The 54,113-nt window shown below is 65.1% G+C and carries 59 protein-coding genes, 3 tRNA genes and 1 pseudogene (2 of these 63 only partly in view); 31 read left to right on the top strand and 32 right to left on the bottom strand.

The window, feature by feature from the left end; all coding sequences use genetic code 11:
• A protein-coding gene (locus C0R46_RS08475; protein WP_102959144.1) for a right-handed parallel beta-helix repeat-containing protein crosses the window boundary here: on the bottom strand, positions 1-73 show its beginning. Its footprint begins 899 nt before the window's first position; only the first 73 of its 972 coding nucleotides appear in the window; it begins with the start codon at positions 71-73; the stop codon falls past the left edge of the window.
• A gap of 434 nt (positions 74-507) precedes the next feature.
• Between C0R46_RS08475 and C0R46_RS08480 the strand changes: the two genes are divergently transcribed.
• On the top strand, positions 508-2,259 hold the full coding sequence (locus C0R46_RS08480; protein ID WP_157944592.1) for a hypothetical protein: 1,752 nt from the start codon (positions 508-510) through the stop codon (positions 2,257-2,259).
• Between the two features lie 46 nt (positions 2,260-2,305).
• On the opposite strand, the gene C0R46_RS08485 is transcribed toward C0R46_RS08480, so the two are convergent.
• Positions 2,306-2,908, bottom strand: a complete 603-nt coding sequence (locus tag C0R46_RS08485) for a phage tail protein (RefSeq protein ID WP_245413472.1) — start codon at positions 2,906-2,908, stop codon at positions 2,306-2,308.
• A 193-nt stretch (positions 2,909-3,101) separates the two neighbouring features.
• Here C0R46_RS08485 and C0R46_RS08490 point away from each other — a divergent pair, with 193 nt between their 5' ends.
• Positions 3,102-3,875 carry an RNA methyltransferase gene (locus C0R46_RS08490; RefSeq protein WP_102959146.1) on the top strand — a complete coding sequence of 258 codons (774 nt, stop codon included), beginning with the start codon at positions 3,102-3,104 and terminating at the stop codon, positions 3,873-3,875.
• A gap of 38 nt (positions 3,876-3,913) precedes the next feature.
• Positions 3,914-4,678: a glutamate racemase gene (murI, locus tag C0R46_RS08495; protein WP_102959275.1), complete on the top strand. Its 765-nt coding sequence runs from the start codon at positions 3,914-3,916 to the stop codon at positions 4,676-4,678.
• Between the two features lie 2 nt (positions 4,679-4,680).
• On the opposite strand, the gene C0R46_RS08500 is transcribed toward murI, so the two are convergent.
• Complete coding sequence (locus tag C0R46_RS08500; RefSeq protein ID WP_157944593.1) at positions 4,681-5,058, bottom strand: hypothetical protein; 378 nt, start codon at positions 5,056-5,058, stop codon at positions 4,681-4,683.
• 238 nt (positions 5,059-5,296) lie between these two features.
• Between C0R46_RS08500 and C0R46_RS08505 the strand changes: the two genes are divergently transcribed.
• From C0R46_RS08505 to ttcA, 4 genes are all read left to right on the top strand, one after another.
• Entirely contained in the window at positions 5,297-5,455 is a 159-nt protein-coding gene (locus tag C0R46_RS08505; RefSeq protein WP_102959148.1) for a YqaE/Pmp3 family membrane protein, read from the top strand.
• 220 nt (positions 5,456-5,675) lie between these two features.
• Positions 5,676-6,293: a 30S ribosomal protein S4 gene (gene rpsD / locus C0R46_RS08510; RefSeq protein ID WP_102959149.1), complete on the top strand. Its 618-nt coding sequence runs from the start codon at positions 5,676-5,678 to the stop codon at positions 6,291-6,293.
• A 124-nt stretch (positions 6,294-6,417) separates the two neighbouring features.
• A complete protein-coding gene (locus C0R46_RS08515) occupies positions 6,418-7,476 on the top strand; it encodes a hypothetical protein (RefSeq protein ID WP_102959150.1) in 1,059 nt (352 codons plus the stop codon).
• Positions 7,477-7,620: 144 nt separating this feature from the next.
• Positions 7,621-8,502 carry a tRNA 2-thiocytidine(32) synthetase TtcA gene (ttcA, locus tag C0R46_RS08520; protein WP_102959151.1) on the top strand — a complete coding sequence of 294 codons (882 nt, stop codon included), beginning with the start codon at positions 7,621-7,623 and terminating at the stop codon, positions 8,500-8,502.
• Between the two features lie 56 nt (positions 8,503-8,558).
• Here the strand turns inward: ttcA and C0R46_RS08525 are convergent, their stop codons facing one another.
• From C0R46_RS08525 to purQ, 8 genes are all read right to left on the bottom strand, one after another.
• Positions 8,559-9,863, bottom strand: coding sequence for a multidrug effflux MFS transporter (locus tag C0R46_RS08525; RefSeq protein ID WP_102959276.1), 1,305 nt, complete (start codon positions 9,861-9,863; stop codon positions 8,559-8,561).
• Between the two features lie 163 nt (positions 9,864-10,026).
• Positions 10,027-10,374: a Grx4 family monothiol glutaredoxin gene (grxD, locus tag C0R46_RS08530; RefSeq protein ID WP_102959152.1), complete on the bottom strand. Its 348-nt coding sequence runs from the start codon at positions 10,372-10,374 to the stop codon at positions 10,027-10,029.
• Positions 10,371-10,604 (bottom strand): hypothetical protein, encoded by a 234-nt coding sequence (locus tag C0R46_RS08535; protein WP_102959153.1) that lies wholly within the window; start codon positions 10,602-10,604, stop codon positions 10,371-10,373. Before C0R46_RS08535 ends, grxD begins: the two co-directional genes overlap by 4 nt.
• 12 nt (positions 10,605-10,616) lie before the next feature.
• On the bottom strand, positions 10,617-10,850 hold the full coding sequence (locus C0R46_RS08540; RefSeq protein WP_102959154.1) for a BolA family protein: 234 nt from the start codon (positions 10,848-10,850) through the stop codon (positions 10,617-10,619).
• Positions 10,851-10,939: 89 nt separating this feature from the next.
• Complete coding sequence (purL, locus tag C0R46_RS08545) at positions 10,940-13,336, bottom strand: phosphoribosylformylglycinamidine synthase subunit PurL (protein ID WP_425349870.1); 2,397 nt, start codon at positions 13,334-13,336, stop codon at positions 10,940-10,942.
• Positions 13,275-13,754 carry a hypothetical protein gene (locus C0R46_RS08550; RefSeq protein ID WP_157944595.1) on the bottom strand — a complete coding sequence of 160 codons (480 nt, stop codon included), beginning with the start codon at positions 13,752-13,754 and terminating at the stop codon, positions 13,275-13,277. The genes purL and C0R46_RS08550 overlap by 62 nt, the downstream gene beginning before the upstream one ends.
• The gene (locus C0R46_RS08555) at positions 13,747-14,163 is read right to left on the bottom strand and encodes a hypothetical protein (protein WP_245413473.1); all 417 of its coding nucleotides are present in this window, start codon (positions 14,161-14,163) and stop codon (positions 13,747-13,749) included. The genes C0R46_RS08550 and C0R46_RS08555 overlap by 8 nt, the downstream gene beginning before the upstream one ends.
• Positions 14,160-14,840 carry a phosphoribosylformylglycinamidine synthase subunit PurQ gene (gene purQ, locus C0R46_RS08560; RefSeq protein ID WP_102959157.1) on the bottom strand — a complete coding sequence of 227 codons (681 nt, stop codon included), beginning with the start codon at positions 14,838-14,840 and terminating at the stop codon, positions 14,160-14,162. The genes C0R46_RS08555 and purQ overlap by 4 nt, the downstream gene beginning before the upstream one ends.
• 645 nt (positions 14,841-15,485) lie before the next feature.
• Between purQ and C0R46_RS20765 the strand changes: the two genes are divergently transcribed.
• Positions 15,486-15,749, top strand: a complete 264-nt coding sequence (locus tag C0R46_RS20765) for a hypothetical protein (protein WP_157944596.1) — start codon at positions 15,486-15,488, stop codon at positions 15,747-15,749.
• A 76-nt stretch (positions 15,750-15,825) separates the two neighbouring features.
• Here C0R46_RS20765 and C0R46_RS08565 read toward each other — a convergent pair whose 3' ends face one another.
• From C0R46_RS08565 to purC, 3 genes are all read right to left on the bottom strand, one after another.
• Complete coding sequence (locus C0R46_RS08565) at positions 15,826-16,365, bottom strand: RNA 2'-phosphotransferase (RefSeq protein ID WP_102959158.1); 540 nt, start codon at positions 16,363-16,365, stop codon at positions 15,826-15,828.
• A 12-nt stretch (positions 16,366-16,377) separates the two neighbouring features.
• Entirely contained in the window at positions 16,378-16,620 is a 243-nt protein-coding gene (gene purS, locus C0R46_RS08570) for a phosphoribosylformylglycinamidine synthase subunit PurS (protein ID WP_102959159.1), read from the bottom strand.
• Between the two features lie 73 nt (positions 16,621-16,693).
• Positions 16,694-17,458: a phosphoribosylaminoimidazolesuccinocarboxamide synthase gene (gene purC, locus C0R46_RS08575; RefSeq protein ID WP_102959160.1), complete on the bottom strand. Its 765-nt coding sequence runs from the start codon at positions 17,456-17,458 to the stop codon at positions 16,694-16,696.
• A 245-nt stretch (positions 17,459-17,703) separates the two neighbouring features.
• Between purC and C0R46_RS08580 the strand changes: the two genes are divergently transcribed.
• Both C0R46_RS08580 and C0R46_RS08585 read left to right on the top strand, forming a co-directional pair.
• Positions 17,704-18,021, top strand: a complete 318-nt coding sequence (locus C0R46_RS08580) for a DUF1476 domain-containing protein (RefSeq protein WP_102959278.1) — start codon at positions 17,704-17,706, stop codon at positions 18,019-18,021.
• An 8-nt stretch (positions 18,022-18,029) separates the two neighbouring features.
• The gene (locus tag C0R46_RS08585; RefSeq protein WP_102959161.1) at positions 18,030-18,800 is read left to right on the top strand and encodes an HpcH/HpaI aldolase family protein; all 771 of its coding nucleotides are present in this window, start codon (positions 18,030-18,032) and stop codon (positions 18,798-18,800) included.
• A gap of 80 nt (positions 18,801-18,880) precedes the next feature.
• Here C0R46_RS08585 and C0R46_RS08590 read toward each other — a convergent pair whose 3' ends face one another.
• The 6 genes from C0R46_RS08590 to C0R46_RS08615 all read right to left on the bottom strand — a co-directional run bounded on the left by C0R46_RS08590 (position 18,881) and on the right by C0R46_RS08615 (position 24,005).
• On the bottom strand, positions 18,881-19,441 hold the full coding sequence (locus C0R46_RS08590; protein WP_102959162.1) for an RBBP9/YdeN family alpha/beta hydrolase: 561 nt from the start codon (positions 19,439-19,441) through the stop codon (positions 18,881-18,883).
• Positions 19,442-19,564: 123 nt separating this feature from the next.
• Positions 19,565-19,870, bottom strand: a complete 306-nt coding sequence (locus C0R46_RS20630) for a hypothetical protein (protein WP_114348383.1) — start codon at positions 19,868-19,870, stop codon at positions 19,565-19,567.
• Between the two features lie 227 nt (positions 19,871-20,097).
• Positions 20,098-21,405 (bottom strand): adenylosuccinate lyase, encoded by a 1,308-nt coding sequence (gene purB, locus C0R46_RS08600; RefSeq protein WP_102959164.1) that lies wholly within the window; start codon positions 21,403-21,405, stop codon positions 20,098-20,100.
• Positions 21,406-21,530: 125 nt separating this feature from the next.
• Complete coding sequence (locus C0R46_RS08605) at positions 21,531-21,851, bottom strand: hypothetical protein (RefSeq protein ID WP_102959165.1); 321 nt, start codon at positions 21,849-21,851, stop codon at positions 21,531-21,533.
• A 40-nt stretch (positions 21,852-21,891) separates the two neighbouring features.
• A complete protein-coding gene (locus C0R46_RS08610) occupies positions 21,892-22,938 on the bottom strand; it encodes a P1 family peptidase (RefSeq protein WP_102959166.1) in 1,047 nt (348 codons plus the stop codon).
• On the bottom strand, positions 22,896-24,005 hold the full coding sequence (locus C0R46_RS08615; protein ID WP_102959167.1) for an ABC transporter substrate-binding protein: 1,110 nt from the start codon (positions 24,003-24,005) through the stop codon (positions 22,896-22,898). The genes C0R46_RS08610 and C0R46_RS08615 overlap by 43 nt, the downstream gene beginning before the upstream one ends.
• 390 nt (positions 24,006-24,395) lie before the next feature.
• On the opposite strand from C0R46_RS08615, the gene C0R46_RS08620 reads away from it, so the two are divergent.
• The 6 genes from C0R46_RS08620 (at position 24,396) to C0R46_RS08645 (ending at position 29,022) form a co-directional block, all read left to right on the top strand.
• On the top strand, positions 24,396-24,890 hold the full coding sequence (locus tag C0R46_RS08620; RefSeq protein WP_245413474.1) for a flavin reductase: 495 nt from the start codon (positions 24,396-24,398) through the stop codon (positions 24,888-24,890).
• Between the two features lie 130 nt (positions 24,891-25,020).
• Positions 25,021-25,350 (top strand): XdhC family protein, encoded by a 330-nt coding sequence (locus C0R46_RS08625; protein WP_102959168.1) that lies wholly within the window; start codon positions 25,021-25,023, stop codon positions 25,348-25,350.
• Entirely contained in the window at positions 25,350-26,066 is a 717-nt protein-coding gene (locus tag C0R46_RS08630; RefSeq protein WP_102959169.1) for an XdhC family protein, read from the top strand. The genes C0R46_RS08625 and C0R46_RS08630 overlap by 1 nt, the downstream gene beginning before the upstream one ends.
• Entirely contained in the window at positions 26,063-27,670 is a 1,608-nt protein-coding gene (locus C0R46_RS08635; protein WP_102959170.1) for an NTP transferase domain-containing protein, read from the top strand. The genes C0R46_RS08630 and C0R46_RS08635 overlap by 4 nt, the downstream gene beginning before the upstream one ends.
• Positions 27,671-27,788: 118 nt before the next feature.
• The gene (locus C0R46_RS21080; RefSeq protein ID WP_102959171.1) at positions 27,789-28,571 is read left to right on the top strand and encodes a peptidoglycan-binding protein; all 783 of its coding nucleotides are present in this window, start codon (positions 27,789-27,791) and stop codon (positions 28,569-28,571) included.
• Between the two features lie 169 nt (positions 28,572-28,740).
• Positions 28,741-29,022, top strand: a complete 282-nt coding sequence (locus tag C0R46_RS08645) for an usg protein (protein ID WP_102959172.1) — start codon at positions 28,741-28,743, stop codon at positions 29,020-29,022.
• A 119-nt stretch (positions 29,023-29,141) separates the two neighbouring features.
• On the opposite strand, the gene radC is transcribed toward C0R46_RS08645, so the two are convergent.
• The 3 genes from radC to phaC form a co-directional block, all read right to left on the bottom strand.
• On the bottom strand, positions 29,142-29,906 hold the full coding sequence (gene radC / locus C0R46_RS08650) for a RadC family protein (RefSeq protein ID WP_102959173.1): 765 nt from the start codon (positions 29,904-29,906) through the stop codon (positions 29,142-29,144).
• Between the two features lie 10 nt (positions 29,907-29,916).
• A complete protein-coding gene (gene map / locus C0R46_RS08655; protein ID WP_102959174.1) occupies positions 29,917-30,756 on the bottom strand; it encodes a type I methionyl aminopeptidase in 840 nt (279 codons plus the stop codon).
• 152 nt (positions 30,757-30,908) lie between these two features.
• On the bottom strand, positions 30,909-32,756 hold the full coding sequence (gene phaC / locus C0R46_RS08660; protein WP_102959175.1) for a class I poly(R)-hydroxyalkanoic acid synthase: 1,848 nt from the start codon (positions 32,754-32,756) through the stop codon (positions 30,909-30,911).
• A 176-nt stretch (positions 32,757-32,932) separates the two neighbouring features.
• On the opposite strand from phaC, the gene C0R46_RS08665 reads away from it, so the two are divergent.
• The 5 genes from C0R46_RS08665 (at position 32,933) to recJ (ending at position 39,024) form a co-directional block, all read left to right on the top strand.
• Positions 32,933-33,385, top strand: a complete 453-nt coding sequence (locus C0R46_RS08665; protein ID WP_102959176.1) for a hypothetical protein — start codon at positions 32,933-32,935, stop codon at positions 33,383-33,385.
• A gap of 113 nt (positions 33,386-33,498) precedes the next feature.
• Positions 33,499-34,716: an LL-diaminopimelate aminotransferase gene (locus C0R46_RS08670; RefSeq protein ID WP_102959177.1), complete on the top strand. Its 1,218-nt coding sequence runs from the start codon at positions 33,499-33,501 to the stop codon at positions 34,714-34,716.
• A gap of 36 nt (positions 34,717-34,752) precedes the next feature.
• Positions 34,753-36,057, top strand: a complete 1,305-nt coding sequence (locus tag C0R46_RS08675; protein WP_102959178.1) for a homoserine dehydrogenase — start codon at positions 34,753-34,755, stop codon at positions 36,055-36,057.
• A gap of 161 nt (positions 36,058-36,218) precedes the next feature.
• Positions 36,219-37,208 (top strand): class II fructose-bisphosphatase, encoded by a 990-nt coding sequence (glpX, locus tag C0R46_RS08680; RefSeq protein WP_102959179.1) that lies wholly within the window; start codon positions 36,219-36,221, stop codon positions 37,206-37,208.
• Between the two features lie 22 nt (positions 37,209-37,230).
• Positions 37,231-39,024, top strand: coding sequence for a single-stranded-DNA-specific exonuclease RecJ (recJ, locus tag C0R46_RS08685; protein ID WP_102959180.1), 1,794 nt, complete (start codon positions 37,231-37,233; stop codon positions 39,022-39,024).
• A gap of 55 nt (positions 39,025-39,079) precedes the next feature.
• On the opposite strand, the gene C0R46_RS08690 is transcribed toward recJ, so the two are convergent.
• The 3 genes from C0R46_RS08690 to C0R46_RS08700 form a co-directional block, all read right to left on the bottom strand.
• A tRNA-Glu gene (locus C0R46_RS08690) sits at positions 39,080-39,154 on the bottom strand.
• A 275-nt stretch (positions 39,155-39,429) separates the two neighbouring features.
• Positions 39,430-40,596: a YcbK family protein gene (locus C0R46_RS08695; RefSeq protein ID WP_245413475.1), complete on the bottom strand. Its 1,167-nt coding sequence runs from the start codon at positions 40,594-40,596 to the stop codon at positions 39,430-39,432.
• A gap of 185 nt (positions 40,597-40,781) precedes the next feature.
• Positions 40,782-41,222, bottom strand: coding sequence for a VOC family protein (locus C0R46_RS08700; RefSeq protein ID WP_102959181.1), 441 nt, complete (start codon positions 41,220-41,222; stop codon positions 40,782-40,784).
• Positions 41,223-41,636: 414 nt separating this feature from the next.
• Here C0R46_RS08700 and C0R46_RS08705 point away from each other — a divergent pair, with 414 nt between their 5' ends.
• Positions 41,637-42,215, top strand: coding sequence for a cold-shock protein (locus tag C0R46_RS08705; RefSeq protein WP_102959281.1), 579 nt, complete (start codon positions 41,637-41,639; stop codon positions 42,213-42,215).
• Entirely contained in the window at positions 42,212-42,694 is a 483-nt protein-coding gene (locus C0R46_RS08710) for a DUF192 domain-containing protein (RefSeq protein ID WP_245413476.1), read from the top strand. Before C0R46_RS08705 ends, C0R46_RS08710 begins: the two co-directional genes overlap by 4 nt.
• Before the next feature lie 164 nt (positions 42,695-42,858).
• On the opposite strand, the gene C0R46_RS08715 is transcribed toward C0R46_RS08710, so the two are convergent.
• Complete coding sequence (locus C0R46_RS08715; RefSeq protein WP_102959182.1) at positions 42,859-43,473, bottom strand: hypothetical protein; 615 nt, start codon at positions 43,471-43,473, stop codon at positions 42,859-42,861.
• 306 nt (positions 43,474-43,779) lie between these two features.
• Here C0R46_RS08715 and C0R46_RS08720 point away from each other — a divergent pair, with 306 nt between their 5' ends.
• From C0R46_RS08720 to C0R46_RS08735, 5 genes and pseudogenes are all read left to right on the top strand, one after another.
• A complete protein-coding gene (locus C0R46_RS08720) occupies positions 43,780-43,971 on the top strand; it encodes a helix-turn-helix domain-containing protein (RefSeq protein WP_157944597.1) in 192 nt (63 codons plus the stop codon).
• A gap of 43 nt (positions 43,972-44,014) precedes the next feature.
• A pseudogene (locus C0R46_RS21085) lies at positions 44,015-44,197 on the top strand (IS3 family transposase); the annotation flags it as partial.
• A 196-nt stretch (positions 44,198-44,393) separates the two neighbouring features.
• The gene (locus tag C0R46_RS08725) at positions 44,394-45,239 is read left to right on the top strand and encodes a hypothetical protein (protein WP_157944598.1); all 846 of its coding nucleotides are present in this window, start codon (positions 44,394-44,396) and stop codon (positions 45,237-45,239) included.
• A 291-nt stretch (positions 45,240-45,530) separates the two neighbouring features.
• Positions 45,531-45,719: a hypothetical protein gene (locus C0R46_RS08730; RefSeq protein ID WP_102959185.1), complete on the top strand. Its 189-nt coding sequence runs from the start codon at positions 45,531-45,533 to the stop codon at positions 45,717-45,719.
• Between the two features lie 189 nt (positions 45,720-45,908).
• Positions 45,909-47,387, top strand: coding sequence for a protein adenylyltransferase SelO (locus C0R46_RS08735; protein WP_102959283.1), 1,479 nt, complete (start codon positions 45,909-45,911; stop codon positions 47,385-47,387).
• Positions 47,388-47,840: 453 nt separating this feature from the next.
• Here C0R46_RS08735 and C0R46_RS08740 read toward each other — a convergent pair.
• The 5 genes from C0R46_RS08740 to metC all read right to left on the bottom strand — a co-directional run bounded on the left by C0R46_RS08740 (position 47,841) and on the right by metC (position 50,680).
• Positions 47,841-47,916 (bottom strand) — tRNA-Arg (locus C0R46_RS08740).
• Between the two features lie 163 nt (positions 47,917-48,079).
• Positions 48,080-48,385 carry an ETC complex I subunit gene (locus C0R46_RS08745; RefSeq protein ID WP_157944599.1) on the bottom strand — a complete coding sequence of 102 codons (306 nt, stop codon included), beginning with the start codon at positions 48,383-48,385 and terminating at the stop codon, positions 48,080-48,082.
• Positions 48,386-48,438: 53 nt separating this feature from the next.
• Positions 48,439-48,515 (bottom strand) — tRNA-Pro (locus C0R46_RS08750).
• A gap of 228 nt (positions 48,516-48,743) precedes the next feature.
• Positions 48,744-49,397, bottom strand: coding sequence for a nucleoside/nucleotide kinase family protein (locus C0R46_RS08755; RefSeq protein ID WP_102959187.1), 654 nt, complete (start codon positions 49,395-49,397; stop codon positions 48,744-48,746).
• 77 nt (positions 49,398-49,474) lie between these two features.
• A complete protein-coding gene (metC, locus tag C0R46_RS08760; protein WP_245413477.1) occupies positions 49,475-50,680 on the bottom strand; it encodes a cystathionine beta-lyase in 1,206 nt (401 codons plus the stop codon).
• A gap of 212 nt (positions 50,681-50,892) precedes the next feature.
• Here metC and C0R46_RS08765 point away from each other — a divergent pair, with 212 nt between their 5' ends.
• From C0R46_RS08765 to C0R46_RS08775, 3 genes are all read left to right on the top strand, one after another.
• Positions 50,893-51,912, top strand: a complete 1,020-nt coding sequence (locus tag C0R46_RS08765; RefSeq protein WP_102959188.1) for an amino acid ABC transporter substrate-binding protein — start codon at positions 50,893-50,895, stop codon at positions 51,910-51,912.
• 99 nt (positions 51,913-52,011) lie between these two features.
• A complete protein-coding gene (locus tag C0R46_RS08770; RefSeq protein ID WP_102959189.1) occupies positions 52,012-53,214 on the top strand; it encodes an amino acid ABC transporter permease in 1,203 nt (400 codons plus the stop codon).
• Between the two features lie 7 nt (positions 53,215-53,221).
• Positions 53,222-54,113, top strand: partial view of an amino acid ABC transporter permease gene (locus tag C0R46_RS08775; RefSeq protein ID WP_102959190.1) — the 5' portion only. Its footprint extends 605 nt past the window's final position; the window shows 892 of its 1,497 coding nt (coding positions 1-892); its start codon is at positions 53,222-53,224; its stop codon lies beyond the right edge, outside the window.

Below are 54,113 nucleotides of genomic sequence, written 5' to 3' on the forward strand. Positions count from 1 at the left end.
AGGCCTGGCCCACGAAGGCGCCGACCAACAGCGGCGCAGCCAGGAGAGCCGCGACCAAGTTGAGCTTTTTCATGTGTGATCTCCGTCTTTGCGACCGGATGTCGATGTTCCGGTGCGTTGCGGAGCCACTATCGGGCGATGTGAGAGGAAGAGGAAAACTTTCCTACAAGCTTTCGAGTTGAACAGAAAGTGATCGACGGTGAGCGACGATCACGCGTCTTTGCTTGCACCCAGCCGGGGATGACCTGCTACGCCCAGTGGCCTGCTCTTCTCAGGCCTGAAATATCTCCCCTATGGGACACACCGGAATTGGATGTAGTGACGGTTTTCCTGAGTGGGTTATGATCTTGGCACCGTGCCGTCGCCGTAGAACATTTCAGATATCTGGATGATCAAGCGCCGCAGATGTGCCGCCGCCGGACTGCCGATCGACTTGATCAGCCGACACGCCTATCGAGATCTGAGACGAAGATAATGCCGCCGCGCAGAAATTACACATGAGTAGCAATGTCTGACCTCGTCATACGGTTTTCTTGCGTTGTCGACGAGGATCCAATCTTCACGACCCAGGCATTTCGCTGGGTCCGTAGCCTCATCGAACTGGGTCGTGTTTCTCCTCAGGACATTGCGGTTCATTATGTATTGGGCACTGATCGTGTTCGTCTGGCGGAAGTCTTCGAGCCTCTGTGCGTTTCTCTGTTCCCCGTGAGTCGGATGTCATGGCGGTTGCCTCACTTGAACAAGCTCGCTCAGTTGCAGTCCCTCTTCCTGCGGGATGCGGACCTCGCAGTCCTGTGTGACTGCGACACGTTCTTCCTATCCGATCCTCGTCCGTACCTTGTGAAAGATCAGCTGGCGGCGGCCGTGGTCGATCTGTCGAACCCGCCTCTTGTCATCTGGGACGAATTGCTCCGGCGGGCCGGCCTGACCAAGGGGCGGCCGGACGTCAGGACCGGCTCTTCGGATGCTCCGACGATCTTCGAGAATAGGAATGGCGGGATTTACGTCTTCCCCGGAAAGCGGTTGGGAGAGATCGACGAGGCTTGGCGCAAGTGGGTCGCATGGCTCGACGGCCAGGGCGACATTCTCGGGCATTTCACGTTTCACACCGACCAGATCGCGTTCGCGCTTGCCTGTCTCGACAACGACTTGCAGCCCCGTATCCTGCCGAAAAGCTTGAACTTTCCGACACATCTGCCGCCGGAACATGTCGGCGACGGAGCGCCGATCGTGCTGCATTATCATCGTCATGTCGACAAGCGGGGCGCTCTCCGGCCGCTCGGGCAGCCAACGGTGGATCGGGCGATTGCATTTGCCAATTCAGTCCTCGCCAAACCGGCGTTGATCCAGCGCAAGCAGCGCCTGGTCCTCCATGTCGGCCTCCCCAAAACTGGAACGAGCGCGTTGCAGCGCTGGTGCGGGGACAACGCCACAGAGCTTCTTGCACATGGGATCAGGTATCCTGAACCCAGCAGCTTGACAGCGATGCCCAAGCACCAGTTCCTGGTGGACGATCTGAAGTCAGGGCGTTTCGATCGGACGGCGAAGGCCATTGCCGAGAGCCGCGCGGGCAACGGCTCGGATTGCGTCATCCTGAGCACCGAGGGCCTGACCAATCACCTCTACGACTTCCGTCCGGCGGCCTTGAAGACTCTGCGCGAACTGCTGGAGCCCTTCGAGACAACGATATTCCTGGTCCATCGAGACCTCGAGGACTGGCTGCGGTCGTACCACAAGCAATGCGAGATCAATCCGCGCATTCCGATCTACAGCTACGGTCTCGGCCTCGATCTGCGGGAGTTCCGGGAACTTCCACGCGTCAAGAAATTGATGAACATCCAGAACCTTGTCGCGGACTGTGCGGCCGCTTATGGCTCGGCCAAGGTCGTTGCCGCCGAATTCGACACTGACTGGACCGGGCAGTTCTTCTCCTTGTGCGGGTATAGTCCGGTGGGAGGCAGCGAATTGCCGCGCGCCAATGAAAGCGTACCGGACTGGGTTTTTCAGGCCGTGCTGCGTCTCAACCGGCTCGGCCTGTCCGACGAGGCGCGGAGCGCCTGGATGGGCACTCTGCAGCGTTTTGCCCGGTCTCGGCATTCCGGATTGATGGCCTTCGAAGCGAAGTCGAGCGCCGAAAGGCTGTGGCGTCAGCTAGACCCTGCACTCATCGGCGTAGTCTCAGCGCCCGACGAGCGCTGGACAGGCTATGGTGACATGGTGCTGCGGCTGCTTCAAGAGGTTTCCGAGAAGAGCGTTTGACGTGCGCGCGCCTTGCGACCACGCGCACGTCGAAGTCGGGCGCTTCTTATGGACGGGGCGGGTAAATGCCCTCGAGAGCAATACACCACGTCATCGCGAGGTAGGGACCGCGATGCTGGACGGGCTGGCTGCCGCCTGTCTGAGCGATCATGTCAGCCGCCATGGTGCGATTGGCTGGCCCATTGTGATAGACGTCGTCGTCGCCCACACCGCCACCGAGATAGCGGCCCTGCGGCCCGCCCTGATCCGCGGTTGCGTTAGTCGCGTTCACCACATGCGAGTGCGAAGGCATCTGCGCCGTAGTGAGGGTGAAGCTTTCCTGGCCCCCAATTTGGCCCAAGGCGTAAGTCGAAAGACCAGGACCTGTACCAGCGAAGATCGGCGCGCGGCCGCGCAGATCAGGAAGGGCGAAGGTCGACGTTCCGTTGCCGCCGTAGGTCGTTCCCAAAAGCGAGAACAACGCCGTATTGGATGCTATCGAGAGAATCGAGCCATCGGCGTTGGCCCAGCCCCTCGGACAGAAATTGCCGCCGAAGAGCATAGCCTGCCCGACAAAGGGCTCGGCCTGTGCCGAAGCGGTCGAGGTGCCGGCAATCGTTGCGAGAAGAGTGCATGAGAGAGCGAGCGAGTTCTTCGTGAGCCTGCGCACCTTTGTCCTCCGTAAGGTGTGTCCCAACTGACAGCACCCTCACCGTAGAGAACCGCTCAAGGTTGTAAATAGACACCCGTTCTTATCAGCTGCCTGTCTCCGCTTCCATGCGACAGTTGGCGGAGAGATGCTTCAATTCATGGGCTGGATATGGCACGGAGCGCGCTGAACATCCCTCTAAAGGCATGAAGAGATGATAGGAACGGATGGCGATCAGCTGGTCGCGGCAGGCGGGCCGGCGATCATCCTGGTCGAGCCGCAACTCGGCGAGAATATCGGCATGGTGGCGCGGGCCATGGCCAATTTCGGCCTTGAGGACCTGCGTCTCGTCAATCCGCGTGACGGCTGGCCGAGCGAGAAAGCTCGCGCGGCAGCGTCCCGGGCCGACCATGTGATCGATGCTGTGCGCCTGTTCGGCTCCGTCGAGGAGGCCGTTGCCGATCTGACCTATGTCCTCGCCACGACGGCGCGCTCGCGCGACAGCCAGAAGCCGGTACGAGGTCCGAAGTCGGCATGTGCGCAGCTGCGCGGACGGATCACGGCTGGGCAGCCGACCGGCATCCTTTTCGGACGCGAGCGTTTCGGCCTGTCGAACGAGGAAGTCGGATTGGCCGACGAGATCGTCACCTTCCCCGTCAATCCAGCCTTTGCCTCGCTCAACATCGCGCAGGCAGTGCTTCTGATGAGCTACGAGTGGATGCAATCGAGCTCGGACGACGCGGAAACGCCGCGCTTTGCTCCAATTGAGGCGGATCCTGCGGAGAAAGGCGACCTGCATCGTCTGCTGGATCACACCGAAGTGCTGCTGGACCGCCTCGGCTACTTCCGCCCGCCGGAACGGCGGGTCGCCCTCTCGGAAAAGCTGCGCACGACCCTGACCAAAGCCAATTTCAGCCGCATGGAGGTGCACGCGCTGCATGGCGTCCTGCGTCATGTAGAACATCGCCTTGACGGAGACGGCGAGTGAGCGCCTCTGGCGGAAAGACGGAAGGACGTCCGGTCCTGATGCTGGACAGCGGGGTCGGGGGCCTGACGGTGCTGCGCGAGGCGCGCGTGCTGATGCCGGATCGTCGCTTCGTCTACGTGGCCGACGATGCGGGCTTTCCGTATGGCGGCTGGGAAGAGGCGGCGCTGCGCGAGCGGCTGGTCGAACTCTTCGGCAAGCTCATCGCGGAGCATCGACCCGCGATCTGCGTCGTTGCCTGCAACACGGCATCCACGCTGGCGCTGGATGCGCTGCGCGCCGCCTATCCCGACATGCCCTTCGTCGGCACGGTGCCAGCCATCAAGCCGGCCGCGGAACGGACCCGGTCGGGCCTCGTGTCGGTTCTGGCGACGCCCGGCACAGTCAAGCGGCAATACACCAGGGATCTCATCGAGAAGTGGGCCGGGCGCTGCAGCGTCAACCTCGTTGCCAGTGTGAACCTCGCCAGCCTCGCCGAGGACTACATGCGGCATGGCTTCGTGGACGAGGCCGCCGTGAAGGCCGGGATCGAACCCTGCTTTATCGAGGTGGACGGCCGGCGCACCGATATCGTGGTGCTGGCCTGCACGCACTATCCGTTCCTGGTGAACCGCATGCGCAAGATGGCGCCCTGGCCGGTGGACTGGCTCGATCCGGCGGAGGCGATCGCGCGGCGCGCCCTGTCCCTGCTGCCGGCTCCAGGCGAGTTGGGGCAACCGCAGGGCCGGGACCTTGCCATTCTTACCGGCGGTGCGCCGGATGCGGTCACGCGCCGATTGATGCAGGGTTTCGGACTCTCGACCTGAGTTCAGCCTGCGGAAAAGCTGATGTTCGAGGTCTGCTTGTCGGACCCGTCGACCTTGTCGGTCACGACCATCGAGAATTGGCCGTTGCCGGCATTTCGGATCACCATCGTCGCAGCCCTGTCGCCATAGGCCGGCACAGGATAGGTGATCGTCAGCACGAGTGCGTCGCCCTGCTGCTCGCCCGAGACCTTGGCCGCGCCCTTGGTCGAACCTGTATAGCTGCCTGAAAATCGTCCGGATGCGGGATCGTAGCGGATGTCGGCGCCAATCCGGCGCGTGAAGATGATGGCGGCGCGGCACTGTCCGGTGATGGAGACCTGGTTGGGAGACGGCCGACTCCCGGCGACCTCGCAAGAAACGCGCCGGGGCGCGGAATCCACATCGCGTTGCACCGTGCCGGTGCCGCTCCAGCTGCCGTCAAAGCGTTGAAGGAAGCTACCGTCGGCAGACGCCGCGCTTGGAGCGCACAACGCGATGGCGAGGAGTGATAGGCCGAGATGTCTGGAATGCATGGAGTTCCATTCCGAAGGATGATCATCTCGCAAGGAACGTCCGGAGATCGTCGAACGTTCGCCGGATGAAGATCAACTCGCCGGCACGTCCCGGTCTGGAGCGGTCATGGACCTCATTCGTATCCTCCTGTCGATCCTGTTGCCGCCGCTCGGCGTCTTCATGCAGGTCGGCTTCGGCAAACATTTCTGGATCAACATCATCCTGACGCTGCTCGGCTACTTCCCGGGCGTCATCCATGCGGTCTGGGTGATCGCCAAGTACTAGGCGGCGACAGCCGGGTTGACATGCCAGTGTCATCTGCCTAAGCACTGCGTCAGCCGGCGGAAGCAATTCCAGCCGGTTTTTGACGTGTCCCGTGGACGGAGCGCCTCGTGCATCCTTCGTCCTGTCAGCTGGCCGAGGCGCCGGCAGAGGAGGGCGCGTTTCCCAAGCCGCCCGCGTATCACGACGATATGCCGGGCCATCCTGACTTGAAGGAAATGCGATGAGCAAGCGCGAATCGGCGAAGTACAAAATCGATCGCCGCATGGGCGAGAACATCTGGGGCCGTCCGAAGTCCCCGGTGAACCGCCGCCAGTACGGCCCGGGCCAGCATGGCCAGCGCCGCAAGGGCAAGATGTCGGACTTCGGCACGCAGCTGCGTGCCAAGCAGAAGCTCAAGGGCTACTACGGCGACATCTCCGAGAAGCAGTTCCGCCGCATCTACGACGAGGCGGCGCGCCGCCGTGGCGATACGTCCGAGAACCTGATCGGGCTGCTCGAGAGCCGTCTCGACGCCGTCGTGTTCCGGGCGAAGTTCGTGTCGACGATCTTCGCGGCACGTCAGTTCGTCAATCACGGCCACGTGAACGTCAACGGCCGGCGCACGAACATCCAGTCCTATACCTGCAAGCCGGGCGACGTCATCGAGGTGCGCCAGAAGTCGAAGCAGTTGACCGTGGTGATCGAGGCGACCCAGCTCGCCGAGCGCGACGTGCCAGACTACATCGAGGTCGATCATCAGAAGATGGTCGCGACGTACCAGCGCGTCCCGGGACTCGGCGACGTGCCGTATGCCGTCCAGATGGAGCCGAACCTGGTCGTCGAGTTCTACTCGCGCTAAAGGACCGATTTTAACCGATCTTTGCAAAGGCCGCCTCCGGGCGGCCTTTTTCGTTGGGCCTCTGCAGTTGCTGATCTACAGTCCGGGCGGCGCGGGGGGCTGCGCAGATCGGAAGGGGCAGGGCATGGTCGGGCGTGTCCGGGTCGTTCTTCACGGCGGGATGCACAAGACTGGAACCACGTCTCTGCAGGCCGCTCTCCTGTCCTGCCGGGACGCACTCGCGGCCAGCGGCATCTGGTATCCGCGGGGCGAGGTGCGGCAGGCCGCCCAACTGATCAACGTCAAACGCGCAGACTGGTCGCCTGAGCCGATCGCGCGCGTAATAGCGGAATGCCAGCGAGGCGGCGCTCATACGCTTCTGCTCTCGCTGGAGAGCATCTCCACGTTCTCGGCCCTGGATTTCAAGCGCCTGACGGCTTGCTTTGAAGATTGCGAACTCGCGTACGTCTTCGTTTTTCGCCATTGGGCGACCTATCTGCCTTCGCGCTGGAGCCAGTACATCAAACGGCGCGACAGTCAGACCTGCGCCGATTACGTTGCCGGCATCTCACGGAGCGAACACCCGGATCATCGCTTCGACCTCATCGTCGAGCGTGCGCTTGCCAGTGGCCCCTGCAGAGTGGAGGCGGTGTCGTATGATCGCGCCGTCGAGGATCAAGGGTCGGTCCTGCCGGCCGTCATCCGGGCGATCGGCCTGCCGGAGGCTCTCGGCCACACGATCGCGGCATCGGCGAGCTGGCGTCACCGCACCGGCGGGCGGGAGCGGCTGGAGGTCACCCGCCTTCTCAATGGCGCTCTCGCAGATCGCCTGGGCCTGCCGCAGGACGACAATGTTCGCGCGGTCGGAGAGGGACGCCTGAGCGACGTCTTCTTCGATCTTGATCCGGCTGAGCTGCCGCGAGCGGAGTTCAGCGCGATCGTTCAGTTGGGCCGGTCAACCTCGGTCCGGCAGCCCATCGCAGCCGGCTTCATCGATGCCGGCATGCGACTGGAAGCCCATCGCCGCCTGTTTGCCGATCTGGGCGGTCTGCCGATCTTCCCGGACTACCTGCCCGTACCCGTTGAATCGTGGAGCCTCGACTGGACCGCGATTGCGGCTCGTCAGCCCGTGCGCGACTTCGTGGCGCGCATGAGGCCTATCGTCGAGGAGCGGATGACGGCGCGTCTCGCGCTTCTCAGATGACAGCCGTGGCGACGAACCTCTGAAATGCCGTGTCGGGCCTCGGTAAGGTCCCGAGACTGCCCACCCTTCGGTGCGCCGCGTCTCGCTGCTCTTTCGCCGATCGGGCTGAAGCGGTAAACGCCGCAGAAGACGAAGAGGTGATCCATGCTCGAAGCGGATGCGACGCAGACGCTCAAGGACGACGACGCTGCGGCCTTCTCGGACGGCGAGGGCGCACATCCGTTGTTCCGTTCGGCCCCGGACAGTGTCGGCTTTCGCAAGCTGCGCAAGCGGCTGCTACGGGAGATGCGCGAGACGATCGAGAGCCACGCGATGGTGCGCCCGGGTGCCCGCTGGCTCATCGGCATCTCCGGCGGCAAGGACTCTTACGCACTGCTGGCGCTGCTGCACGACCTCAAATGGCGCGGTCTGCTGCCGGTCGATCTCCTCGCCTGCAATCTCGACCAGGGCCAGCCGGGCTTTCCCAAGCACGTCCTGCCGGACTTCCTGAAACGCTACGGCATCACGCACCGGATCGAGTACCGCGACACGTATTCCGTCGTGACAGAGAAGATGCCGGCCGGGGCGACCTACTGTTCGCTATGCTCGAGGCTGCGTCGCGGCCATCTCTATCGTGTCGCGCGCGAAGAGGGTTGCGAGGCGCTGGTGCTGGGGCACCACCGCGACGACTGTCTGGAGACGTTCTTCATGAACCTCTTTCACGGCGGGCGACTGGCGGCGATGCCGGCCAAGCTCCTGAACGACGAGGGCGATGTCACGGTGCTGCGCCCCTTGATCACCTCGTCGGAGGCTGACATCGCGCGCTTCTCGCAGGCGCTTGATTTCCCGATCATTCCCTGCGACCTCTGCGGCAGCCAGGACGGCCTGCAACGCAATTTGACGAAGGCGATGCTGGCGGAGATGGAGCAGCGCCAGCCCGGCCGCAAGGACGTGATGATGCGTGCGCTCGCCAATGTGCGGCCGAGCCATCTGCTCGATCCGAACCTCTTCGACTTCAGCGCCCTCACGCCGATGAAGGGCGGTTAGCGCGGGAGCCAAGGCGCGGCAGCGTGCCGCGCCTTCGCCGATGTCCGAGCTGCTGTCTACTCGGCCGCAGCGCTCTGCGGCTTGGCATCATCATTCGACAAGGCGTCCATCGGACTGGCGGCCTTGTGCTGGTTGAGCCGCCGGAACAGGCGGCCGTCTTCTGCAATGGCGACGAGGCCGAGGGCGAGCACCGACAGGACCAGGAAGCCCGACAGGAGCGGCAGCGTCGTTCCGTCGAAGTAGTAGCCGATGATCGCGCCGCAGAGGCCGCCGCCCAGGGTCTGCAGGAAACCCAGCACGGACGACGCGGTGCCCGCGACATGGCCGAGAGGATCCATCGAGAGCGCGTTGTAGTTCGTGCCGATGAAGCCGAAGCATCCGAAGGACAGGATCATCAGCGGCAGGAACAGCCAGAAGGGCGCCGCTCCGCCGTTGAGTGCAGCGATCGTCAGGTGGACGCCGGCCAGAGCGATGAAGCTCACATGGGCCATGTGCGCCAGTCGGCGCATGCCGAAGCGCATCACGAGTTGCGAGTTCACAAAGGATGACAGCGCCATGAAGATGGCGGCGGCCGAGAAGTAGACGGTGAAGAAGTCGCCGATCTGATAGACGCCGCGATAGATCTGCTCGGCCTGATTGATGAAGCCGAAGAGGACGCCGAACATCAGCGACGTGCCGACGGCATAGGCGAACGAGCGCCGCGTCGTGACGACGATGCGGAAGGCGTTGGCTACACGTGCCATCGTCAGAGGCAGACGGTCCTCCGGATGCAGCGTCTCCGGCAGGCGCAACGCCGCCCAGACCGTCACCGCAAGGCCGAGCAGGGCGGTGAAGAGGAAGACCTCCTGCCAGCTGCCGAACAGCATGATGGCCTGGCCGACATTCGGTGCCACGACCGGGATGACCATGAAGATCATCATGACCAGCGACATGACACTCGCCATGCGCGGTCCTCCGAAGCAGTCCCTGACGACCGAAACGGCGATCACGCGCGTAGCTGCGGCACCGACGCCCTGCAACACGCGTAGGGCCAGCAGCATCTCGAAGCTGGAGGACAGGATCGCGAGAAACGAGGCGAGGCAATAAACCCCGAGCCCGGCCAGCAGCACCGGGCGCCGCCCGAAGCGGTCGGACAGAGTGCCATAGAAGATCTGCGCCACGCCGAAGCCGGTGACATAGGCGGTGATGACGAACTGGCGTTCATTCTCGGAATTCACGCCGAGAGCCGCGCCGATATTCTGCAGCGAAGGGATGAAGATATCGATGGCCGCCGCATTTAGCGCCATGAGCGAGGCGATGAGCGTCACCAGTTCCCAATAAGGGAGGCGGCCGGCAGGCCCGCGATCAGGCGCATGCGACATGCGTTCATCCTTGTTGTGCGATGCAGCATCCATATGCGATCGAGCAGCCATTGCAAGGCCGCCTTATCATGCGGTGCGCATGTGACGCCGCTACAAGCCTTCGGAAACAAAGAAGCCCACCGGCGGACCGGCGGGCTCCTGCCTCCAGATCGTGTCGGAGGGATCAGTTCGCGGCGGGCATCGGCGCCTGCGTAGCGATGCCTTTCTCGTCGAAGAAGCCCTTCAGCTCACCGGCCTGGAACATCTCGCGCAGGATGTCACAGCCGCCGACGAACTCGCCCTTGACGTAGACCTGCGGGATGGTCGGCCATTGGCCGTAGTCCTTGATGCCCTGGCGCAGCTCGTCGGAGGAGAGGACATTCACGCCCTTGTAGTCGACGCCCATGTAGTCGAGGATCTGGACGACCTGGCCGGAGAAGCCGCATTGCGGGAAGCCGGGCGTGCCCTTCATGAAGACCACGACGTCGTTGGTCTTCACCTCGTTGTCGATCCAGTCGTTGATACCGCTCATCTTTTCATCCTCATGGTTCCGGTCATGCGGTTCAGGATGTTATTCTCCATGACCGCCATGTCGTTCCTGATCTCGCGCCCGTCGCGCTCGATGCGATCCAGTCGGGTCTGTTGTCTCGATAGAAGATCGATCACTTGAATAAGATGACGATCCGTCTCGTCCAGACGCTTGTCGATCTTCCGCAGATAAGCCAGCGTATGGCTGACGATCGCGGTATCATGATCGCTCATCGGACATCGTCCTCAGGCCGGCGCGCTAGTCTGCAGTGCCAGAGCGTGCAACTCGCCGCCCATGTTGCCCTGCAACGCCTTATAGACCATCTGGTGCTGCTGCACACGGGTCTTGCCGCGGAAGCTCTCCGAAACGATCTCGGCGGCATAGTGATCGCCATCGCCGGCCAGGTCCCGGATCGTCACCACGGCATCCGGAATGCCGTCCTTGATCATCTTTTCGATGTCATGGGGGGTCATCGGCATGGTCGTCTCCCTGCGCGGCCGGCGGATCACACCGACGGCTTGCGCTATAAGCTAGGTCCTGGCAGCGGCTTGATCAATTGCGGCGGCGTTCACGCCGCAGCCGGCGTCTCCGCGATCTCTCCGGCCATGTAGTTTGGGAACCAGCTTTCATGTGCGACCGTCAAGTCGGCGAGCGCGACACTGAAGCGACCGGGGAGGATTAGCGCGTCGCCGCCGGCGGTCGCGACCGTGTGGCAAGGGATGCCAGCGGCGTTGCATTCCGCGGTCACCGCATCAGCCGTGGCCGGGCTCACCGCGACGACGTAGCGCCCCTGATCCTCGCCAAACAGCCAGGCATGCAGCAGTCCGCGTCCCGGTGCGAGGGTCGCGCCGATGCCGGACGCCATGCACATCTCGGCGATAGCGATGGCAAGGCCACCGTCGGAGAGGTCATGACAGGCGGCAACGCGCCCGGCTTGGATCAACGAGCGCACGAAATCGCCGTGGCGCTTCTCCTCGGCGAGGTCAACGAGCGGGGCTGCGCCGTCCTCGCGACCCTCGATCTCCCTGAGGTAGATGGAGGAGCCGAGATGAGAGCCCTCGCGGCCGATCATCAGCAGCACGTCGCCGCTCGCCATACCGCCGATGCGCGCGGTGCGGCTGCGATCCTCGATCAGGCCGACGCCGCCGATGGTCGGGGTCGGCAGGATCGCCTGGCCGAAGGTCTCGTTGTAGAGCGAGACGTTGCCGGAAACGATCGGGAAGTCGAGCGCACGGCAGGCGGTGCCGATCCCCTCGATCGCCTTGACGAGCTGGCCCATGATCTCCGGCTTTTCGGGGTTGCCGAAGTTGAGGTTGTCGGTTGCGGCGAGCGGCGTCGCGCCGACGGCTGTCAGGTTGCGCCAGCATTCCGCGACGGCCTGAGCGCCACCCTGGTACGGGTCGGCCTCGCAATAGCGCGGCGTCACGTCGGAGGAGAAGGCGAGCGCCTTGGTCGCATGGCCGTCGACGCGCACCACGCCGGCATCGCCGCCGGGGCGCTGCAGCGAGTTGCCCTGGATCAGCGTGTCATACTGCTCGAACACCCAGCGGCGCGAGGACAGGTCGGGCGAGCCGACCAGCCTGAGGATCGCTGCGCCGTAATCCGCAGGCTCCGCGAGGTCGGCGGCATGGATGACCTTTGCCGGCACCGGTTCGATCCAGGGCCGGTCATATTCCGGCGCCTCATCGCCGAGCTGCTTGATCGGCAGGTTGGCAACCTCGCGGCCCTCCCACAGGATGCGGAAGCGAAGATCGTCCGTGGTGCGGCCGACGATGGCGAAGTCGAGGCCCCATTTGACGAAGATTGCTTCGGCCTCCTGCCGCTTCTCCGGCTTCAGCACCATGAGCATGCGCTCCTGGCTTTCCGACAGCATCATCTCGTAGGCGGTCATGGCGGCTTCGCGCACCGGCACGCGGTCCAGGTCGAGCTCGATGCCGAGGTCACCCTTGGCGCCCATCTCGACGGCCGAGCAGGTGAGGCCGGCCGCACCCATGTCCTGGATCGCGATGACAGCGCCGGTCTGCATCAGTTCGAGGCAGGCCTCCAGCAGGCACTTCTCGGTGAAGGGGTCACCGACCTGCACGGTTGGACGCTTCTCCTCGATCGTCTCGTCGAACTCGGCCGAGGCCATGGTGGCGCCGCCGACACCATCGCGGCCGGTCTTGGCGCCGAGATAGACGACGGGCAGTCCGACGCCCTCCGCCTTGGAATAGAAGATGGCGTCCGTCTTCGCGAGCCCGGCCGCAAAGGCATTGACGAGGCAGTTGCCGTTGTAGCGCGGGTGAAAGTTCACCTCGCCGCCGACGGTCGGCACACCGAAGGAGTTGCCATAGCCGCCGACGCCGGCGACCACGCCGGCCACCAGGTGCCGGGTCTTGGGATGATCCGGCGCGCCGAAGCGCAGCGCGTTCATCGCCGCGACGGGGCGCGCGCCCATGGTGAAGACGTCGCGGAGGATGCCGCCGACGCCGGTCGCCGCGCCCTGATAAGGCTCGATGAACGACGGGTGATTGTGGCTCTCCATCTTGAAGACCACGCAGTCGCCGTCGCCAATGTCGACCACGCCGGCATTCTCGCCGGGGCCTTGGATGACGCGGGCGCCGGTCGTGGGCAGCGTGCGCAGCCAGCGCTTCGACGACTTGTAGGAGCAGTGCTCGTTCCACATCGCGGAGAAAATGCCGAGTTCGGTGATCGTCGGCTCGCGGCCGATGAGCGTCAGGATGCGCTCATACTCGTCCGGCTTCAGGCCGTGCGCGGCGATGAGGTCGGGCGTGATCGCGATGTCGCTCATGAGATCTGCATATCCGTCTTGCGGCGATGCGGCATCGGTGCCGCGCCGCGATCTATAGAAGCCAAGCGTCGACGCTGGAAGCCCAAACGGGCAACCGCCGGTCTCTTCCGCGTCAGCCGTTTCTGATCCAGGCGAAAGCCGGATCGCTGCCGCGGCAAGGCGCCGTGTCGGCATTGCCGCGCATCACCACGGCGTCGTCTGCGGCCTGCGGGATCTCGTCGTCGAGGACGCGGCGCTGCAGCACGACGAGCGCGTAGTCATAGCCCTTGCCCTTGCGTGACGGCGAGCGCACGCAGGTGGCATAGCCACTGGACGGATCGGCGAATACGAAGCGGTCGCTGCGCTCGGACGGGCGGCGGCGGAAGACGGCGCGAGCCGTGTCGCGGAGATAAACGCGCTCCAGCGCGTTCGGCAGGCTGCCCGCTGATTTGGCACCCTCAGACATGGCGATCGGCGCCACGGGCAGGGGCTGAGTCTCGGCATTTGCCGTGGCGACGGAGAAATCGCTGGAGACGCAGCCCGTCGCGGACAGGCCGGCGAGGATGATGGCCGCCAGGCGCAGGGTGAGTGCCCCCTTCAGGCTGTCAGGCATTGCAGCCATTGCCGCCGGCGCGCCAGCGAGACAGGTCGGCATCGATGCGGCGCGCGATCGGCTCCTGCGTCAGCGGCCCATAGACGGCGACGGCACTCGAGCCGCGCTGGCCTTCCACCACCAGCAGCGGGCGGGCTTCTGGCTTGCCGCGCGGCACCAGAAGGAAACGAGGCCGGCCCGAGAAGGACGAGAGTTCGGGCGCCAGGCTATAGCGCGTGAAGGCCGGATCGCCCGACTTGAACCAGCAGCGGTTGGCCGTCAGCGTCAGCCGCTCCATCCGGTCGAGGCCGGTGTCGGCTGCGACAGGTCGCGCCGGCTGGGGCTTGGACGCGCAGCCGGCAAGAGCGCCCGCGAGGAGCATCGCGCCGAGGCTGCCGAGCTTGAGTGTGCGTGAGATAGACTCGCTCACGCCGCCACCTTCTGGCCGAGGCCGAGCACGCTCTCGAAGATGCCACAGCCGTCGGTGCCGCCATGCTCCGGCTCAACCAGATTCTCGGGATGCGGCATCAGCCCCATGACGTTACCGCTTTCGCTGACGATGCCGGCGATGTCGCGCACCGCACCATTCGGGTTGGTGCCCTCGGCATAGCGGAACACGACCTGGCCCTCGCCATGCAGGCGCTCCAGCGTCGCCTCGTCGGCAAAATAGTTGCCATCGTGATGCGCGACCGGACAGCGGATGATCTGGCCTTCGGCATAGCCGGAGGTGAAGCGCGTGCGGTTGGTCACCACCTCGAGCTTCACCTCGCGGCAGACGAATTTGAGGCTGGTGTTGCGCATCAGCGCGCCCGGCAGCAGGCCTGCCTCGCAGAGGATCTGGAAGCCGTTGCAGACGCCGAGCACCGGAACGCCGCGTGCCGCTTCCGCGGCGACCGCCTGCATGACCGGCGAGCGGGCAGCGATCGCGCCACAGCGCAGATAGTCGCCATAGGAGAAGCCGCCGGGCACGACGATCAGGTTGACCGGCGGTATTGCGGTCTCCGTCTGCCACACAGTCAGCGGCTCGACACCCGAGATCGAGCGCAGCGCAGCGATCATGTCGCGGTCGCGATTGAGGCCGGGAAGCAGAACGACGGCAGTTTTCATGACAGAGGTAGCCTCGCTGAAAGGCAGACGGCGCTAGCGCCCATGTGACGTCTCGAGCGACGCTGTAAAGAGCCGCAAGCGGTCAGGTCAAGCGTTGCAAGGCTTTGCAGATCACCACCGCAAAGCTAACGCGAACTCTCTTGCGGCGATGTCTCACCATTGGCCGCAGCGATGGTGGAATACAAGAGCTGTTGGGTCAGTCCCCCGATGGATCCGGAGGCTCGCTGGTGACGATGCTCGATCGGCTGATGGAGACGGAGCCGGCGGCATATGCCAAGCCAGTTGTGCCGTGCTGGCATCTCTCGATACTCTGCGCTTTTAAAGAGTGCCCTGGAACCGAATGACTCGACCATCCGGATTTGTCCTCTCGCCCCTTGCAGCGGGCTACTACGGTGCAGCAGCGGCATTGGCGATTGGCTCGATTTTCGTCTTCGCTACTATTGGTGGGCGCTTGAGCCACGTTCGACACGGCGGACCGAACAAGCTCATGTTGTCTGGGCAGGAGAGCTGTGTGAGATCTATAGGGGTGGCGGCCGTACAAGCCGCAGAGAAATCATAAGGACTGTGCTATGCGGACAGAGTGAATACCACATAGAAGAGCTTCGTCCGCGGTACGGAAGGCTGAATTCAGATCGAAAGCCTTATGTGCAGATCACTTACCCCTCTTCTCGCGGTAAGCTGGTCGACATAACGCCGAGTGTCATCTCCAAAGACGAGTTGTCAGCCGGAGACCGCCTCAACATTCTGGTACATCCGAAGGCTCCAGAGCGGCTCGATCGCCTCCCGGCAAGCAGCGATCTTCCCGAAGCATTGACGCTCCTGGCAACTGCGGTGTGTGGAGGCTTTGGCTATGGCTACTACAAAGCCCTCAAGGCCCAGGAAAAACAGAACGAAGCTGCTAACAGCTAAGGCTCTGATAGCCCGTGCGACATCCTACCCGGCTGAACGGTGCAGTTCTGAGGTCGAGCTAGCTGCAGTGAGCGTATCAGTCGTCCTTCACTGTTAGATACTGTGACGGCACTGCATCCGTCAGCCAGACTCCGTTTTCGGATAGGAAAAACGTCATTCCCGTCGCCTGCATAGCGGTGGTATCAACAATCAAGATTACAGACTTACCTGGCCGGCGATCCGCGACGACGCGGGCAGTCTCGATGTCAGGCGAAAGATGAACGTGCTGACGCGCCTGCTTCGTCAGTCCCTCCACCAAAATCGTCGGCAAACTATCAAGTTTCGTGCCATGGAAGAGGCGATCGGGCGGGGCAACCGGCGCGAGCCCAAGGTCCACCTTGACGCTATGCCCCTGTGCCGCTCGGATCCGATCTCCATCGAGGACGAAGCGCTTCTTGGGGCTCTGCTCGACGATGCGGCGCACATCCGCGGCTGAGACGCCGAAGCGCTCGGACAAGACGCCGCACAGGGTGGCAAAGTCGGTCCAGCCGTTGCTGTCCAGAGTCAGTCCGCCCTGTTCCGGAGCATGACGCAGGACGAGACTCATGAACCTTGAAACGTCTGCGTCCTTGGCCATTGCCGTCGTCGCTTAGATCAAGCTGATGGCGTAGTTCTCGATCACCGTGTTGGCGAGGAGCTTCTCGCACATGGCCCTGAGGTCCGCCTCCGCGGCAGCGCGATCGTCGCCCGCCACCTCGACGTCGAAGACCTTGCCCTGGCGCACGCCGCCGACGCCCTCGAAGCCGAGGGTCGACAGCGCGCCCTCGATGGCTCTGCCTTGCGGGTCGAGGACGCCGTTCTTCAGCGTGACGACGATGCGGGCCTTGATCACTGTACCTGCCTGTCCCTGGAATAGACGAGTTTGAGAACCGATGCCGGACGCGGCGCTTCCTTGCGCCGCCGCCTTACTTGACCAGCACCGGTCCCGTGGGGCGCGGCGGCTCGTTCTCGTTCATGATGCCGAGGCGCCGGGCCACTTCCTGATAGGCCTCCACGAGGCCTCCCATGTCGCGGCGGAAACGGTCCTTGTCCATCTTCTCCTGGGTCTGCACGTCCCAGAGGCGGCAGGAGTCAGGCGAGATCTCGTCGGCCACGATGATGCGCATCATGTCGCCCTCGAACAGGCGGCCCGTCTCGATCTTGAAGTCGACGAGCTGGATGCCGACGCCGAGGAAGAGGCCGGAGAGGAAGTCGTTGACACGGATGGCGAGCGCCATGATGTCGTCGATCTCCTGCGGCGTCGCCCAGCCGAAGGCCGTGATGTGCTCTTCCGACACCATCGGGTCATCCAGCGCATCCGCCTTGTAGTAGAACTCGATGATCGAGCGCGGCAGCACGGTGCCTTCCTCGATACCGAGTCGCTTGGCCAGCGAGCCGGCGGCGATGTTGCGCACCACCACCTCGAGCGGGATGATCTCCACCTCCTTGATCAGTTGCTCGCGCATGTTGAGCCGCCGGATGAAGTGGGTGGGGATCCCCATCTTGTTCAGATGCGAGAAGATATATTCCGAGATGCGGTTGTTGAGGACGCCCTTGCCGTCGACGATCTCGTGCTTCTTCTTGTTGAAAGCGGTCGCATCATCCTTGAAGAACTGGACCAGCGTGCCGGGCTCGGGACCCTCGTAAAGGATCTTGCCCTTGCCCTCGTAGATACGGCGGCGACGTGTCATGAATGTTCCGGTCGTTGAGTGGGGCGGATGTCTAAGGCCTGCGGAGCCTGCCGCGTCGTGCGGGTCAGATATCCCACCTGCCTTCCTTTCACAATTGCTCGGCATAAAATCGGTTATCCCCGCCGCAATGCAAGCAGCGAATCCATCGCGGCGTGGTTTCGCACTTCAAATGCATACGGCGGACCCGTATGTGTCAGACGCTGACAAGGCGGACCTACCGCCGCTGACGATTCTGGAGGATGTCCATGTCGATGGTCGATCGCGAACGCGATTTCGAGTCCCGCTACGCGCATGACCAGGAGCTGCGCTTCCGCATCGAAGCCCGGCGCAACAAGCTGCTCGGCCTCTGGGCCGCCGAGAAGCTCGGTCGCAGCGGCGATGACGCCGCTGCCTACGCCCAGGCGGTGGTGAAAGCCGACTTCGAGCAGCCCGGCGACGAGGACGTCTTCCGTAAGATCCGCGGCGATTTCGACGCCGCCGGCGTCGAACAGTCCGACCACCAGATCCGCCGGCAGATGAGCGAATTTCTCATCGAGGCCGAAGCGCAGATCAGGCAGGCCTGAGCCGCTTCATGACGCTGCCAGCCCTCCGGGACAAATTAGAGGGCGGCGGCCACCTTCTCGCCGCCTGGTGCTCGCTGGGCGATCCGGTGGTGCATGAGACGCTGCTGGCTGCGGGTTTTGAGGCGCTCGTCCTCGACATGCAGCACGGGCAGCATGACACGACCGACATCGCCGCCGGCATCGCCCTTTGCGCTCATCTAGGGCGACCTTCGATCGTGCGTGTGCCGATCGAGGACCGAGCCATGGCCGCGCGGGCGCTCGACTTCGGCGCCTCGGCGATCATCATGCCGATGATCCAGGGCGATGAGGATGCACGGGCCTTCGTGGCGGCGGTGAAGTATCCGCCGAGGGGCGAGCGGTCCTTCGGCCCGGCCCGCGCGGTGCTGCTGCACGGCTACGACAGCGGCGTCGAGTATGTCGCCGACGCGCGGGGCGAAACGCTTGCCATCGCAATGATCGAAACCGCGGCGGCCCTCGACTCGCTCGATGCCATTCTTGCCATCGACGGCCTCGACGGCGTCTTCGTCGGGCCGGCGGATCTCTCCATCGCCTTGTCGGGGACGGGAACGCTCGCCGCTCGTGGCCCAAAGACGGATGAGGCCGTCGCCCGCATCGCCAAGGCCGCGACCGCGGCAGGCAAATTCTCGGCGATCTATGCCGGCAATGCCGAGGATGCCCGGCACTACCGATCCGCCGGCGTCAACCTCGTCTGCATCGGCTCCGACATGGGGATGCTGCGCAGCGGTGCCGATGCGATTCTGAGCGCGATCAACGCCTGAAACGTTCCGTGCGGCACTAGGCATCACGCGCGCATAGCGGGCCGGGGCGCTCCTCGACCCGCCACCGCGTGTTAGCGGCGTTAATGGCTCAGCGGCAGGCCGGAGACGAATTTCCCGAAGGTCAGCAGTCCTTCCGGCCAGGGGCCGTGACCGCTGTCGCCGTTGATATGGCCCGATGTGCCGGCGTCGATGAACAGCGACCCCCAGGCGCCGGCGACGTCTTCCGCTGCCTCGAAGGAGGAGAAGGGATCATCCCGGCTGGCAACAACCACCGACGGAAACGGCAGCGGGTCGCGGGGATACGGCCCGAATGTCATCAGATGCTTCGGACGGATGGCGGGGTTCGCGACGTCGGGCGGCGATACGAAGAAGGCGCCTGCGACCGGGCGCCTGAAGAGCGGCACAGCTAGCACTGCTGCGGCGACGCCCAGCGAGTGTGCGACGAGCACCACCGGCTTCTCCGCCTCGTTGACAGCCTCCGCCACAGCATGAACCCAGTCGTCGCGGACAGGCTTCGACCATTCCGCCTGCTGAACGCGGCGGGCGGTGGAAAGCCTCTGCTCCCAGCGGGTCTGCCAGTGCTGTTCGGGTGATCCCTTGTAGCCAGGGATGATGAGGATTTCTGCCTGAGACACGCGCATGGCGGCGCAGATGCGAGCAGGGCGGCAGCTTGTCAAGCGTCGGACATGGCCAACAAAAAAGCGCACGGCGGTAAGGCCGTGCGCTTCGTCAGATCATCGGCAGCAAACCTGCCGCCATTACCCTTACGGGTTGGTCGTCGCACCGCCAGCCGGAGCGGGCGTCGCCGGGGCCGCGGGCTCTGGTGCGGCCGGTGCCGGCGTAGCGGGAGCCGGTGCCGGCGAAGCCGGGGTGGTGTCCGTCGCAGCCGGCGGCGTGGTGGTCGTGGTCGAAGTCGTCTCGGACGGGGCGGTCCCGGTGTTGGTCGCCGTGCCGTTCGAGAAGAACAGGAAATAGAGGATGATCACGACGACGAGAGCGCCGAGAATGAACCAGATGGCGCTCGGCCCGCTGGAGCGCGGGGGCGGCGGAGGAGGAGGCGTATAGGTCATCGAAAGCTCCGTTCTTCGTCTCGCCCGCGACAGAATGTCCAAGGCGCTCGCGAGTGAAACTGTCGGCGCTTGAGAACGGTTCCTTGATCCATCACGGATTGCGCGAAAATTGTGCACCGAGCACTCGGCCGAGCCAGGTCTGTAATGATCTCAAGGGTCGGCTGGTTCGGGAGCACCGCTGCATGACAGAGCAGCGGCGCTCGAAGGCTGTCGCGCTGAGCGCCGGCCTATTCGCGTCCGAAGACGCGACGGAAGATCGTGCCGGCATGCTTGGTATGATAGCCGATATCGAACTTCTCGCGGATGTCGGCCTCCGGCAGTGCCGCCGTCACTTCCGGGTCGGCCAGGAGTTCGGTCAGGAAGTCGGCACCGTGCTCCCACACCTTCATGGCGTTGCGCTGAACGAGGCGATAGGCGTCCTCGCGGCTGACGCCGGCCTGGGTGAGGGCCAGCAGCACCCGCTGCGAATGAACCAGCCCCTTGAACTGGTTGAGATTCTTCTCCATCCGCTCGGGATAGACGAGGAGCTTGTCGACGACGCCGGTGAGGCGCGCCAGCGCGAAATCGAGGGTAATGGTCGCGTCCGGCCCAATGTAACGCTCGACCGAGGAGTGGGAGATGTCCCGCTCGTGCCAGAGCGCGACATTCTCCATCGCCGGGATGGCAAAGGAGCGGACCATACGTGCAAGGCCGGTGAGGTTTTCGGTCAGCACCGGGTTGCGCTTGTGCGGCATCGCCGAGGAGCCCTTCTGGCCCGGCGAGAAATACTCTTCCGCCTCCAGCACCTCGGTGCGCTGCAAATGGCGGATCTCCGTCGCCAGACGCTCGATCGAGGAGGCGATCACGCCCAGCGTTGCAAAGAACATCGCGTGGCGATCGCGCGGGATGACCTGGGTGGAGACCGGCTCCGGCGCCAGGCCCATCGCCTTCGCGACATGCTCCTCGACGCGGGGATCGATGTTGGCGAAGGTGCCGACGGCGCCGGAGATCGCGCAGGTGGCGATCTCCGCCCGCGCCGCGACGAGACGCTCGCGGCAGCGCTGGAATTCCGCATAGGCGAAGGCCAGCTTGACGCCGAAGGTCGTCGGCTCGGCATGAATGCCGTGCGAGCGGCCGATGGTGATCGTGTTCTTGTGCTCGAAGGCGCGCCGCTCCAGCGCTGCGAGAAGCGCATCCAAATCGGCAAGGAGGATGTCCGAGGCGCGGGCGAGCTGGACGTTGAAGCAGGTGTCGAGCACGTCCGACGACGTCATGCCCTGGTGGATGAAGCGTGCGTCCGGGCCAACGATCTCGGCGAGGTGGGTCAGGAAAGCGATGACGTCGTGCTTGGTCTCGCGCTCGATGGCGTCAATGCGCTCGATGTCGAAGGTGGCAGCGCCCCCTTTCTCCCAGATCGTCTTCGCCGCTTCCTTCGGGATGACGCCGAGCTCGGCGAGCGCGTCGCAGGCATGCGCCTCGATCTCGAACCAGATGCGGAACTTGGTCTCCTGCGACCAGACGGCGACCATCTCGGGCCGGGAATAGCGGGGGATCATCGGACGGCCTTTCGCAATGGCTTCTAAGAGTCCTCCGGGCGTCTAACAGAGGCGGACGGACGGCTCAACGCGCCGCGCGCTACACGGATGAGCCGGTGCTGTCCGTGATCAAGGCACGCCAGGCGTCAGTCGATACGCCGGCAGCTGAAGCTGTCGCCGCTCTGCCCTGACAGCCAGGTCATCGAGTCCGGGGTGAAGTCGCCCACGGTGACATATTCCTCGTCCGAGCTGAACAGCGTGTAGGAGCCATCGGTATTCTCCTGGGTCTCCTGAATCGGAATGTCGTCCGTGCCGTTGTTCCAGAAGTCGTGGAAGAAGGTGAAGGTGGCAACCTCACAGTCCCAGACGCCGACGAAGGGCAGTTCCTCCTCCTGCGCGCTCGCGTCGCAGGGCACGAGCAATGCCAGCGCCAGCCCCGCGGCGAAACCCAGACCCTTCATCGGCATCGAACCCTTCCGCTTCTCGTTCCGTCTGTACCGCATCCGCTCAGCCAAGCTCGCACCAGGCGGGCAAGCCAACTCCACGACTGGGTGCGGCTGCATGGATCCCGCGGGCGATGGCGCGCGCCATCACGGCCGCCGCCGCAGCTGCCATCTCGAGCCGCATAGCGGCATCGGGCGTCACGGCGCTGCTGCCGGTCGCCAGCGCGAAGACGAGGTCGCCGTCGAAGTCAGTATGGGCCGGCCACAGCGCGCGGGCAAAGCCGTCATGCGCAGCGGTGGCAAGGCGCGTCGCGGCGGACTTGTCCAGGACGGCGTCTGTCGCAATGGCGGCGATGGTGGTGTTGGCACCGGACCTGGCGGAGAACTTCGTGCGCGGCGTCGTGACCCCTTCCGGCATCGGCGCGGGCCAGCCGAGGCCGCCGAACTCCTCGCCGATCTCGAAAGGCGCTGCCCAGAAGCGACGGGTGGCGCCGATCAGCGGTGATCCCAGCGCGTTCACCGCGACCATCGCGGCGACGGTGATGCCGTTCTCGAGCTGGACGCTCGCCGTGCCGAGACCGCCCCGCACGGTCGCGGTGCTTGCGCCGAGGCCGGCGCCGACGGAGCCGAGCAGCACCGTCTCGGAGGCGTTTTCGGCTGCCGCGTATCCGAGGTCGCGATAGGGCGGATAGCGGCCCCAGGCCTTGTCGCCGCCATTGGCTAGATCGAAGAGGATCGCGCCGGCCACGATCGGCACGCGAAAGCCGGCGACGGCAAAGCCCCGGTTCTGTTCGCGCAGAAAGGCCTGCACGCCGGAGGCGGCATCCAGGCCGAAGGCCGACCCGCCGGACAGGACGATCGCGTCGGCCGCCTGAACCATGTTCTCAGGCGCCAGGAGGTCGGTCTCGCGCGTGCCCGGCGCGCCGCCGAGCACCTTCACCCCGGCAACGGCCGGCGGGTCGCAGAGGATGACGGTGGCGCCGCTCTTCAGCGTTTCGTCGCCGGCATGGCCAACCAGGAGGCCGCTGACATCGGTGAGGCTGTTGCGGGGGCCGGCGCGGAACCCACTCACGGCTGTACTGCGGTCTCGACGAAGCGGCCGCCCTGCCATGTGAAGCTGCGATAGAGGTCGAGATCCGAATCGCCCTTAGCGTCGAAGCGGATGGTGCCGAGCGCGGTCGTGAAGGCGGTCTGGTTCAAGACATCCGCAATAGCCTTGCCGCCGGCGGCCGCTTGCCGGGCTGCCGCAACGGCGATCTCCACCGCGGCATAGGCTGGCCCTTCATAGCCCTGCGGCGGGGCTGCCGATCCGCCTTCGACAAGGGTGGGGAACTCCGTCTGAGGCCCGATGGCGATGATCCCCTCCGGCAGCGGCGTGTCGGCGCTGGATTCGTCGAGCAGCGATTCGCCGCCGACGATCTCGGCGGTAAGGCCCGAGGCGGCAGCATCGCGGGCAATCACCGCGATGTCCGGCCGGTCGCCGGCGATGAAGAAACGCGTCACGCCGGTCTTCTGCAGGCGGCGGGCGAGGCCGAACTGCTTTTCTTCCGCCGGACGGTAGTTGTCGAGCGTCGAAGGCTTCATGCCCTCGGCTTCGAGGCGGCTGCGCACGGCATCCGCGAGGCCGCGGCCGTAGATCGAGCCATCCTCGACAATACCGAAGGGCAGGTCGCGCCAGCGGGCGATCAGGACGGCAGCGATGGCGCTCGCCTCCGCATCCGATCGTGGTGCGATGCGCCAGACGAGGGCGCCTGATTTGGCGCGCTTGTCGGTGATGCGGTTGGCGCGAACGCCGACGACGATCGCCGGAATCCCGGCCTCTCGCAGGATGGGCAGGGCGGTCTCCAGCGCTTCCGTGCAGAGGAAGCCGACCGCGGCGGTGACCTTCGCCTCCACCATGCTGCGAGCGGCGCGTTCCCCGCCGTCGGGCGTGCACTCGGTATCCGCCGCAACCGTTTCGACGGCGCCGCCATCCTGCGAGAGCCGCCGCGCCGCCGCCTCGGCACCGGCTCGCACTTGCTCGCCGAGGATGGCGGACGTGCCGCTGAGCGGGGCGGCGACGCCGATCCGGACCGGACCTTCCGACTGCGCAGCGGCAACGCCCGGCATCAGCGCCAGCGAGACGAGTACGATCGAAGCAGCGATGCGAGACCGGGAAGCGGTGCGGCAAAGATCCATGACGGTGGTTCTAACCGGGCGCCGCACGATTTTCGAGCCGTTCGTGGCCAGATCAGGCCCCCAGTGCACGCTCGCCCAGAGGATCGATGCACCGCTACCGGCTCGAGCATTGGAAGCCGTCTTCCGCTGCGTTGCCGCGATGCGGATGCGGCAGACGGGAAATGCGAGTCCTTTCAAGATCTCACGCGGACATGCTGAGAGACCGAATCGCCGTGGTCAGATCTTGAATCAACGTGCTGCGCTATCCGCCTGTCGATCCTGCCGCGCGCCGCGCCGAGCAATGCTGATGCCCTTTGTAGAGCAGGGCGCGGCGTTGCCCTCGTGCTCACCTCGCGCGACGTTGTGCACCGCCCTATATGGTCGACCGGGGAGTGCAGTCCGGAGACCCTCTTGCTGAAGACGTCGACCATCGAACGCACGGCATTTCGCGAAGCCATGAGCCGCTTTGCCGCCGCGGTGCATCTGGTGACCAGCGACGGTCCGGCAGGACGGCGCGGCGTCACCGTGTCGGCCGCCTGTTCGGTATCGGACGATCCGGCGACGGTGCTCGTCTGTCTCAACCGGTCGAGCGCGCTGAACGTGCGCTTTGAGCAGAACGGCAATTTTGCGCTCAACGTGCTCGGTGAATCGAATGAGTCCGTCGCGCGGGCCTTTTCGGGAGAGGGCGACCTGTCGCCGGAGGAGCGATTCGCCTCGGCGGAATTCATCACGCTGGAGACCGGCGCGCCGGTGCTCGCCGATGCGCTGGTGTCGCTCGATTGCCGGCTGGTCGAGACGCTGATCGTCGCGACGCACCGGGTGATGATCGGCGAGGTGGTGGCGCTCCGCATGGGCAAGCCGGACCCGGCGCTGGTCTATCTCGACCGCGGCTATCACAGCCTTTGAGGCGGCACTGCATGCGGCCGCGGGATGAAGTGAGTCTTGTCGGGAAGCGGTTTCGGTGGGGCTCCAAGGCGTCGTCGACGCGCTCCGCATCGCCTGCATCGGTCTCGATCATTCTGAAGGGGCGTGAACCATGAGTGAGGCAAGCGTAGTGCCAGACGTGCTGGCGACGGCGGAGCGCTGGAGCGGCGAGGGGCGCAGACTCGCGCTCGCGACCGTCGTCGAGACTTGGGGTTCGGCCCCGCGACCGGCCGGCAGCCATCTCGTCATCGACGCTGACGGCAACTTTGAGGGCTCCGTCTCCGGCGGCTGCGTCGAAGGCGCCGTCGTGTCCGAAGCACTCGACGTCATCGAAGCCGGTGCGCCGAAGCTGCTGGAGTTCGGCGTTGCCGACGAAACGGCCTGGCGGGTCGGCCTGTCATGCGGCGGACGTATCCGCGTCTATGTGGAGAGGCTCGGCTGATGGAGCGCCATCTCCTCTCAAGCCTGAATGCCGAGCGTGCGGCGCGCCGCGCTGTTGCGGTCGTCACCGATCTCGGCAGCGGCGAGTCGCGCCTGGTGCGCGAAAGGGAGGTTGACTTGGACCCGCTGTCATCGGACGTCCTGAAGGCAATCCGCAGCGGCAAGTCCGCGCTCGTGCGGGCGGATGAACGCGAAGCCTTCGTGAACGCCTATCTGCCGCCAGCCCGCATCGTCGTGATCGGCGCCGTGCATATCAGCCAAGCGCTGGCGCCGATGGCGGCGATCGCCGGCTTCGACGTCGAGATCATCGATCCCCGCACCGCCTTTGCGACGCCGGAGCGCTTCCCGAATGTTGCACTCCATGCGGAGTGGCCGCAGGACATCCTGGCGCAGCGGCCGCTCGATCCCTACACAGCGCTCGTCGCCATCACTCACGATCCCAAGATCGACGACATGCCGCTGATCGCGTCGCTGCAGGCGGGGTGCTTCTACGTGGGTGCGCTCGGCAGCCGGAAGACACATGGCCGCCGCGTGGAGCGGCTGGAGGCCGCCGGGCTGACGGCGGACGAGATCGGCCGGATCGAAGCGCCGATCGGTGCGGATATCGGCGCATCGACCCCCGGCGAGATCGCGGTGGCGATCCTCGCCTCGGTCATCGCCGCCTTCCGCAAACGCAGCATGCGAGCGGAGATCGCTGCGGCTGCAACTGTCGCATGAGGTTCGGAGCTGTCCCGCTGGCGGAGGCCGAGGGCGCCATTCTCGCGCATGCGATCGTGCTCGAAGGGCGACGGCTGCGGAAAGGAACGCTGCTGCGTTCGGATGACCTTGCGGCTCTGCGGAGCGCGGGCGTCGAGACCGTCATCGCAGCCCAGCTCGACCCAGGCGATTTCGGCGAGGACGAGGCCGCGCATCGGCTTGGTGCGGCGCTCGAAGGCGATCACGTCGTCGTCGGTCCGGCCTCGACGGGACGGGTCAACCTTTTTGCGGCCGCCGCGGGCCTGCTGGTGCCGGACCGCGCGGTCGTCGACGCCCTGAACGAAATCGATCCCGGCATCACCTTGGCGACCCTGGCGGAGTGGGCGCCGGTGGAGGCGGGTCGCATGGTCGCGACGGTGAAGATCATCCCGCTTGCCGTGCCGGGCACCGCAGTCGAACGGGCGGTGCAGCTTCTCGCCACGCAGCCGGCCTTCCACGTCGCGCCCTTCCGGCCGCGGCGGGTCCGGCTGATCCAGACCGAGCTCCCGGGCGTGAAGGAAAGCGTTCTCGACAAGACGCGCCGCGTGCTGGCGCAGCGCCTGGCCGCGTCCCACTCCGCCATCACCACCGAGATGCGGGTGCCGCACGACACGGCCGCACTGGCCGATGTGCTGTCGGAGCCAACCGACGCCGAACTGAGTGTCGTGTTCGGAGCTTCCGCGGTGATCGATCGGGGCGATGTCATTCCGGCGGCGATCGTTGCGGCGGGCGGCACTGTCGACCAACTCGGCATGCCCGTCGATCCCGGCAATCTCCTCTGCCTCGGTCGCCTCGGAGGGCTGCCGGTGCTGGGTGCGCCGGGCTGCGCCCGAAGCCCCAAGGAGAATGGATTCGACTGGGTTCTGAATCGCTTGCTGGCCGACCTTCCCATCTCGGGCGAAGCCATCCGCCGCATGGGCGTCGGCGGATTGCTGATGGAGATCGCCTCTCGGCCGCAGCCGCGCGAAGCCGAGAGCGCAGAGATGCGGCCGCGCGTCGACGTCGTCGTCCTCGCGGCGGGACGCTCCAGCCGGATGCGTGGGCCAAACAAGCTGCTGGCGCGTTTCGACGGCGTGCCGCTGGTCCGGCGCAGCGTCCTGGCGGCGCTGGAGAGCAGTGCCGGGCGCGTCCATGTGGTCGTCGGGCATCAGAAGGACGAGATCGTTGCCGCGCTCGGCGGCCTCGACGTCGAGCTGATCGACAACCAGAGCTTTGCCGACGGCTTGTCGACCTCGCTGATCGCGGGCTTCCGCGCGGCCGCGGACGATGCGGACGGGGTTCTGGTGATGCTGGCCGACCAGCCGCTGATCACGGCGGACGATCTCGATCGCCTGATCGACCTCTTCGAACCCTCGGGCGAAGGCTCAATCGTCCTTGCAGCCGATGGCGGTAAAAGGGCCAATCCAGTGATCCTTTCAGCTTCTTTCCTTGGCGAGATCGCCGGATTGTCCGGTGACGTCGGCGCACGCGGCATCGTTGCAGCCAATCCGGATGCCGTTCGCGTGGTGGAGCTCGGCCGCGCCGCCAGCCTCGACGTCGACACGCCGGAGCTGCTTGCCGAAGCGGGCGGCGTCATCTGGGGCTGAAGCGCTCTCCGCTTCAGCCAAGCCACTTTATCCTCGGGAGGAACTTAAGCCCCTATCTTGCCAAGCGAGCCTTGCCCGACGTAGCGTAATGCAACCTTAAATTGTGGAGGTGATGATTATGCTGCAGGTCAACGGTGACACGTTGCGGGCGATCGCGCCCCGCTTCAGCGGCGATAAGGCAAGGGAACAGGCTCGCATTATCAATGCCATTGAGGGTGAACTTTCCGCAGTCCTCAGTCGCTATACGATCGATACGCCGCTGCGCATCGCCCACTTCCTGGCGCAGATCATCCACGAATCCGCGGGGCTGCGCACGACGGAGGAGTTCGCCTCGGGTGCCGCCTACGAGGGGCGCAAGGATCTCGGCAACACGGAGCCCGGCGACGGTCGCCGCTTCAAGGGGCGCGGGCTGATCCAGCTGACGGGCCGCGACAATTATGCGCGGATGGCGAATATCCTCAGCCTACCGCTTCTGGAACAGCCGGACCTCGCGGCCGTGCCCCTGAAGTCGCTCGTAATCGCCTGCGAATACTGGCAGTCGCGCAGGATCAACGAACCAGCGGATGAGGATGATCTCATCAAGGTGACGAAGAGGGTCAATGGCGGCCTGATAGGTCTGGAGGATCGGCGCGCATACCTGAAGCGCGCGAAGACGGTACTGGCCGATCTGGCGGCAGGCGATCTTCCCGTTTCGGCTGGACGGCCGGTGCTGCGGCGGGGATCAGAGGGATCGGCGGTGGCGGAACTCCAGACCTTCCTGCGCCGCGCCGGTATCCCCGTTGCGATCGATGGCGAGTTTGGTCCAGCCACTGCATTGGCTGTCGTGACGTTCCAGGCGCGCGCCGGTCTCCTGGCTGACGGCGTCGTCGGACCGCAGACATGGCAGGCGCTTGGTGCCTGACAGCGCTTCATCATCTATGACTTCTAGGATGCAGATGATCGTGCTGCCTATGCGGTGTGCGACAATCGCGCGCGGCGGCGATTGGTGTTAGTGCCTCGTTAACCAACCGGGCGCACGCTCCTCATTGCCGGCAAGCCTTCCCGGCCGGCGAGGCGACGGAGCGTTGTCGATGCAGAGGCGTGAGGCAGATCCCGACTTCGAATTGCGGCTGGCCGGCTACGGCATTACCACCGCGGAAATCCTCTATCGCATGCCGGATCATCCTGGCCTGCTGCAGACCTTCTCCTGGCAGTTCAACGACATCGCACCGGATTATCCGCGGCTGAAACGCTTCCTCGACCACTGGGAGCGCGAGATCGAAGGGATTATCCATTCGGTGCGGGTGATGCATTCGGGGCTTCTGACGCCCCGCGAGGTGCGCATCGTGCGCGACGCGGGCAAGCTGCACTGAGGCCTACGCCGGCTGGAGATCGACTCCTGCCCGGCGCAGTCTTTCCGGAGCAGCAACAGTGAGTTCCGGCCGTCAGCTCCAGTGCCGGAGCAGCCGTCTGCGCGCGGCCGCGATGCGGCTCAGATCAGCTTCAGGCCCTTGAGGCTGGCATGGCCGCTGCGCCCGACGATGATGTGGTCGTGAAGTGCAATGCCGAGCGGCCGCGCCGTCTCGGCGATGGTACGCGTCATGTCGATGTCGGCGCGCGACGGCGTCGGATCACCCGACGGGTGATTGTGGACGAGGATGACCGCCGTCGCCGAGAGCTCCAGCGCGCGGCGCACCACCTCGCGCGGGTAGACCGGCGTGTGGTCGACGGTGCCTGTCTGCTGCACTTCGTCGGCGATCAGCGCATTCTTCTTGTCGAGGAAGAGGATGCGGAACTGCTCGCGCGTCTCGTGCGCCATCGCCGCCTTGCAGTAGTCGAGCACCGCAGCCCATGACGACAGCACCTCGCGTTGGCGAACCGCCGAGCGCATCGCCCGCTGGTTCAGCGCCGCGATGACGGCGAGATCGGTCGCAACCGCGTCTTTGACGCCAGGCACCTCGGTCAGGCGCCGCGGCGGGGCGTTCAGCACCTCCGACAGCGAGCCGAAGCGGGCAATCAGGGCCTTGGCGATGGGCTTGACGTCGCGCCGCGGGATGGACCGGAACAGCACCAGCTCCAGAAGCTCGTAGTCGGCGAGCGCCGTCGCGCCGGACTCCTGGAATCGCTCGCGCAGTCTTTCGCGATGGCCGTCGTGGTGCTTGCCGGTCGCTGCGGATCGAGTCTCCCGTTGAAGCGCGTCCGCCGGAGCCTCGTCGAGGCCGTCGTCTTCGGCTCGATCGTACTCCTGCGGCGCCATCGACGTGCCGTCAGGCCGAAAGGTCGAGGGAGAGGCCCGGCGTCTCGAACCCGCCTGGCGAGCGGGTGAACACCTCGACGCCATTCTCGGTGACGCCAACGGTATGCTCATACTGCGCCGACAGGCTGCGGTCGCGTGTGACGGCGGTCCACCCGTCGCCGAGGAGCTTCACATGCGGCCGACCGAGATTGATCATCGGCTCGATGGTGAAGATCATGCCCGGGCGCATCTCGGCGCCTTCGCCATACCGGCCGTAATGCAGGATGTTCGGCGCGTCGTGGAAGAGCTTGCCGACGCCATGGCCGCAGAAGTCACGCACCACCGAGCAACGCTCGCCCTCTGCATAGGCCTGGATGGCGGCCCCGATGTCGCCGACGTGCTTGCCCGGCTTGACCTCCTCGATGCCGAGGAGGAGCGAGCGGTAGGTGACCTCGCAGAGACGTTCGGCCGCCCGCTTGACGTTGCCGACGAGGTACATGCGCGAGGCGTCGCCATGGAAACCGTCGACGATCAGCGTGACATCGATATTGACGATGTCGCCGTCTCTCAGCGGCTTGTCGTTCGGGATGCCGTGGCAGACGACGTGGTTGATCGAGGTGCAGACGCTCTTGGTATAGCCGCGGTAGTTCAGCGTCGCCGAGACGGCGCCGTTGGCCAGCGCGAATTCGGTGACGGCCCGATCGATCGCATCGGTGGTCACGCCCGGCTGGATCATCGGCACGAGGCTATCGAGGCAGCGTGCCGTCAGCTGGCAGACATGGCGCATCGCCGCGAAGGCCGCGGCGTCATAGAGGCGGATGGCGCCGGTGTTGTGCGTCGGATTGGCTTCGGCGGCGAGATAGGTGGTCATGGTTCCGCAGCGGCTTCAGGCGCGGTCGACAGCTCGATCCGGCCTTCTTGGGGGAGGCGGCCGGCCCGGCCGTTCACAGTGATGTCGCACCGAAGCCTGGCGTCTTCAAGACAAAAGGCGGCTGCAGCGATGCGAAGCGCCGCCATCTGCGATCACGACCTCACCTTGACGTATGAGCCCGGTGCATCCTCGATGGGCGCGAGCTTGCCGCCGCCCGGCTCGCGTGCGGGAACGCGCTCCCCGGCATGGGGCTCGATCCACGCTTGCCAGTGCGGCCACCAGGAGCCCTTCGTCTCCGTCGCCTCGGCGAGCCAGTCGTCGAGTGTCTCGACAGCTGTCGGCGCGGGCCCAGTCCAGTACTGGTACTTGCCGCGTGCGGGCGGATTGACGACGCCGGCGATGTGGCCGGATCCGGTGAGGACATAGGCGACGTCGGAGCCAAAGGTGCGCGCGCCGATGAAGACGCTGCGCGCCGGCGCGATATGGTCCTCGCGGGTCGCGAGATTGTAGATCGGGATCTTCACGCGCGAGAGATCGAGCGGCTGGCCGTCGATCTCCATCTCGCCATGGGCGAGCCGGTTCTGCAGATAGCAGTTGCGGAGATAGAAGAGGTGGTTCGCCCGCGGCATGCGGGTGGCGTCGGCATTCCAGTAGAGGAGGTCGAACGGCAGCGGCTCGCGGCCACGCAGGTAGTTGTTGACGAAGTAAGGCCAGATCAGGTCGCTGGAGCGGATGAGGTTGAAGGCGGACGCCATGTGCGAGCCTTCGAGATAGCCCTTGGCCATCGCGGCTTCGATGCGCTCGATCTGTGGCTCGTCGACAAAGACCTTGAGGTCGCCCGGCTGGGTGAAGTCCACCTGCGTCGTCAGAAGCGTCGCCGAGACGATGCGCCCGTCGCTGATGGCTGCAAAATGGGCGAGGGCAGCGGCAAGCAGCGTGCCGCCGACGCAGTAGCCGACGGCGTTAACCTCGCTCATTCCGGTCGCCTCGCTGATCGTCTCGAGGCCGAAGCTGATCCCCTGGCAGATATAGTCGCGCCAGTCGAACGCCGCGTGGCTTTCCGTCGGATTGACCCAGGAGATCACGAAAACGGTGTGGCCCTGCTCGACCATCCAGCGGATCAGCGATTTCTCCGCGTTGAGGTCCAGGATGTAGAACTTGTTGATCCAGGGCGGCACGATCAGGATCGGCCGGGCGAACACCGTCTCGGTCTGCGGCGCATATTGAATGATCTGGCAGATCGCGTTCTGCGCGACGACCTTGCCCGGAGTGTTTGCGAGATCGCGGCCGACCTCGAACTTGGAGAAATCCGTCTGGCGCAGGCGCAGATTGCCGCGGCCGGCTGCCATGTCCTCGGCGAACATCGTCATGCCGCGCACGAGGTTAGCGCCGTTCGAAGCCAGCGTCTCACGCAGGAGCTCCGGGTTGGTCGCGACGAAGTTCGACGGTGAAATGGCATTGGCGATCTGGCGGACATAGAAGGCCGCCTTGTGCCGCGTATGCGGGTCGAGATCGCCGGCGCGCTCAACCATGTCGTCGGCCCAGCGGCTGGTGACGAGATAGACTTGGCGCAGCGCGTCGAAGAAGGGGTTCTCGCTCCAACCTTTGTCGGCAAAACGCTTGTCGCTGGCGGCGGGCGGCTCGGCAGGTGCCGCGTCCCTGATCGCCGAGAGGCGCTGGATGGCGTTGCTCCAGACGCCGAGATAACCCGAGAAGAGGCTCATCTGGGCCTCGACCGTCCGGGTCGGGTCGGCCATCCAGTAGTTCGTCACCTTGGAAAGCGTCGCGGCCACATCGGCAAGGCTCAGCGGACCGTCATCGACGATGTCGCCGCGCTCGCGCGGCTCGACCCAGGCCGATGCCGCCCGGCCGAACTGCTCGAAGGCGTGCGCCATGTTGCGCAGGAAGGCCTCAGGATCCTTCGGCAGGAAATCGCCGGCAGCACCCGCAGCATCCGTGTCGTCACCAGCGGTGTCGTGTCCCGCCTTATCGCCGGCCATGGCAGTTCCTCCCTCCGACGTTTCCGATGATTATATGCGGCAGCCGCCGGCTTGTTCAGCACCAAAGCGCATGCCATCGGCATCATCCATGCCGCAGCCGCTCGGCTCTGCCGCAACTTGCTTTTGATAAAGAGCGAACCTTCCGCTATGGAGGGACGATTCAAGGAGGATCGGCCATGGTGAGAGTGCTTCCGTTCGGGCTTGGCCTGCGGTTTGCCGCCGCCGCTGCCGCGACGATTCTTCTCTCTGCCTGCCAGTCCGACGATGCGGCCCTTTATGCCGATCCGGCCGTCGCCTCCATGCGCTCGGCGGTGCCGGCCAACCTGCCGTCGACGCAGCAGCTCGATGACGAGGGCTACCCGCTTGTCGGCGCCTATCCGACGTCGGCCGCCACGCAGCTGAAGGACGCAGAGGTGGTCAACGAGCGCCGCGGTCTTCAGGCCGCCGCCAGCGTCCAGAACGCGGCTGCGGTCAGCACCTCGGCGGCCTACGGCCAGTCGATCCGCGATCTCTCCGCGATCCAGAAGAAGCAGCGCGCCGAGGCCGAGGCGGCTCTGGCGCAGCGGCGCGACCCGGCGATTACCCCTGCCTCGGCCGAGGCCGTCCTGAGGCAGATCGAGGGGCAGTAGCGCCCACCCGAATGCCACTGGCGGATCAACCGCTTTTTTGATCGGATGGCCCTCTGGGCATCTTTGCAAACAGTTCGCAGCACGGCCGCAGTGTCGGCCAGGAACGGTCACCCATGGAAGAGTTTCACAAGGTCAGGCGGCTGCCGCCCTACGTCTTCGAGCAGGTCAATCGGCTGAAGGCCGCCGCCCGCAACAAGGGCGCCGACATTGTCGATCTCGGCATGGGCAATCCGGACCTTCCGACGCCGAAATTCGTGGTCGACAAGTTGTGCGAGGCGATCCGCGACCCGCGGACGCATCGTTATTCCGCCTCCAAGGGCATCGCGGGACTGCGCAAGGCTCAGGCTGCCTATTACGCCCGTCGTTTCGGCGTGAAGCTCAATCCGGACACGCAGGTCGTCGCGACGCTCGGCTCGAAGGAAGGCTTTGCCAACATGGCGCAGGCGATCACCGCGCCTGGAGACGTCGTGCTCTGCCCGAACCCGACCTATCCGATCCACGCCTTCGGCTTCATCATGTCGGGCGGCACGATCCGCTCGATCCCGGCCAAGCCCGACGACGATTTCCTGGCCGCGATCGACCGCGCGGTGCGCCACTCGATCCCGAAGCCGATCGCGATCATCCTGAACTATCCGGCCAATCCGACAGCCTACCAGGCGGATCTCGACTTCTATGCGAAGGTCGTCGCCTTCGCCAAGAAGCACGAGATCATCGTCCTGTCCGATCTCGCCTATGCCGAGATCTACTTCGACGGACCGCCGCCGCCGTCGATCCTGCAGGTGCCGGGCGCCATCGACGTCGCCGTGGAGTTCACCTCCATGTCGAAGACGTTCTCGATGCCGGGGTGGCGCATTGGCTTTGCCGTCGGCAACGAGCGCCTGTTGGCGGCGCTGGCGCGGGTGAAATCCTATCTCGACTACGGCGCCTTCACGCCGATCCAGGTCGCCGCGACGGCGGCACTGAATGCCGACGATACGGCGATTGCCGAGGTGCGCGACATCTATCGCCGCCGCCGCGACGTCATGGTCGATTCCTTCGCCCGCGCCGGCTGGGATGTGCCGCCGCCGTCCTCGACGATGTTCGCTTGGGTGCCGCTGCCGGAGGCCTACCGCTCCCTCGGCTCCCTGGAGTTCTCCAAGCTGCTGATCGAAAAGGCGGATGTCGCCGTCGCGCCGGGCATCGGCTTTGGCGAGCATGGCGATGACCATGTCCGCATCGCGCTGGTGGAGAACGAGCACCGCATCCGCCAGGCGGCGCGAAACATCCGCCGCTTCCTTGCCAGCGAGGCGGAAGCCGGGCAAAAAGTCACTGCCGCACACGCGAGCGCCTGACGCTCGCGCCTTCCAGACGCATTCTCGAGGACTGTTATGGCTAGCCCGATGAGGCTCGGCGTTGCCGGGCTTGGAACGGTCGGCGCCGCGTTGGCCCGGCTGATCGCCGACAAGAGCGATGCTCTTGCCCTGCGTGGCGGCCGCTCGATCGAGATCACCGCTGTCTCGGCCCGCAACAGGAGCCGGGACCGGGGCGTCGATCTGTCCGCCTTCTCCTGGTTCGACGATCCCGTGGCTCTGGCGCGCGAGGGGGAGATCGACGTGTTCGTCGAACTCGTCGGCGGCTCGGAAGGGGCGGCGCTGGAGGCGGTGAAGGCGGCGCTGAACCGGGGCATCCCGGCGGTAACCGCCAACAAGGCGCTGCTGGCGCATCACGGCGTGACGCTTGCCAAGCTCGCGCAGCGAAAGGGGACGACGATCCTGTTCGAAGCAGCGGTCGCCGGCGGCATCCCGATCATCAAGACCCTGCGCGAGGCGCTGCGCGGTAACGACGTCAGCCGCGTCTACGGCATCCTGAACGGCACCTGCAACTACATGCTGACCCGCATGGAGAAGGAGGGGATCGCCTTCGCCGACTGCCTCGCCGACGCGCAGCGGCTCGGCTATGCCGAGGCCGATCCGACCTTCGACATCGGCGGCTTCGACGCCGCCCACAAGCTGACGATCCTGACCTCGCTTGCTTTCGGCTGCGAGATCGATCTCGAATCGGTGTTCATCGAGGGCATCTCGGACGTCACCACCGAGGACATTGAGGCGGCGGCCGAACTCGGCTACCGCATCAAGCTTCTCGCGGTGGCGCAGCGAACCGACAGCGGCATCGAGCAGCGCGTCCATCCGACGATGATCCCCGCGCATTCGGCGCTGGCGCAGATCGACGGCGTCACCAACGCGGTGGCGGTCGACACCGATCTCCTCGGTTCGATCCTGCTTGCAGGGCCCGGTGCCGGCGGCAACGCGACGGCCTCGGCGGTGCTCTCGGATATCGTGGATCTGGCATCCGGCGCCCACTGCCCGACGCTCGGCATCCCGGCGGCGAGCCTTGCTCCCTATAAGCGGGCGCGTATGCGGGCGCATGAGGGCGGCTACTATATCCGCCTGTCGGTCTTCGACCGCGTCGGCGCCTTCGCCTCGATCGCCCGGCGCATGGCCGAGAACCAGATCTCGCTGGAATCGATCGTGCAGCGCCGGCGCGCTGAGCGGCCTGACGACGTCACCGCACCGGTGATCCTGATCACCCACGAGACGACAGAGGCGGCCGTGCGAAAGGCGCTCGACAGCGTCTTCAAGGATGGCCACCTGAAGGATCAGCCGCGGATGATCCGGATCGAGGCGCTCGACTGATCTTGCAACTGCCGAACGGGCCGTCGTCCTGATGCCCGACGACATTGCGTTTTCATGTTGGACGCGCATATCTCGACGGCACGCGGCATCCGGTGGGAGACGGGCGCCTCGCTCGTACCCATCCTGATCATAGCCGCGGTGCGACCGCGTGGGAGAGAGGCATGAATGACACGGCGGGGAGGCTCTTGCCGCTCGACCGGCTGCTGACGATGGAGATCGCCCGGGTAACCGAGGCGGCGGCGGTCGCGGCTGCGATGCTGCGCGGGCGCGGCGACGAGAAAGCGGCCGACCAGGCCGCCGTCGACGCGATGCGACGTGAGCTCAACAAGCTCGCCATCGACGGCACGATCGTCATCGGCGAAGGCGAGCGCGACGAGGCGCCGATGCTGTTCATCGGCGAGACCGTCGGCACCGGCAACGGGCCGGCGGTGGACATCGCGCTCGATCCGCTCGAGGGCACCACGATCTGCGCCAAGAACCTGCCGAACTCGCTGGCGGTGATCGCCGTCGCGCCGCGCGGCAGCCTCCTCAACGCGCCCGACGTCTATATGGAGAAGATCGCGGTCGGCCCCGGCTATCCCGATGGTGTCGTGGATCTGTCGCGCTCGCCCGAGGCGAACCTTCTGGCGATCGCCGAGGCGAAGGGGGTGCCGGTCACCGAGGTCACCGCCTGCATCCTCGACCGTCCGCGTCACGCTGCGCTGATCGAGGCGGTGCGCGCGAGCGGTGCGTCCATCCGGCTGATCGGCGATGGTGACGTTGCGGGCGTCATCCACACCACCGATCCTGACGAGACCGGGATCGATGTTTATATGGGGATCGGTGGGGCGCCCGAGGGCGTTCTGGCCGCTGCGGCACTGCGCTGCATGGGTGGGCAGATGCAGGGCCGCCTGCAGCTCAATACCAACGAAAAGCGCGCTCGGGCCGAGAAGATGGGCGTCAGCGACCCTTATCGCATCTATCGCGAATACGAGATGGCTTCGGGCGACGTCATCTTCGCGGCGACAGGGGTCACCGACGGCAACCTCCTCGAAGGCGTGCGTTTCTATCCCAACCGGATTGAGACGCACACGCTGGTGATGCGCTCGCACACGCAGACGGTCCGCGAGGTGCGCGGACGCCATTATGACCGGCGTAAGTTCGGTCTCTAGAGCGTCAGTTCGACGGACACCCATGGCAGGCAAGGAGCGGCCGTTCCTCGGCATCGAGCGCTCGATCGGGGGGCGGCGCTGGATCCATGCGCTTGACGAGCGGGCGGAGGCGCAGGCGCTGCGGATGGCGCAGCTGCATGGCCTGCCCGATGTCGTCGCACGCGTTCTGGCGGCCCGCGGCGTGGCGGCCGACGCGGCGCCGGGCTTTCTCGATCCGACCCTGCGCGCGCTGATGCCCGACCCATCGCGGCTGACCGACATGGATCTCGCAGCATCGCGCATCGCCGATGCCATCGACCGCCGCGAAGGCGTCGCGATCTTCGGCGACTACGATGTCGACGGCGCCGCGTCGGCGGCGCTGCTCTGCCGTTACCTCCGGCATTTCGGCATCGACGCGACCATCCGCATTCCGGACCGGATCACCGAGGGCTATGGGCCGAACGATGCGGCGATGCGCGAACTCGCCAGCGCCGGCGCGAGCCTCATCGTCACGGTCGACTGCGGCACCGCCTCCTTCACGCCGGTCGAGGCCGCCCGCCGGGTCGGCGCGGACGTCGTCGTGCTCGACCACCACCAGACCGGTCCCGACCTGCCGCGCGCCTTCGCGCTGGTCAATCCGAACCGGCAGGACGATACGAGCGGGCAGGGGCACCTTGCCGCCGCGGGCGTGGTCTTCATGACGCTCGTTGCGGTTTCGCGCGAGCTGCGCCGCCGCGGTCGCCCGGCGAGTGCGCTGCCCGACATCATGGAGCATCTCGACCTGGTGGCGCTCGCGACGATCTGCGACGTCGTTCCGCTCACCGGGCTGAACCGCGCCTTCGTGGTGAAGGGCCTCGCCATGCTGCGCCAGCGCCGCAACGCCGGCCTGAAGGCCCTCGCGACGATCGCACGGCTGTCAGGTCCAGCCGACAGCTACCATCTCGGCTTCATCCTCGGGCCCCGCATCAATGCCGGCGGGCGCATCGGCGAAGCTCATCTCGGCAGCCGTCTCCTGACACTCGACGACGACAACGACGCGACGGCGCTTGCCGAGCAGCTGCATCTCCTCAACGAAGAGCGCCAAGCGATGGAGCGAGCGATGCTTGCCGAGGCCGAGGCAGAGATCCTCGCCGAGATCGGCGCCGGCGAAGGACCCGCGATCCTCGTGACGGCCTCGGAGCGTTGGCATCCCGGCATTGTCGGGCTGATCGCGGCGCGGCTGAAGGAGCGGCACCGCCGGCCCGCCTTCGCGATCGCCTTCGACGCGGACGGACGTGGAACGGGCTCGGGCCGCTCCGTCGCCGGCGTCGATCTCGGAGCCATGGTTCGGGAGGCCGTCGCGGCCGGGATCCTGGAAAAAGGCGGCGGCCATGCCATGGCGGCCGGCATCACCGTGCGGCGCGAACGCCTCGGCGATTTCCGCGCTTTCCTGGAGATGCGAGGCGGAGCTGCCGCGGACGCCCGGCGTGCAGGCGAATCGCTGCGCCTCGATGGTGCCGTCAGTGCCATGGGCCTGACGCCGCAGCTGGTCGATTCGCTGGAGCGGGCAGGACCCTTCGGCGCAGGACACGCGTCGCCTGTCTTTGCACTGGCGCGCCACCGCATCGCCTCGTCCTCCGTCGTCGGCCAGGGCCATGTGCGCGCGACGCTGAAGGCGGCGGATGGATCGACGGCCTCCGTCATCGCCTTCCGGGCTGAAGACACCGATCTCGGGCAGCGGCTGCTGCGCGATCGCGACCGGCCGGTGCATGCAGCCGGGACGATCAGCCTCGACCGCTATCGCGGCCGCGAAGACGTCTCGTTCCGGCTGATCGATCTCGCGGAAGCGTTCGAGTAGCGCGCAAGACGCACGATCGAAAGACCTGCAGAGTATCTGTGCTTTGGGAGAGGGATGGTACGCCCAAGGGGAATCGAACCCCTGTTTGCGCCGTGAAAGGGCGCCGTCCTAACCGCTAGACGATGGGCGCAGCGAGGGCTGTATACGGTGCTTCGCCGGGTCCTGCAAGGGTCCGGCGAAGCTAGCTTTCGCGATTATTCCAGAAGCCGTCCGATAGCCGAGCTCCGGATGAAGACGGGGCTGCCCGCGAGCAGCGCCGCCGGAACCGCGTCGGCGTCGGGTGCATCGGCCGGGGCCTGCCGGCCCTATCGACCGCAGAGCGGTTGCTGCGGCGATACGCGCAGGACCATCATCGAGCACCTGCGAGCCGTCGCCCTGCGCAGGGACGGCCCGGTTGATGACGGATCAGGAGTTGTCCGAATTGCCGCTGGCGACACGACGACGCTGCCGGCACTGCCAGTTCCAGTCGCGCTCGCGGCCGGTGTCGACATGGATGGCGGTCGTGTAGCAGTAGGTGCCGACGCCGCCGCGGCCCGGCAGCGAGCGCACGAAGCTCGCGACAGTGAACTTATCGACGCCCGGTACCTGGATGTCGGCGGCCTTGCACTGCATGTGCATCGAGCGGCGCGCGCCGTTGACGCGACGATTGTGTGAGGGGCTGCGATAGCCCGAGGTCACCACGACCTTCTTGCCGAACTTCTGCTCGACGGCGCGGAGAAGGCCCACGAGATCGCTGCCGAAGCATGCGGTCTGGACGTCCTCGCGCTGCACCAGCAGCCCGTTCGGCGACAGGCGCGCCATGCCGGTCAGCGCGGCGACCTGATAGCTGCGCTGATCGCTGGCGTCTTCGATCATGTCCTCGTCGTCGGCCGAGGCTCGCTGGCCGATCTCGAAGAGCGAAGACGGGTCGACACCGGGCAGGGCGTTGTCGGACCCGACCGGCACAGGCGGACCATCGGTCTTCAGGATGACGCGGCGGCCCTTGTCCTTTTCTGCATTGCGGATCGGTGTCTTGGCTTTCGAATCGGCGAAGAGAGAGGCGAACAGCGTGTTGTTGGCCTGCGGTGTGCTGCTGCTTCCGCGCACCGTGCCGCCGGCATAGGCGGCAATCGAGGTGCGGCCGGTCGCGATCGGCTTGTCGCCGTCGTCCTCAGCGGCGTCGCCCTGCTTCAGCGGCGGCATGATGCCCGGACCTGAGGTCGGGGTGAGGAGGGCGGTCTTCTTATCCTCGGCGTCCGAGGTCTTTGCCTCAGCCTCGGCGGCGGTTGCCTTGCCCGCAGTGGAACCGGCAGCAGCAGCCAGCGTTTCAGCGGTCTCAGCGCCCGCTTTGTCGTCTTCGCCCGAAGCGACGCTCGACGCGTCCTCAGCCGGGCTTCCAGGCGTCGACGCGCTGGCACCCTGCGGGTTCGCATTGAAGCCGAAGGACGACGTGTCGTCGACGGCTGATACGCAGCTGCTGACCAGAGGTGCCGAAAGGCACACCGCAGCCAGGAGCGTGGTGCGGCGCAGAAGCGCGATGCAGGCGCGCGGCGTCTTGATCGTCAAATCACGGTCCACCCTCTCGACGGACATGCCCGAGCGGCATCTCCGGTCCGTCGATGACGGCGCCTGCGGCGCGTCGTCTCGGCGGCATTTGCACTTTGACCGGTCTGGTCCCCACCAGAGCTGCCGCAGAGATCGCGGCAGCCGACCGATCAACCTTACAGGAATTTAACCCGGTCCTGCCCGTATGGCTACAATGCGGCGTCAGAAAGGCGTCACCAGCTGCCGGTGTTCGGCATCGAGCTCCAAGGCTCGGCCGGCGCCTTGGCTTCGCCTTTCTGAAGCAGCTCGAAGGAGATGCCGTCCGGCGACTTGATAAAGGCCATGTTGCCGTCGCGCGGAGGCCGGTTGATCGTCACGCCGGCTTCCATGAGCTGCTGGCAGTAGGCGTAGATATCGTCCACCTCGAAAGCGAGATGCCCAAAGTTGCGTCCACCCGTATAGGTCTCCGGGTCCCAGTTGAAGGTCAGCTCGAGCAGCGGTGCCTTCGTTTCCCTCGCGGTCGGAGCATCGCCCGGCGCGGCGAGGAAGATCAGCGTATAGCGGCCCTTCTCGTTCTCCGTCCGGCGGGTCTCCACCATTCCCATCTTGGTGCAGTAGAAGTCGAGCGACTCGTCGATGTCCCGGATTCGGACCATGGTGTGAAGGTAGCGCATCAACTGTCTCCAATTCGTCCGGCTGATGGTAGGGCGGGCCGGACCGCAGCCAACCGTGGCCTCGAAGATTCAGCGATCCTGTCTCGCTGATCGAAAGGTTGAGGATCACTGCGGATCGCCAAGCCATAAACCCATTTGGCTGCCGTGGAGCTTGCGCAGTGGCCGAACGAGCGCAAAGCGTCGATCGCAGCCGCTGATCATCCGTAACATATAGAGGAGTAACGGGCGGGCGAAGCTTCAGGAATCAGCTCGAATAAATAGACTTGCTGATGCTTGTCACAGGCGTCTGCAGGTCAACATTGGCTGTCTGTAGAATTCGAGCGAATTCCATCGCCGACCCTTGGCGGACTGCGCCGTTCTGATGCTATCCTCGGTCGGCATGATTCGTTTGGGCTGGAAATGCGGGCCTGCCTGATGCCGAATAGATTGTTTGCACAACCTCAGGATGACGGTGCCGAGTCACAGGCATCGAGCGCCGGCCTTGAGGTCGTTTCGGGTCACATCAAGTGGTTCGATGTCGCCAAGGGCTTCGGCTTCATTATCCCCGATGACGACGGTCCGGATATTCTCCTCCATGTCACCTGCCTGAGGCGGGATGGCTATTCCACCGCGCTGGAGGGCACTCGGCTCGTCTGCGAGGTGCAGCAGGGAGAACGAGGCTTGCAAGCATTTCGCATCCTGTCGATGGACCGCTCGACCGCCATCCATCCGTCGCAACTGCCGCCGTCGCGCACGCATGTGAATGTCGTGCCGACCAGCGATCTCGAGCCGGCCGTCGTGAAATGGTTCAACCGCACCAAGGGATACGGCTTCGTCACGCGCGGCGAGGGGACGGAGGATATTTTCGTACATATGGAGACGCTGCGCCGCTTCGGCATGACAGAGCTGCGGCCCGGCCAGACCGTGCTCGTGCGCTTCGGCGAAGGATCAAAGGGCCTGATGGCGGCGGAGGTGCATCCCGAGACGGGACCGGCACTGATGGTGTCGCATTGATCGGCGCGACCAAATCCGGGCGGACACGGTGGATCGGCGGCCTGGCCGCTGCCGCTGCGCTCGGCGGGTCGATCCTCTACGCCGTTGCCGGCGCCGGGACGTCCGAGGCGACACTGGTCACATCGACGGGACGTCACTCGATCACCGTCGAGATCGCCGACACGCCCGAGGCGCGCGCGACGGGCTTGATGAACCGCCCGTCCATGCCGAAGGATCACGGCATGCTGTTCAGCTTCGAGCAGACGGAACCGGTTTCCTTCTGGATGAAGAACACGCTGATTCCGCTGGACATGATCTTCATCGGGGAGACCGGCGTCGTGGAGCGGATTGCGACCAACGTGCCGCCGTTGTCGCTCAAGACCGTGCCATCCGGGAAACCGGTCCGCTACGTGCTGGAGCTGAACGGCGGGGCCTCGGCCGGCTACGGCCTCAAGGATGGCGACCGCGTCGAGCACGCGCTGATCGGCGCCAAGCCGTAGAGCCTCGAGCGGTTCTAGGTCAAAGGCCGGTGACGGCTGCGTCGCCGGTTTCGCGCTTCAAGCCCGTTCTGCCGACCCCATCGACCGACCGCAGATGGCGCGTCCCGGCGCCATCTTTCGGTTCAGAGCTGCGTCCGATTGAGGTCCGAACTCCCGCGTTCCGGCTACTGGATGATCACGCCTTTGCGGGCGGTCGGGCCGTCACCGGGTGCCTTTGCCGCTGCCCAGCGGATGGGATTGTAGTAGATCGGGAAGGCCTTCTGCGTGTCAACGCCGGCTTCGTCACGGTAGTGCCCTTTGTAGGCGGCCGCGACGATGCGACCATTCTCATGGATCATGAACATGACGCAGCCCTCATGCGTTTTGCCCGGTGTCAGGCTAGCTGCCGGCTTGGTGGTGCATTTGTTGAAGCTACCGCCGCTCATCGCCAGCGCGGGGGAATGGACCTGATCTCGGTCGTCGATGGCGACGAAGGCGCCGACCTGCTGGGCCGAGAGGTCTTCGCCGCTCGCGTTCGTGTATTCGTATCGCACATAGAAGGGACGCGCATTCGCCAGCTCGGCGGGCACTTCGAAGCCCTTTAGATCGTCGGCAGAGCCTTCCTCGATGGCCGTGACCTTTAGCTCGATCGGCACCTCAGGTCCTTTTGGCACGAGGTGCGGGACCGTGGCGGTTTCACCGAGCTGAAGCTGCGAGCCGGCCTTCTCGAACTCCTCGGCCAGAGCCGGCGCGGTGATGGCAATCGCCATGATCATGGCGAGATACGGAAGTCTCTTCATGCAGAACATCCCTGATTATGTGCGCGGCGTCCGATGAGCTGCGCGGGTTTCTCCTTGTGGGCATCGACGATCTGCTCATGAGCAAGGGCATCACCACGGTGATGATCATCGACCGTCCGCAGGGTTAGGGATGGAATGGAGCAAGTTTGCGGCCCTGCCACCGTCTGGTCCTGCGCGAGCCCATAGCGGGAAGGAGGACGGCTGATCGTCTCTAACCGGCGAGTCCTCGCGATAGCGAGAATTGTACTGCTGCGGGACGGCGCCCGGCGCTATGGTTGAATGCGGGTCGGTGGGATAGATGGAGCCATGCCTATCGCCGAAAACATCCATCGCCTCCGCGTCACCGACGGCAAGACGATCCAGGACGTCGCTGAGGCGACGAAAATCGCACCGGCCATTGTAGCAGCCATCGAGAACGGACGCCTATCGGCGCCGCGAACGGTTGTCAGCGCTCTGGCGGCCCACTTCGGCGTCAGCGTCGAGACGTTGGAGGGTTGAGCAACCACTGCCCTCGATACGGCTCCTGAGTCTCTTGGGGCTCGAGACTGAGGTGATCCACCGCGGCGGATCCTAGCGCTCCCTCGAAGCTGTCGAGTTCGCCACCCTCTAACGGGTCGACTGGTTCAACAACCATCGGCTGCTGGAGCCGATTAGAAACATCTCACCCGCCGAGGCCGAAGCCGCATACCACTTGCAGCTTGAGGTCGTCCCCGTCGCCGCGTAGCACTTGCATGAATAGCCTGCCGTAAACACGGTGCGGCTCGCTCGCAGCGATGCTGCCACGGAGGAAGAGGTGCAACGTCAGGCCGGCGTCTATGACGCCATGCCGAAACTTGCAGTGATATGCTCACAATATCGAGGAGCGCGGCGACCTTGCCGCATCTCTTAGATGCACCCTGCGATCGCATCGGGTCTTTAGCATGAAGCTCGTCATCCACATCGGTATTCACAAGACGGGGACCTCTGCTCTACAGGGCTTTCTCCACACCAACCGCGAGCGTCTGCGTGACCGTGGCATCTGGTATGAACCGCCAGAGGGGCATAAAAATCACACATTACGGGTGTTTGAATTTCGACCTGGGGAGACATACTCGCCGGACGCTTTCCGGGCTCGCCTGAATGTGGCCGCGGACGAAGGCTGCCCGGTTTACCTGATGAGCTCAGAGGTTTTCGTCCAACGCCCGTTCGACATCGAGGCCTTCGCTCACAGCATCGACGGGTTTGAGACGGAAGTTATCGCTTATCTGCGAGCGCCTGACGATTTTGTTGTCTCCGCCTACAATCAAACCGTGAGGGGAAAGAACGCGCGGACGATTCCTCTGAGGGACAAAATAGGCCCGGATCCAACCTATCGACGCCAGCTGTCGAATTGGATGAGGTCGCAATGGGAGTTGACCCTCGCGCCCTATGACCGGAAGCAGTGGCCGAACGGGAGTATCTTCCTCGATTTCCTGTCGATGCTTCATGTGTTGCCCGATGGTCTGGATATCGAGCCGAGGCAGGACGATGAGAACCGTAGCCTTCCAGCGCCGCTGATCGAGGTGCTCAGAGCCGCGAACATCGTCGGTATTGCCGGTGAGCAGCGGGTTTCCCTCATAAGGGAGCTGCGTGAACTTGGTCGATCAAGACCGGACCTCTATCCCGAAGCTGAGCTCCTGACGGCCGCTGAGCGACGTGCGTACCGAGCCATTTTTGCGGAGCACGTGGAGGCGTATAGGCCTTTTTATCGACCTGGCTTCGACGAGACGTTTCTCCTCCCTTCCTGAGCCTGCCTAGTGGCCCGACTTCTGCAAGCCGCCCCTCTGAGGCGGCTTTCTCGTGCCCGCACCAGAGGAGAACAGCCATGGATCGGAAGGTCTTCGGTAGCGCCTGTGGCCTCGACATCGATGGACGCCAGCGTGAGCAGAACCGCGTTGGCCAGCATCAGCCAGCGCGATGGATCGCATGCCAAAGCTCTCTACGACCCCCGGACCTTGTGAGCGTTGAACCGTCCGCCGTCGTGCCGCCCCGCCGGGTGTGATCCGCGACTTGCTCGCGCTCGTTCTGGAGGCTCGCTCTTGAACCTGTTCGATCAGCAACTCACCGATCAGGGCTTCAGCATGCCGGAGCGCTCGCTCATCGCACCGGCTGGCAACCAGCACGCCAAGGTCGCGCATATGCGCGCATTGAAAGCAGAAGGCGGTAAGCCGAGCGCGTTGCCTTGGATCTTGTTCATCGACGAGCTCGATCGCGCGCTCTTCGGATGAGCGGAGGAGGAGCCCGAGGAGTTCGAGTTTCACAGGGCAGGTGGCTTCGTCTTGCCCGTGCTGGAAATGATGTCCGAACATCGCCATATCCGGATCCGCACCGGAAGCCGGAAAGGCCAGTGTCCCGGAATGATCGTCACAAGCGGCGAAACGCCTCTCGGCCGCTGCTCACATGAAAGGATCGCGGTCGTGACGGCTCACTTTGCCTTCGACAACAGCTATGCCCGGCTACCGAGCTCGTTCTATGCGCGGATAAAGCCGACCCCGGTCTCTGGTCCGCACCTCATCAAGCTCAATCGGAACCTCGCCACCCAGCTCGGGCTTGATCCGGACGAGCTCGCCACCCCGGCGGGTGTAGAGATTCTTGCTGGCAGGCGGGTTCCGGACGGCGCCGAGCCGATCGCGACCGCCTATGCCGGGCACCAGTTCGGCAACTTCGTGCCGCAGCTCGGCGATGGGCGGGCGATCCTTCTGGGTGAGCTCATCGATCGGGATGGAACGCGCCGGGACGTCCAGCTCAAGGGGGCTGGTCGGACACCGTTTTCCCGCGGCGGCGACGGGCGAGCGGCCCTCGGACCAGTTCTGCGCGAGTATCTCGTCAGCGAGGCAATGGCGGCACTCGGCATTCCGACCACTCGGGCACTCGCCGCTGTCACAACGGGCGATGAGGTGATGCGGGCGACCCCGCTGCCAGGTGCGGTGCTGACGCGGGTCGCGTCCAGTCACATCCGGATCGGATCGTTCCAGTTCTTCGCGGCACGCCGTGATGTGGATGCAGTACGGGCTCTGGCTGATCATGCGATCACCCGACACTACCCGGAAGCGGCGGGCGCTGCTCGTCCCTACCTGGCCTTCTTGGAGGGGGTTATCGCGCGCCAGGCTCGCCTCATTGCGCAGTGGCTGCTCGTCGGCTTCATCCACGGGGTGATGAACACGGACAACATGTCGATCGCGGGCGAGACCATCGACTATGGCCCCTGCGCCTTCATGGATGCCTACGACCCCGCCACCGTGTTCAGTTCGATCGACCAGTTCGGTCGCTACGCCTATGCCAACCAGCCTGGAATCGCGCAGTGGAACCTGACGCGGCTGGCGGAATGCCTGCTGCCTCTTCTGGCCGATGACCAGAACGAAGCCATCGAGCAGGCGCAGGAGGCGCTGTCGGCGTTTGCGGAACGGTTCAACGACGCCTATCTCGGCGGGCTGCGTCGCAAGTTGGGTCTGTTGTCGGAGCGGGAGAATGATCTTGAGCTGGCGCAGGATCTGCTGAACCGAATGGCCGCTGGCGAGGCCGACTTCACCCTGACCTTCCGTCGGCTGTGTGACGCAGCCGCTGGCCCCGAAGGCGACGCGGCGGCGCGTAGCCTGTTTGCGGATCCTGCCTCCTACGATGCATGGGCCGAGCGCTGGCGGTTGCGTCTTGTCGAAGAGCCGCAGGAAGGTTCGGCGCGCCGAGCGTCCATGCAGCGCGTCAATCCAGCTTTCATCCCGCGCAACCACCGCGTCGAGGCCGTCATCGAGGCCGCCGTGGAAAAGCAGGACTTCGCGCCGTTTGAGGAACTTCTGACCGTTCTCTCCAAGCCATACGAAGATCAGGCAGGCTTCGCGAGCTATGCTGAGCCACCGGCGCGCGACGGGCGCGTCTATAGAACTTTTTGCGGGACCTGAAGCTGAAGGTCCGTCGCCGAACCGCCGTGGGTCATTGGTAAACTTGAGCCGCCACCTTCGCGGGGGTGTGCGGGGGCATGGGCCGACAGGCTGCCACGCCTTTTCCTACCGGTCTCGGCAGCAGCGGCCGGGACGGGTGGGACAATCCTGTCCCTGGCGGCTACCGGGTACGTATTATCCGACGCAGCCAGCGAAACAGAAGAACGGCGCTGCATGTCAGGACCAACAAACCTGACGCCACCTGATCCTGCGCCAGCAGGTACACGCTGCCACTGATCGAGATAAAGGCCGCGGTGTGCCAAAGCACGCTGGCGGCAATGTACTTCACTGCCCTGATGGCACCCTCGTATTGAGCTGCGAGGATTAAGGGAACCCCTGGAGATCAAGGGAACCAGCGCCCAACATGATGTAACATGCCGGTGGAGGAAATCGGCGCTAAGATGTTGGAAAGACTGGCGACCCCGGCAGGATTCGAACCTGCGACCATCGGCTTAGAAGGCCGGTGCTCTATCCTCTGAGCTACGGGGCCGGTGTGCGGCCTCAACCGCATCGCCTCGGCTGCGACGTTGAAAGCGCCGCCTGTCCATCAGCGATGGCGCCTCACCGCTGTTCAGTGCGTCCAAGGCTTCCGGTTCTCATCTGCCGGCTGGGCGGCGCAGTGCCGGAACTCAGTATATCCGCAGCGCTTGAATTCAGTGCGTCCAGGGCTGCCGGCGATCGTAGCGGAAGTTATCCGAATAGGACACGCGGCGGCGCTTGGCTTCCTTCGGCTCCTCGATACGATACGGAATGCCGTTGCGCTCGGCGTACTCCACAGCCTCTTCCTTGGTTTCGAAGGAGAGGCGGATCTGCGCCTTCATGTCGCCCGACGACGTATAGCCCATCAGCGGGTCGATCGTCTTCGGCTCCTCGGGCTCGTACATCAGCAGCCATTCGACCGACTGCGACTTGCCGGATTGCATCGCGGTTCGGGCGGGACGATAGATTCGCGCGACCATCTGACCTCTCCGAGGCCGCATCGGCGGCCTCACGCTGCTCATCAGGGCCAGATTGGTCGGAGCGGCAGGATTCGAACCTGCGACCCTCTGGTCCCAAACCAGATGCGCTACCAGACTGCGCTACGCTCCGACTGCCGAGGCGGGCCCGGAAATCGCTGTCGTACCTAGCTTCAAGCCGCCGAACTGGCAAGGCTTCTTCGTACCGATGCCGGGTTCTTTGTCACCAGGCGCAGGTCCTGCATGGCGCCGGTCGTGATCAGAGCCAGGGGCGTGGCGGGCACTTGGATGTCGCAGTCGGCATTCTAGTCGCCAGCGCGGCGATGGTGATGGACTGTGACGCTGCGGGCATCCTCGCCGATCAGGGAGAGATTGGACGCGTCGCGTCCGTTCGCAGGCTGAAGTCGGCTGCACGGCTGTTTTCCATCACCAGCCGGGCATTCGGCGCGTCATTGGCTTCCACCTTCTCCAGTGCGGCCGCCGGGGACAGGCCGATATCCGTCCAGCGGCGATGAAGGCGATCGAGCAGCAGGGCCAGCGGCGCATCCAGCATCACCGTGACGTCGAACAGCGCTGCAAGGCCGGTCCAGGGCGGCTGGTCGAGCAGGAGATAATTACCCTCGACGATGATGAACCGGGCGCCCGGTGGAATGATCCGCGCCCCGGCACGGGCGATCTCGATCGAACGATCAAAGACGGGCACCGCGACCTCTCTGCCGTCATCGGCGCGCAGGCGCTGCAGCGCCACGCCAAGGCCGTCGACGTCGAAGGTAAAGGGCGCGCCTTTCCGCGGGCGCTGCCCGCGCGCCTCCAGGACCAGGTCGTCGAAGTGGAAGCCGTCCATCGGCAGGATGGCTGCGCAGCCCGGGCGCGCGGCGCTCAGCCGGTGCTCCAGCGCCTCGGCCGCCGTGCTCTTGCCGACGCCCGGCGGTCCGGCCATGGCAACGAGGATACGGCGCTCAGAGCCACGGGCCAGCAGTGTCTCGACCAGAAGATCGATCGTCGTCGCCTGCATCGATGCGGCTCGTCCTTTAAGCGGTTTGGAGCCGGCGGTTCAGCGGCCGGCGCAAGGTTCGATCCCGGCTTTGAGGATTAGCTGGCATGACGATTGCCCTTCAGCGCAGCGATAGCGGCAAAGCCGCGCTCGAGGTCCGCCTGCAGGTCCGGCACGTCTTCAAGACCGATCTGCAGCCGGATCACCGGGCCCTCGGCCGGCGCGACGGCGATCGTGCGGTCCGACAGGTTCGCGTGCACGGCGAGGCTCTCGAACCCGCCCCAGGAGTAGCCGAGGCCGAAGATCTGCAGCGCGTCGAGGAAGGCATCCGCTTCATCGAAGCCGCCGCCTGCCAGGACGAAGGAGAACAGGCCGCTGGTGCCGGAGAACTGCCGACGCCAGAGATCGTGGCCGGGGAAGGAGGGCAGGGCCGGATGTAGGACGCGCGCGACTTCCTCGCGGCCTTCGAGCCACTGGGCGATGGTGAGCGCCGAAGCGCCATGCCGCTCCAGCCGCACGCCCATCGTCTTCAGGCCGCGGAGCACGAGGTAGACGTCGTCCGGCGATGCGTTGATGCCGAGCGCCATCTGGGTCTCGCGCAGCTGCGTGATCGTCTCACGCGTCGCCGACACGCTGCCCATCATCACGTCGGAATGGCCACCGGGATACTTCGTCAACGCGTGAATCGAGAGATCGACCCCGTGCTCCAGCGGCCGGAAGTAGAGCGGCGTCGCCCAGGTGTTGTCCAGCATCGTCACTGCGCCGACGCCATGGGCGGCATCGCAGACGGCGCGCACGTCCATCATCTCGAAGGTGTTGGAGCCTGGCGCTTCCAGAAATACCACGCCTGTGTCCGGCCGCAGCTTGGTCTTGATGTCGGCCCCAAGGGACGGGTCGAAATACTCAACGTCGACTCCCAACCGCTTCAGCACCGTCTCGCAGAAGTTGCGGGTGGGGGAATAGACGCTGTCGACGACGAGGCAATGATCGCCGCTGCGCAGGAAGGCCAGCAGCGGGACGCTGACGGCGGCTAGCCCGGACGGCACGAGGATCGTTCCGGCCGAGCCTTCGAGTGCGTCGAGCTCGGCCTCGAGCGCCTCGATCGTAGGGGTGCCACGCAGCCCGTAGGTGTAGCGGACCTCACCGCGGCGCCGCATGCTGCCGGCATTCGGGAAGAGCACGGTAGAAGCATGCACCACCGGAGCATTGACGAAGCCGTGATATCCGGCCGGATTGTAAGGACCATGTGAAAGGCGCGTATTCAGACCGGCTACGGGGCCGTCTTGCTTCTCGGTCTTGCTCAAAGCTTCAGCTCTTCGTTGAAGGAATAGGCAGCACGCAGGTCCGCCGTGGAAAGGTTAGCGAAAAAGGCGCCGCTCGCTTGACCTGCCAATTTTTATGGCATGTGATTGAGCTTGCACAAAGACTATCACGTCTGGCGAGCGTCCCTCCTTGCGGCATAGGCGGGTTGGTCGCAAGACCTCACGAGACACGTTTCGACACGGAGAAGATCCTGATGACATTGAAGCTCCTCACGGCCGCAATTGGTCTCGCGGTGGCCGCAACCGCGTTCGGCGGCGCATCCGCTGCGACGCTCGACGACGTCAAGGCGCGCGGCCATCTGAAATGCGGCATCAATACGGGCCTGCCGGGCTTTGCCTCGCAGAATGACCAGGGCGTGTGGCAGGGCCTCGACGTCGATTACTGCAAAGCCGTCGCGGCCGCCGTCTTCGGCGATGCGAGCAAGGTCGAGTTCACGCCGCTGTCGGCGGTGCAGCGCTTCCCGGCGCTGCAGAACAACGAGATCGACCTGCTCGCCCGTAACACGACTTGGACGATCAGCCGCGATACTTCGCTCGGCCTCGCCTTCGTGGGCGTCAACTATTACGACGGCCAGGGCTTCATGGTCCGCAAGGACCTCAACATCAATTCGGCACTGCAGCTTTCCGGCGCCACCGTCTGCGTGCAGGCCGGCACGACCACCGAGCTGAACCTGACCGACTACTTCCGTGCCAACAACATGGAATACAACCCGGTGGTCATCGAGAGCCAGGACAATACCAACTCGGCCTACGATTCCGGCCGCTGCGACGTGCTGACGACCGACGCCTCGGGCCTCTACGCCTCCCGCCTCGAGCTCGGCACGCCGGACAACAACATCGTGCTGCCGGAGATCATCTCCAAGGAGCCGCTCGGCCCAGCCGTGCGGCAGGGCGACTGGCAGTGGTTCAACATCGTGAAGTGGACCCACTTCGCGCTGCTGAACGCCGAGGAGCTTGGCATCACGCAGGCCAATGTGGAGGAGATGACCAAGTCCGAGAACCCGGAGATCCGCCGTATGCTCGGCGGCGACGGCACCTTCGGCCAGGACATCGGCCTCACCAACGACTGGGTGGTGAAGATCGTCAAGGCGGTCGGCAACTACGGCGAGATCTTCGAACGCAATGTCGGCTCCAAGACTCCGCTCGGCATCGCACGTGGCCAGAATGCCCTTTGGACGAAGGGCGGGCTCCAGTACGCGCCGCCGATCCGCTAAGCATGACCATCTGGGAAGGTCGGCACGTCGCCGGCCTTCCTGGCCTTGCCGCTACTCATGCCGCCCGCTCGCGGTGGCTTCCACCAGCCCAGGAAGGCGATGACGCTGTCGACCACCGCAGATACAAGGCCGCTACCGCGCCAGCCCGCCAGAGGGTCGCTGCTGAGCAATCCGACTGTTCGAAGCATCGTGATCCAGGTGGTCCTGGTCGTCGCACTGGTCGCGTTCTCCTGGTGGATCGTCGACAACACGGCGCGTAATCTGACGCAGAACAACATCGCGTCCGGCTTTGGCTTTCTCGAATCCCGATCAGGGTTCGATATTTCTCAGACACCGATCGCCTACAACAGCAACGCCACCTATGCCCGCGCGATCCTCGTCGGCATCGCCAATACGCTGATCATCGCCGTTGCCGGCATCGTCATGGCGACCGTCGTCGGCTTCCTGGTCGGCATCGGCCGCCTATCGCAGAACTTCCTGATCCGCAGCCTCTCGACGGTCTATGTCGAGATCTTCCGCAACATCCCGCCGCTGCTGGTGATCCTGTTCTGGTACTTCGCCGTTCTGTCGATCCTGCCGCAGCCGCGCCAGGCGCTCAGTCTGCCCTTTGGCGCCTATATCTCCAACCGCGGCCTGCAGGCGCCGAGTGTGGCTTTCGATACTCTCGCGTGGATCGCCTTCGCAGCCCTCGTCGCCGGAGTCGTCGCGACCGTCTTGATGCGCGTGCGGGCGCGCCGCCGGCAGATGGCGACCGGCGAGCGCACACGCCTGCTCTTACCGGCGCTCGCTCTCATCATCGGTCTGCCAGCGATCGTCTTCCTCGTCACCGGCATGCCGGCAACGCTGACCTATCCCGCCAAAAGCACCTTCAATCTCGTCGGCGGCCTCCAGATCAAGCCGGAATTCCTGGCGCTTTTCCTGGCCCTGTCGATCTATACGGCCGCCTTCATCGCCGAGATCGTACGGGCCGGCATCCTGTCTGTGTCGCGCGGCCAGAACGAGGCGGCCGCGGCGCTCGGGCTTAAGCGCAGCCAGGCGCTGCGCCTCGTCGTCGTGCCGCAGGCGTTCCGCGTCATCATCCCGCCGCTGACCAGCCAGTATCTCAACCTCACCAAGAACTCCTCGCTCGGTCTCGCCGTCGGCTATCCCGAGCTCGTCGCCGTCGGCTCGACTGTCCTCAACCAGTCGGGTCAGTCGATCGAGGTCGTGGTGATCTGGATGGTGGTCTATCTCGGTATCAGCCTGCTGGTGTCGGTGTTCATGAACTGGTTCAACGCCAAAATGGCGTTGGTCGAGCGGTAGGACGACCATGGAAGAGCAAGTCGCCCCGTTCGTCGCTCGCGGCCAGAAGGAACCGCTGCCGCCGCCGCGTTCCGAGTTCGGCATCTATGGCCGCGTTCGCCGCAGCCTATTTGCCACGCCAACGGATGCCGTCCTCACCCTCGCAGCCCTGATCTTCATCGTCTGGGCGGGGTATCACATCATCGAGTGGGCGGTGATCAACGCTGTTTTCACCGGTTCGGATCGCACCGCATGCCTCCCGACTGGCGATGGCGAGATCGGCGCATGCTGGGCGTTCATCCGTGCCAAGTACAGCCAGTTCGTCTACGGCCTCTATCCACTGGATCAGCGCTGGCGTGTCGACCTGGTGTTCGCTCTGTTAGCCGTGCTCAGCCTCGGCTTGGCGATACCCAGCGTCCCGTACAAGCGCTGGAACGCGGTGCTGCTCTTTGCCGTCTTCCCCTTCGTGGCTCTGGTTCTCCTCACCGGCGGGGAGTTCGAGCTCTCCGGCGGCGGCATCGCGCTGATCGTGCTCGCCGCTGCCCTGGCGAGCTACATGGCGGCCGGAAGTCAGATGGATGCGGCCCCGGCGGCACCGTTCCTCAAGGCCGCAGGGCTCCTGATGATATTGGCGCTCCTTGTGCTGCTCGCAGCAGGCCCGGTGTCCTCGCGGCGCGTCGAGTTCCTCAACGTGGACTTCTCGATCCTGTCGATGGCGGGCTTCGTACTTGCGGGGCTGGCGCTGGTGGCGGCGGTTGCCGGCGGTCTGCGCGCCGGCGGGACAGCCGTCCTCATGTCACTGCTGATGCCGATCCTTGCGGGGCTTGCTCTCATCGTCGTCATGACGACCGACTTCGGGCTGAGGCCGGTCGGCACCAATCTGTGGGGCGGCCTTCTCGTGACGCTCGTCGTCGCCGTCT

This window comes from Mangrovicella endophytica, assembly GCF_002893625.1.
Taxonomy (GTDB): domain Bacteria; phylum Pseudomonadota; class Alphaproteobacteria; order Rhizobiales; family Rhizobiaceae; genus Mangrovicella; species Mangrovicella endophytica.

Excerpts from the sequence above, each read along its gene's own strand:
- C0R46_RS08490 (WP_102959146.1), top strand. The coding sequence starts at position 3,102 with ATGATAGGAACGGATGGCGATCAGCTGGTCGCGGCAGGCGGGCCGGCG.
- C0R46_RS08765 (WP_102959188.1), top strand. The coding sequence starts at position 50,893 with ATGACATTGAAGCTCCTCACGGCCGCAATTGGTCTCGCGGTGGCCGCA.
- glpX (WP_102959179.1), top strand. The coding sequence starts at position 36,219 with ATGAATGACACGGCGGGGAGGCTCTTGCCGCTCGACCGGCTGCTGACG.
- C0R46_RS08515 (WP_102959150.1), top strand. The coding sequence starts at position 6,418 with ATGGTCGGGCGTGTCCGGGTCGTTCTTCACGGCGGGATGCACAAGACT.
- purB (WP_102959164.1), bottom strand. The coding sequence starts at position 21,405 with ATGATCCCCCGCTATTCCCGGCCCGAGATGGTCGCCGTCTGGTCGCAG.
- purC (WP_102959160.1), bottom strand. The coding sequence starts at position 17,458 with ATGACACGTCGCCGCCGTATCTACGAGGGCAAGGGCAAGATCCTTTAC.
- C0R46_RS08745 (WP_157944599.1), bottom strand. The coding sequence starts at position 48,385 with ATGGTCGCGCGAATCTATCGTCCCGCCCGAACCGCGATGCAATCCGGC.
- radC (WP_102959173.1), bottom strand. The coding sequence starts at position 29,906 with ATGGCGCCGCAGGAGTACGATCGAGCCGAAGACGACGGCCTCGACGAG.
- C0R46_RS08695 (WP_245413475.1), bottom strand. The coding sequence starts at position 40,596 with ATGTCCGTCGAGAGGGTGGACCGTGATTTGACGATCAAGACGCCGCGC.
- purQ (WP_102959157.1), bottom strand. The coding sequence starts at position 14,840 with ATGAAAACTGCCGTCGTTCTGCTTCCCGGCCTCAATCGCGACCGCGAC.
- C0R46_RS08630 (WP_102959169.1), top strand. The coding sequence starts at position 25,350 with ATGGAGCGCCATCTCCTCTCAAGCCTGAATGCCGAGCGTGCGGCGCGC.
- C0R46_RS08580 (WP_102959278.1), top strand. The coding sequence starts at position 17,704 with ATGTCGATGGTCGATCGCGAACGCGATTTCGAGTCCCGCTACGCGCAT.
- C0R46_RS08645 (WP_102959172.1), top strand. The coding sequence starts at position 28,741 with ATGCAGAGGCGTGAGGCAGATCCCGACTTCGAATTGCGGCTGGCCGGC.
- C0R46_RS08770 (WP_102959189.1), top strand. The coding sequence starts at position 52,012 with ATGACGCTGTCGACCACCGCAGATACAAGGCCGCTACCGCGCCAGCCC.
- C0R46_RS08615 (WP_102959167.1), bottom strand. The coding sequence starts at position 24,005 with ATGGATCTTTGCCGCACCGCTTCCCGGTCTCGCATCGCTGCTTCGATC.
- C0R46_RS08635 (WP_102959170.1), top strand. The coding sequence starts at position 26,063 with ATGAGGTTCGGAGCTGTCCCGCTGGCGGAGGCCGAGGGCGCCATTCTC.
- C0R46_RS08505 (WP_102959148.1), top strand. The coding sequence starts at position 5,297 with ATGGACCTCATTCGTATCCTCCTGTCGATCCTGTTGCCGCCGCTCGGC.
- phaC (WP_102959175.1), bottom strand. The coding sequence starts at position 32,756 with ATGGCCGGCGATAAGGCGGGACACGACACCGCTGGTGACGACACGGAT.
- C0R46_RS08665 (WP_102959176.1), top strand. The coding sequence starts at position 32,933 with ATGGTGAGAGTGCTTCCGTTCGGGCTTGGCCTGCGGTTTGCCGCCGCC.
- C0R46_RS08715 (WP_102959182.1), bottom strand. The coding sequence starts at position 43,473 with ATGAAGAGACTTCCGTATCTCGCCATGATCATGGCGATTGCCATCACC.
- purL (WP_425349870.1), bottom strand. The coding sequence starts at position 13,336 with ATGCCGACACGGCGCCTTGCCGCGGCAGCGATCCGGCTTTCGCCTGGA.
- C0R46_RS08725 (WP_157944598.1), top strand. The coding sequence starts at position 44,394 with ATGAAGCTCGTCATCCACATCGGTATTCACAAGACGGGGACCTCTGCT.
- C0R46_RS08540 (WP_102959154.1), bottom strand. The coding sequence starts at position 10,850 with ATGCCGATGACCCCCCATGACATCGAAAAGATGATCAAGGACGGCATT.
- C0R46_RS21080 (WP_102959171.1), top strand. The coding sequence starts at position 27,789 with ATGCTGCAGGTCAACGGTGACACGTTGCGGGCGATCGCGCCCCGCTTC.
- murI (WP_102959275.1), top strand. The coding sequence starts at position 3,914 with ATGCTGGACAGCGGGGTCGGGGGCCTGACGGTGCTGCGCGAGGCGCGC.
- C0R46_RS08535 (WP_102959153.1), bottom strand. The coding sequence starts at position 10,604 with ATGAGCGATCATGATACCGCGATCGTCAGCCATACGCTGGCTTATCTG.
- C0R46_RS20630 (WP_114348383.1), bottom strand. The coding sequence starts at position 19,870 with ATGACCTATACGCCTCCTCCTCCGCCGCCCCCGCGCTCCAGCGGGCCG.
- C0R46_RS08610 (WP_102959166.1), bottom strand. The coding sequence starts at position 22,938 with ATGGCAGGGCGGCCGCTTCGTCGAGACCGCAGTACAGCCGTGAGTGGG.
- grxD (WP_102959152.1), bottom strand. The coding sequence starts at position 10,374 with ATGAGCGGTATCAACGACTGGATCGACAACGAGGTGAAGACCAACGAC.
- C0R46_RS08550 (WP_157944595.1), bottom strand. The coding sequence starts at position 13,754 with ATGCCTGACAGCCTGAAGGGGGCACTCACCCTGCGCCTGGCGGCCATC.
- C0R46_RS08670 (WP_102959177.1), top strand. The coding sequence starts at position 33,499 with ATGGAAGAGTTTCACAAGGTCAGGCGGCTGCCGCCCTACGTCTTCGAG.
- ttcA (WP_102959151.1), top strand. The coding sequence starts at position 7,621 with ATGCTCGAAGCGGATGCGACGCAGACGCTCAAGGACGACGACGCTGCG.
- C0R46_RS08585 (WP_102959161.1), top strand. The coding sequence starts at position 18,030 with ATGACGCTGCCAGCCCTCCGGGACAAATTAGAGGGCGGCGGCCACCTT.
- C0R46_RS08705 (WP_102959281.1), top strand. The coding sequence starts at position 41,637 with ATGCCGAATAGATTGTTTGCACAACCTCAGGATGACGGTGCCGAGTCA.
- C0R46_RS08720 (WP_157944597.1), top strand. The coding sequence starts at position 43,780 with ATGCCTATCGCCGAAAACATCCATCGCCTCCGCGTCACCGACGGCAAG.
- C0R46_RS08565 (WP_102959158.1), bottom strand. The coding sequence starts at position 16,365 with ATGGCCAAGGACGCAGACGTTTCAAGGTTCATGAGTCTCGTCCTGCGT.
- C0R46_RS08625 (WP_102959168.1), top strand. The coding sequence starts at position 25,021 with ATGAGTGAGGCAAGCGTAGTGCCAGACGTGCTGGCGACGGCGGAGCGC.
- recJ (WP_102959180.1), top strand. The coding sequence starts at position 37,231 with ATGGCAGGCAAGGAGCGGCCGTTCCTCGGCATCGAGCGCTCGATCGGG.
- C0R46_RS08675 (WP_102959178.1), top strand. The coding sequence starts at position 34,753 with ATGGCTAGCCCGATGAGGCTCGGCGTTGCCGGGCTTGGAACGGTCGGC.
- C0R46_RS08605 (WP_102959165.1), bottom strand. The coding sequence starts at position 21,851 with ATGCCGATGAAGGGTCTGGGTTTCGCCGCGGGGCTGGCGCTGGCATTG.
- C0R46_RS08590 (WP_102959162.1), bottom strand. The coding sequence starts at position 19,441 with ATGCGCGTGTCTCAGGCAGAAATCCTCATCATCCCTGGCTACAAGGGA.
- C0R46_RS08480 (WP_157944592.1), top strand. The coding sequence starts at position 508 with ATGTCTGACCTCGTCATACGGTTTTCTTGCGTTGTCGACGAGGATCCA.
- rpsD (WP_102959149.1), top strand. The coding sequence starts at position 5,676 with ATGAGCAAGCGCGAATCGGCGAAGTACAAAATCGATCGCCGCATGGGC.
- map (WP_102959174.1), bottom strand. The coding sequence starts at position 30,756 with ATGACCACCTATCTCGCCGCCGAAGCCAATCCGACGCACAACACCGGC.
- C0R46_RS08755 (WP_102959187.1), bottom strand. The coding sequence starts at position 49,397 with ATGCAGGCGACGACGATCGATCTTCTGGTCGAGACACTGCTGGCCCGT.
- C0R46_RS08525 (WP_102959276.1), bottom strand. The coding sequence starts at position 9,863 with ATGTCGCATGCGCCTGATCGCGGGCCTGCCGGCCGCCTCCCTTATTGG.
- C0R46_RS08700 (WP_102959181.1), bottom strand. The coding sequence starts at position 41,222 with ATGCGCTACCTTCACACCATGGTCCGAATCCGGGACATCGACGAGTCG.